Here is a 57,452-nt window from a genome sequence, read left to right as displayed (position 1 = left end):
AATCGTTCTCGCTGCGTAGGTGCAGGCGGTGCGGAGCGGGCCCGCTACGGTGCCGCTCGTAGCCCGGTACACGCCAGGTCCCGTCGGGCCCGGTGCTGCCGTGCCTCGATGCCACGGACGGCCGTGGTCGTGCTCAGCAATCGCATTCGGCAAAGTTAACAGAGCGGAGCGGACTCCTCAACACGAAGCACATTCTCGCAGGACAGTGTGGGACGCGAATGCAGATCGGCGTGTCGCCCGACCCTCATCGTGACGTGCGTCACTGCCTCGACGGTGTCGCGGTTTGACCTTGTCAAGCGGGATAAGTAGTCTTGGACGGTCTGTGCGCACACCGATCCGTCGGGCGAGTTCGACCTCAAGTCGAGCTTCATGTGTCGCCGAGAGTTTCCGTCCACCAATCCGGTGGCGCGTCGAGCGCCACCGCACCGAACAAGGAGTGTCACCGTGGCTAAGGGCAAGCGGACGTTCCAGCCGAACAACCGTCGCCGCGCGCGGGTTCACGGCTTCCGTCTTCGTATGCGCACCCGTGCCGGGCGCGCCATCGTCTCTTCGCGTCGCAGCAAGGGTCGCGCGAAGCTGACGGCCTGATTCATCGATCCACGGCGCCACCGCGGTCCCTGAGCCACTCAGGACGCGGTGGCGTTCGTGCAAAGGCGACACGAAGGCAGACCCCGCAGTGCTACCCGCCCGCTACCGGATGAGCTCGTCGCGTGACTTCGCGACGGCGATCAAAGGTGGCCGGCGCGTGGGTCGCCGATCGATCGTCGTGCATGTGATGAATCCCGCCCAACCGGCGATGGCTTTCGAGACTGCTAGCCCGGCAACCGCTTCCGAGCGGGTGCCGGGCCTCGTCGTGTCCGGGAACCGTTCCATGCCGGTGGTTCCGGCTCCCCGGGTCGGTCTCATCGTCTCCAAGGCGGTGGGCAATGCCGTGGCCCGCCACGCTGTGGCGCGCCGGTTGCGTGCCGCCGCCGCGACGCTGGTCGACGAACTCGACGACGGTGCCCTCGTGGTGATCCGGGCACTGCGCACCGCGACGGACGAGAGCTCGGATGAGCTTGCGGCCCAGCTGCGTTCGGGCTTGATCAAGTTGGGTGCCCTGTGAGCGCGCCGTCCACGATGCGGCAGCTGCCCCGTCGCACGCTGATCGGATTGGTGCAGTGGTATCGCACCTGGATCTCTCCGATGCGGCCACCCACCTGCCGATTCATGCCCACCTGTAGCGAATACGCCGTGGAAGCCCTGAGCCGACACGGAGCGCTGCGGGGTGTGTACCTCAGTACCATTCGCCTACTCAAATGCGGCCCCTGGCACCGAGGCGGCTGGGACCCCGTCCCGCAGTAGCGCCTCTGCCCCGCGCGGATATGCCCGCCGCGCCCCGAAACCTCGTGCAATAGAACGACAAGGAGCACCACGGACGTGTTCAATCCCTTATCACTGGACTACGTGTATTACCCGGTCTCGGGCATCATGTGGGTCTGGCACAAGCTCTTCTCCCTGATTCCCGGCCTCGGCCCGGATAGCGGTGTCACCTGGGCCCTCTCGGTGATCTTCCTGGTGCTTACCCTGCGCGCCATCCTGTACAAGCCGTTCGTCCGGCAGATCAGGACCACCCGGCAGATGCAGGAGTTCCAGCCGCAGATGCAGGCGCTGCGGAAGAAGTACGGCAAGGACCGGCAGAAGCTGGCCCTGGAGATGCAGAAGCTGCAGAAGGAACACGGCTTCAACCCTCTGCTGGGCTGTCTGCCTGCGCTGCTTCAGGTTCCGGTGTTCATCGGCCTGTTCCACGTGCTCCGCTCGTTCAACCGGATGGCCGGCGGCGCCACCCAGATGTTCGGCTCGCCGGATATGACGGCGTACGAGACGCGGCACACCGCGAACTACTTCTTCTCCGCCACCGACGTGCAGAGCTTCCTGGACGCACGTCTGTTCGGCGTACCGCTCTCGTCCTACGTGCAGGAGCCGGTGGCACAGTTCCAGGCGTTCATGCCGGTCAACATCAACAACGATTACATCGCGCCGAACTTCGAGAAGTGGCAGATCCTGGCGCTGTCGGTGCCGCTGATGATCGTTGCGGCGCTGGCCACTCACTTCAACGCCCGTGCCTCCATCGCGCGCCAGCCCGTCGCCTCGCTGGACAACCCGCAGACGGCCATCATGAACCGCCTCATGCTGTGGGTCTTCCCCATCGGTGTGCTCGTCGGTGGCTTCTTCCTACCGGTCGCGATCCTGATCTACTGGGTCACCCAGAACATCTGGACGTATTGCCAGCAGCACATCGTCTTCGGAAAGTTGGACAAGGAAGACGAGGAGAAGAAGCGGCTCGCGCAGGAGAAGCGCGCGGAGAACGCGCCCAAGCCCGGTGCCAAGCCGAAGAAGGGTGCCGCGCAAGCCGCGAAGCTTGCCGAGGCCGCGACGGACGCCGATGGCGACGATGCCGACGCTGAGCAGGCACCGTCGAAGCCCTCCACCGGTGCGAAGCCGGCCGCCGGTGCGAAGCCGGCTGCGGGTGCGAAGCCCAAGCAGCAGCACCCCTCCGGTAATGCACGCCAGCGGCAGCGCAATCAGCAACAGCGCAAGAAGCGGCGCTGAGCCGCCCCGAACCCCTACCGATTGAATTCACAAGGAGTACGTATGTCTGACGACGTGACTGTCGAGGACGAGAAGACCACAGCGGCACCGGCATCCGCCGACACCGCCGTCGACGAGGACGACGAGTTGGTCGAAGAGGGCGAGATCGCTGCTGATTACCTCGAGCAGCTGCTCGACATCCTGGACTTCGACGGTGATATCGACCTTGATGTCGAGGGTGGCCGCGCCATCGTCGCGATCGACGGCGGCGACGATCTGACGAAGCTCGTCGGTCAGCGCGGTGAGGTGCTCGACGCGCTCCAGGAGCTGACTCGCCTCGCGGTGCAGCAATCCACGGGTGACCGTAGTCGACTCATGCTCGACGTCGCCGGCTGGCGGGCCGGTCGGCGTGCGCGTCTGTCCGCGCTGGGCGCCGAGGTGGCGGCCCGCGTGGTGGCCAGCGGTGAGAAGGAGTCGCTCAAGCCGATGACGCCGTTCGAGCGGAAGATCGTGCACGACGCCGTGGCCAAGGTCGACGGTGTGCGTTCCGAGAGCGAGGGCGCGGAGCCGAACCGTCGCGTCGTGGTTCTGCCCAGCACCTAGACTGGAGCGAGCGCAGCGATGGATGGGTCCCGGGCCGAGCGCCTGGGGCCCATCGTCGTTTGTGATGCGGCGACACGTCGCACAATGACATGGATGTGATTCGGAGGTTTCACGTGGAACGGCGGGACGCGGACGCGGCGGCGACGACACCGGACGAGGTGATCGAGGAATTGCCTGCGGCTCCCGCCGGTGCGGCGTCGGTCTTCGGCGACCGCCTTCCCTTGGCCGAGGAGTACGCCCATGTGCTGGCAACCGACGGGGTGGTCCGGGGCCTGATCGGGCCGCGTGAGGTGCCGCGCCTGTGGGAGCGACACGTGCTCAATTGTGCCGTGCTCGGCGAGCTCGTCGAGGCCGGTGAGACTCTGGTTGACGTCGGCAGCGGCGCAGGACTGCCGGGTATCCCGGTTGCGATCGCGCGGCCCGATGTCGAGGTGATCCTCGTCGAGCCGCTGCTGCGGCGAGCCGTGTTCCTCGAGGAGTTCTGCGGCCCGCGGTTGCCCAATGTCCGGGTGGTTCGCGGACGGGCTGAGGAGCGTTCGGTAGTGCAGGCGGCGGGCGGCGCAGACGCGGTGACCTCGCGTGCCGTATCGGGTTTCCCGAAGCTGGCGCCGTGGTCCGCTCCCCTCCTCCGCGAGGGCGGCCGACTGCTTGCCCTGAAGGGGTCGCGCGCCGGAGACGAAATCGAGGAGCATGCTTCGGTGCTCGCCCGGGCCGGACTGTGCGATCCGGAGGTGGTTCAGTGCGGCGAGGGTATCGTCGATCCGCCGACCACGGTGGTGCGCGCGTATCGGCGCACCGGGACGTCCGGGAAGTCTGCGCGACGCCGGGCCTGATCGAAACCGGTCTTTTCGGACACGATGTGGTTGAACCTGACCACCCACGGGCGATTACGACACGTGACGGTGCGGCCTTCGGTGTCGTCGCCGTTGGTGACCTCGCCAGCCGAGTTTGAGTACGGAAGTACCAGAATTCTGCCTTCGGGGACCAGGCATCCGTCGTCGGGGTGGGTACCTAGCGTGCTGGACCGGACGGGAAGCCGATCGCAGCGGGCGCGCGCGGTGACCGAGCGGTGACGCCGAGTGCGGCGATGCGACAGTCGCCTGGTGCTGGACTGCGGGTGGATCGCGGAGCCGGAGACGTGCACGCGCCGGCACCCGGCGCGCACCGTGGGGATGGGTGGACCATCTCGATAGTCCGTGGCTGAGGGTGCCCGTGTGCGCGTTGCGGAGAGCCATCGCCGGCATCGCTCCGCGAACGACTCCGTCCCCGGGCATATCGGGACGGCCCGGTCGTGCTGGGGCATGGGGCCGCGTTTCACGTGAAACGCAGTCCAACCGTCCGCGCAATCGAGACCCCGGAACCGGAGCCCGCGCCGTTTTCCCTGACGCCGTGGTCCCAATGACCGCGGCTGCGCTCACCTCTGGCACGACCGCGGTTCAGGAACGCAGAACGATCGTTGCGCTGGACTAGAGCACGGCGGACTCAGTCCGTGTGGAGCAGAGGAAGTAGCCGGGCACCTCTGCGCCGGGGAGAACTCGGGTGTCGGTCGTTCATAGCGCATTGCGGTGGTGTCGATATGAGGACAGCAGTGGGAGTCATCTGAGCACGCGCCGACGCCGTGCCGATCGATGTGGTGCCGCGGAGCGCCCCGGGGTGGATGACAGGGCAGCCCGCCTCGCGGACGGAGTCGGCGCGGGGAAGCCCGCCGCACCGCGCGAGGAAGAGACGGCACGCGGCCGAGCGGACCACTCCCACGGCCCCGTCCCACGGGATTCTCCCTCCACCGCAGGCACGAGTTTCACGTGAAACTCGAGAGTCTGTGCCCAGCGTGAGCCGTGGAGCAGGGGCCGAACTGCGGGTACCCCGGGGTGATGGATGCGAAGCTGACGGTACTGGGACGAGTCACTAGGATGGGGGTATCAAGCTGAGGAGAGCGCGTGACTGATCACGAATCCGGGTACGACGTTTCACGTGGAACCACGGAGGACGACACCCCCATCGCTGAGGCGGCCCGCCGTGCCAGCCAGGTACTCACCCCGGGAGGAGCCGGCACGCTGCCTAAACCGGCGGCGCAGCGGGTGCTGACCATCGCCAATCAGAAGGGCGGTGTCGGTAAGACCACCACTGCGGTCAATCTCGCTGCAGCGCTCGCGCTGCAAGGGCTTCGGGTACTCGTGGTGGATCTCGATCCGCAGGGCAATGCCAGCACCGCGCTGGGTGTCGACCATCGCTCGGGCGTCCCGTCGACGTACGAACTCCTCCTCGGCGAGACCACACTCGCGGAGGCCATGGCACAGAGCCCGCACTCCCCCAATCTCTTCTGCGTGCCGGCGACTATCGATCTCGCGGGAGCGGAGATCGAACTCGTCAGTATGGTTGCCCGCGAGACTAGGCTGAAGAACGCGCTCAAGGATTCGCTCGACGCTGATATCGACTACATCTTCATCGACTGCCCGCCGTCGCTGGGGCTGCTGACGGTGAACGCTCTGGTCGCCGCGCGCGAGGTACTGATCCCGATCCAGTGCGAGTACTACGCGCTGGAGGGTGTGGGCCAGCTGCTCCGCAACATCGAACTGGTGCAGTCGCACCTGAACAAGGATCTGCACGTCTCCACCGTGCTCCTCACGATGTACGACGCGCGCACCAAGCTCGCCGACCAGGTGGCCGCCGAGGTGCGTAATCACTTCGGCGACGCGGTCCTGGGCGCCACGATCCCCCGCAGCGTGAAGGTCTCCGAGGCCCCGGGGTACGGCACCACCGTTCTCGACTACGACCCCGGTTCCCGCGGAGCGATGAGCTATCTCGATGCGGGCCGTGAGCTCGCATACCGCGGCGCAGAGCAGGCGGTCTGATCATGGCGACGCAGAAGAAGGGCGGTCTCGGCCGCGGTCTCGCAGCCCTCATCCCCACCGGACCCGATGAGGGGCCACGGCTGGGCAACGCCGCCGCCGATGTAGTGATCGGCGCCAAGCCGGGGAAACAGGCGCCGTCCGCGAAGGGCACCGCCGCCGAGAGGGCGACCGGCGCCGGAGCCGCGTCGCCGGGCGATGCACCGTCCGACGATGCGGTGGGTGCCGTCTACCGCGAGCTGGCACCGTCGGCCATCCAGCCCAACCCGCAGCAGCCGCGCTCCGTCTTCGACGAGGAGGCGCTCGCCGAACTGGTGCACTCGATCCGCGAGTTCGGGCTCATGCAGCCGATCGTGGTGCGCCCGCTCCCCCGCCCGCAGGGCGAGGTGCGGTATCAGCTCGTCATGGGAGAGCGGCGCTGGCGGGCCAGCCAGGAGGCCGGCCTGGAGACCATCCCCACCATCGTCCGCGAGACGGCCGATGGCGATATGCTCCGCGACGCCCTGTTGGAGAACATCCACCGGGTGCAGTTGAACCCACTCGAGGAGGCGGCCGCGTATCAGCAGCTGCTCGAGGAGTTCGGCGTGACACACGACGAGCTCGCGGCCCGCCTGGGCCGGTCGAGGCCCGTGGTCACCAACACCATCCGCTTGCTCCGGTTGCCGGTGGCCGTGCAGCGACGGGTCGCTGCCGGCGTTCTCTCCGCCGGCCATGCGCGCGCGCTCCTCGCGCTGGAGGGCGGGACCGAGGCGCAGGAGGCACTGGCCGCCCGCATCATCGCCGAGGGGATGTCGGTGCGCGCGACCGAGGAGGCCGTGACCTTGGCCAACCGGGACGGCACCGTCGTCCCTCCCGCACCCAAGCGGAGGCAGGAGGCCGACCCGGGCCTGCGGGACGTCGCCGACCGCATCGCCGATCGGCTCGATACCAAGGTCACCGTGTCGATGGGCAAGCGCAAGGGCAAGATCGTGGTCGAGGTGGGCTCCGCCGATGACCTCGAGCGCATCGTCGGCCTGCTGTCCGGACGGTAGCCACGCCATGGCCCTGACGATCGTTCCCCTCACTCTGGGCGGATTCGATGACTTGCCCAAGCACGTGCGCCGGTGTGTGTACTGGGAGGTGGCACCCGAGGCCGAGACCCTCATGGACACCGAATTCGACAAAGAGGCCTGGCTCTCGATGCTCATGCTCGAATGGGGATCGTGCGGGCAGGTGGCGATCGCTCATGCACCGGACGGCACCTCGCGGTTCGTCGGAGTGGCCTTCTACGCCCCACCCCGCAGCGTGCCCCGCGCCGGCACCTTCCCCACAGCGCCGGTGAGCCCGGACGCCGTGCTGCTCACCTGGGTGGGCGCGGAGCCCGGTGTCGAAGAACGGGTCCGCGAAGAACTGGTGACCGCGGTGTGCACCGATCTCGTGCGTCGCGGTGTGCGTGCAGTGGAGGCATTCGGGTTGCTGACACCCGTGGGACAGAGCACGGAAAGCGTTGCGGCACAGATTGATTGCGGAGCCTGCGGGTGTAAGACAGCGCCGCTGACCGATGCCGATTTCCTGGAGCGGATGGGCTTTGAAACGGTGGCACCGCATCACCGCTATCCCCGGATGCGGCTCGAACTCTCCGAGGGTCTGGGCTGGAAGGCCGGTGTGGAACACGCACTGGAGCAGTTACTCGCGGCGGGCACGGCCGAGGCCGCGCTGCGTGAGGCGCTGGAGGGCACCGAAGACCCCGCCGCGCCCGTGTGTCGCGCCGAGGACTGACAGAGCCGCGACGGGCCGATCAGGCCCGGCTGCGGACTACTTGTCCGCGGTCTCCTCGAGCGCGAGCAGCTCGGCAAAGGTGTACGTGCCGGTGGGCCGGTCGTTCTCGCCCAGCAGGTACATGCGCTTGACGGCGACCAGGATCGCCTCGGCGATGGTGTCGCGCATATCGGGCGAGGCCAGTACGGCGGCGTCCTCGGGGTTGGTCACGTAGCCCACGTCGATCTGCACGGTGGGCATCCGGGTCAGACGCACGATGTCCCAGGTGCGGCCGTGGTAGTGGCAGTCCGCCAGCGGGGTGCGGGCCACGATCTCGCGCTGGATGAAACCGGCCAGGTTACGGCCGATGTTGGAGCTCGCGCCATGGGTGTTACCGAAGTGGAACGACGCGACACCGCGGGCCCGCGGATTGCGGTAGTGCGCGGTGCGCAACGCGATCATCAGATCGGCTTCGAAGGTGTTCGCCGTGTACGCGCGAGTGCTGTCGGTGGCGTCCATACCGCGTGGGCGCGACAGGTAGGTCTCCATGCCCGCGGCCGCCATCCGGCCTTCCAGACGGGACCCGAGGTCCCAGAGGATCTCCTCCTCGGTGACCATCCGGCCGTCGGGGCCCTGGATGGCGATGCCCCGGTCGGGGCCGCCGAGGCCCGGGTCGATGACGATCCGTTTGCCCGAGAGCCGCGGCCCGGAGCGGCGCACGTGCTCTTCCTCGCGGATCGCATGCGGCGAACCGCCGGTCACGCGGGAGCCGAGGAAGGTGAGCGAGCGCAGCGTCGCGGGACCGCAGATACCGTCTGCGACCAGTCCGAACTCGCGCTGGTAGGCGGACAGGCCCAGGTGCGTCTGCGGACCGAACAGACCGTCGATCATGCCGGCGTAGAAACCGAGGTTCTGCAGTCGGGCCTGCAGCGCGGCCACATCGTCGCCCGACGGGGGCGCCGAGGCGATGTAGCTGAGCGTGCGGGCGCCGAGCTGGTACGTCGATTCCCGCAGCGCGCGGTACGTGGCGGGACCGACCACCCCGTCGACCAGCAGGCCGCGCTGCTGCTGGAAGGCGCGGGTGGCGTGGTCGAGCCGGCGGTCGAATACCGCCTCCGGCAGTGTCCATCCGTTGCTGACCAGCTCACGGGGGGCGACGTAGTCCGGGAGGAATCCCTGATCGGCGAGGATGCCGCGGATCTCGGCTACGGCTCCGCCGTGATCGCCGAGGCTGATGCGGGGCATGTCCTGTCCTTCAGTCGCTACGTGGTCGGCCCGGAGCGGGCCGAATCGAGTACACGATACGGCCCGCCCGGCTCACGGACCAACCGAAGCGCCGCAACTACAGGACGGCTTCGAGCTCCTTGAGGATCGCCGACTTGCTCTTCGCACCGACCAGCTTGGCGACCGGCTCGCCGTCCTTGAACAGGATCAGGGTGGGGATGGAGAGCACCTGGTAGTCCCGCGGCGCGGCGGGATTGGCGTCCACGTCGACCTTCGCCACCACCAGGCTGTCGGCGTGGTCGGCGGCGATCTGCTCGAGCACCGGGGCGACCATCTTGCACGGGCCGCACCAGGTGGCCCAGAAGTCCACGAGGACCGGCTTGGAGGACTCCAGCACCGTGGCCTTGAAGTCGGCGTCGGTGACGGTCACAGTGGCGGTGGTGGTGTCGGCCATGATGGTTCCTTCGGCTCGAAAGGGTTTGGGGGAAGGGTGCTTTACTGCGCGACCGCGGCTTCGCGGTGATGCGCCAGCCAGCGCTCGGCGTCGATCGCGGCGGAGCAGCCACTGCCGGCGGCGGTGATCGCCTGCCGGTACGTGTGGTCCACCAGATCGCCCGCGGCGAAGACGCCGGGCACACCCGTGGCCGTGCTGCGTCCCTCGACCTGGACGTAACCCTCCTCGTCGACGGTCACCTGATCGGCCACCAGTGCGGAGCGGGGGTCGTGGCCGATCGCCACGAACAGGCCGGTCACCTCGAGCGTGGCGGAGGCGCCGGTCACGGTGTTCTCGATGGCCAGCGACTCGACCGACTTCTCACCCTGCACCGCGGTGACCTTGGTATCGGTGAGGAAGCGGATCTTCTCGTTGTCGCGGGCGCGGTCGAGCATGATCTTCGACGCGCGGAAGTTCTCGCTGCGGTGGATCAGCGTCACGGACTTGGCGAACTTGGTGAGGAAGAGGGCCTCCTCCATCGCCGAGTCGCCGCCACCGACGACGGCGATGTCCTGGTCGCGGAAGAAGAAGCCGTCGCAGGTGGCGCAGGCGCTCACGCCGCGGCCGAGCAGGGCCTCCTCGCCGGGAATGCCCAGGTACCGGGCGGCGGCGCCCATCGCCAGGATCACGGCGCGAGCCCGGTAGCTGCCCTCGGAGGTGACGACCTCTTTGATCTCGCCGTCGAGCCGCGCGGATTCCACGTCTTCCATGCGCAGGTCGGCGCCGAAGCGGATGGCCTGCTCACGCATCTCGTCCATCAGCTCGGTGCCCATGATCCCGGACTTGAAACCGGGGTAGTTCTCCACCTCGGTGGTGGTCATCAACGCGCCGCCGAAGTTGGTGCCCTCGAACAGGATGGTCTTCAGCTCGGCGCGCCCGGCGTACACGCCGGCGGTGTATCCCGCGGGACCCGATCCGATGATGATCACGTCCGCGATATCGGTGCCAGCTGCAGTCATTACCTACCCGCCTCGAGAGAAAAACGTATCCGGCCCGGCCGGGCCGACATCAGGTGCCAACGGTCCCGGGGGTACGGATGTTCCCGCGATCGTTCCGGTCCAGGTTACGGCGTGCGGGGCGGTTGCGGCGCGGCGCGGCCCGCGGCGGCGAGGGTACGGGTCACGAGTACCGCTGACGACGCGCCGTCGGCACAGGTCGGCGAGACCGCGAGCAGGGTCAGATCGCCCAGCGTGGGACCGGGTAGTAGCAGCACGGTGGCGGTGTTCCCGCGGACCTGGACGGACCCCGCGCCGAGGACGGTGCGCTTGGCCGCGGGTACCCGCGCGGCATCCAGGCACCGGTGCAAGGCGGCGTCGTCGGCCAGAACCCCGCGATCTCCGCCGGGTGTCGCCGCGGCCAGCAGGACACCGTCGTCGGGTTCGACGGTGCCGGGCTGGCCGAGCGTGCTCAATGCGACGACCACGGCGAGTACCGACGCGGCGACGGCACCGACGCCCACGGCGGCGTAGCGAAGCCGCTTACTCGGCAGCGAGGGAGCGGGAGCCGCCCGCAGCTCGGCGATGATCCTGCGGTCGGCGAGCGGTGAGACATCGACCGGGCCACCGGGGGCGGTCCAGGTCGCGTAGGTGGTGTCGCGGTACTGGGCCAGCGCCTCATCGAGGCGAGCGGACCGTTCGCGAGCCGAGCCGGTGCGCGGCCGCCGGCCCGCGAGGTCGTCGAGGGAGCCGTCCGCGGCGGTGGCGCCGCCGAGGATCCGAGCAGTGCGGTCGCTCGTCCGGTCGTCATCGGCACCCGCGTCCGGGCGATCCGGGCCTGTCGACATCCGCGTCACCTCCTCTCAAGAATTGGACGCACCAGCTACCCGATCGGTTCCCACTGGTTTCACAGAACATTGTGCAGGACGGAACCACACACGAATTCCACTGCGCCCCGGAAGAATACGGATCACAGAAGAAGGCGTTCCAGGCGGGCCCGCGCCCGGGCACGCCTGCTCTTGACGGTGCCGACCGCCACGCCCAGCACTTCGGCCGCCTGCGAGACCGACAGCCCGTGCATATCCACGGCGATCACCGCCGCCCGCTGGTCCTCGGGGAGCAGCCGCAGCGCCGCGTCCACCGACAGCCGCCGATCCAGATCTTCCGCGCCGCGGCCCTCATCGGAGGCGAAGTTGCTCAGATCGTCCGGGATCGGCAGGGCGAGCCGGATCTGGTTGCGACGAGCGCGGTCGAGGCAGGCGTTCACCACGATCCGGTGCATCCAACTGGCTACCTTGCAGTCGCCGCGGAAGGTGGGCGAGAGCTGGTAGGCCCGGAGCATCGCGTCCTGCAAGCAGTCCTCGGCGTCGGCATGAGTGCGGATGGTGCGCAGAGCGGTCGCCAGGAGCTGGCGCCGATGCCGTTCGTAGAGCACAGCGAAGGCACCGTTGTCCCCGCGCGCGGCACGATCGAGCAGCAGTTCGTCCGGCTCGTCGATCACCCGGGCTTGCTGCAGGCGATCACGGACGGTCCTCGGCGAACCCCCGGACACCGCATCCGACTCCCCCGAGTCGCGGTACCGCGAGGCGACATTCCCCCGGTCTGTCATGAACGGATGTTAGGACGGCGTCGAGAAGATGCGGAGACTTTCTTTGCAATTCGATTAATTGCATTTCCACATCATGATACTGCGACCGCAAACGCCGATCGGTGCCCTCGCTCAACACCCTGGTGCGTCCCCATGCCGGGCGTTACGATGCTCAGCAGGCCAGGTGGCGCACCCGTCGCTGTGGATTCTCCTTCATCCCGCGTCGAGCTTCAGGAGGCCTCTCATGGTTGACCTCTCTCCTCATTCACTCCCCCCTGCCATGGTCGCCGGTGACGATCCCGCGGTGGTCGATGCCGCGGTTACCCGCGCCGATCGGTGGTTGCGCACCAGCCGCGGCCCGCGACCCACCGAGGTAGGCCGCCGCGAGGCCGCCGCCACGTCCAGTCTCGCTGCGCTGCTCCATGATCCGAACGGCGTCGAGTTCACCATGGGATTCGTCGATCAGGTCGCGCGGCCCGAGGACGACCGCGTGGCCGCCAAGGCACTGCGCCGGCTCGTCTCCCCCACCGACGGCTCCACCGCCGCGTTCATGGGCGGCGTCGACTCCGCGCTACTGCGGGTGGGCACCGTCGCCGCCGGTATCGCACCGTCGATCGCCATGCCGGTGGCCCGTGCCCGGCTGCGGCAGCTGGTGGGGCACCTGGTGTTCGACGCCGACGGCGACAAGCTGCGCCGCCGCCTGGACCGTGCCCGCGAGGTGGGCGTGCAACTGAACCTCAATCTGCTGGGCGAGGCCGTCCTCGGCCAGGGCGAGGCCGACAGCCGGCTGCGCCGCACGCACGAGCTGCTCGCGGACCCCGCGGTCGACTACGTCTCCATCAAGGTGTCCTCCGTGGTGGCCCAGCTGATCCCCTGGGACCTGGAGGGCAACCGCGACCGCATCGTCGAGCGGCTGCGTCCGCTGTACCGCACCGCCCGGGACGGAGGGAAGTTCGTCAACCTCGATATGGAGGAGTACAAAGACCTGCACCTCACCCTGGAGGTGTTCACCGCGCTGCTCGATGAGCCCGAATTCCGTGGCCTGACAGCGGGAATCGTGCTCCAGGCCTACCTCCCCGACGCCCCCGGAGCCCTCGATCGACTGCTGGAGTTCGCTCGCCGGCGCGTGGCCGAGGGAGGCGCCCCGGTCAAGGTACGTCTGGTGAAGGGCGCCAACCTGGCGATGGAGCGGGTCGACGCCGAACTGCACGACTGGCCACTGGCCACCTACGGCACCAAGGCCGATGTGGACGCCGACTACCTGCGCCTGCTCGATACCGCGCTGCGCCCCGAGAACGCCGACGCCCTGCGGATCGGCGTGGCCTCACAGAACCTCTTCTCCGTGGCCTATGCCGTCGAGCTCGCCGAACGCCGCGGCGTGCAGCGTCAACTCGACGTGGAGATGCTGCAGGGTATGGCCCCGATGGAGGCCGCCGCCGTGCGCGCCGACGTCGGCTCGCTGATCCTCTACACCCCGGTGGTGCACTCCGGCGACTTCGACGTGGCCGTGAGCTACCTGGTGCGCAGGCTGGAGGAGAACTCATCGAGCGACAACTTCCTGTACTCGATGTTCAGCCCCGATCCCGCGGCGATCCCGCTGGAGGAGCAGCGATTCCGCACCGCGATCGCCCGCCGCTCCGAGGTGCAGGACACCCCGAACCGAGTGCAGGACCGCGCACACGACCCGATCGAACCCCGGCGTGACCGCTTCGTCGGCGAACCCGATACCGACCCGTCGACCCCGGGCAACCGGGCGTGGGCCCGCGCCGCGCTTGCCGCCCCGGTCACCGTGACCCCGCCCCCGCAGGTCACCGATACGGCTGCCGTGGACACCGCGGTCGATACCGCACTGCGGGCCCGCGAGGCCTGGGCGGCGCTCTCCCCCGCGGACCGCGCCGAGCACCTCCAGCGCGCCGCCGACGAACTCGCCCGCCGCCGCGGCGAGCTCCTGGGCGTGATGACGCACGAGGCCGGAAAGACCGTGGCCGAAGCGGATCCGGAGATCTCCGAGGCCATCGACTTCGCCCGCTACTACGCCCACAGCGCGCTGGATCTGGCCGATCACGCCGACGGCGAGGCAGTGTTCACCCCGCACCGGCTCGTGGTGGTCACCCCGCCGTGGAACTTCCCGGTGGCGATCCCGCTCGGCGGTGTGCTCGCCGCGCTCGCCGCAGGATCCGCGGTGATCATCAAGCCCGCACCGCAGGTGCTGCGCTGCGGAACCGCTGCGATCGCGGCCCTGCACGCTGCAGGCATCCCGCGCGAGCTGGTGCAACTGGTCAACGCCGACGAGGCCGCTGCGGGCCGCCGTCTGGTGACGCACCCCGAGGTCGATGCCGTCGTCCTCACCGGCGCCAGCGAGACCGCGGCCCTGTTCCGCGGCTGGCGTCCCGAGCTCGACCTGCTGGCCGAGACCTCCGGTAAGAACGCCATGATCGTCACGCCCGCAGCCGATCCCGACCTCGCGGTCAACGATCTGGTGCGCTCGGCGTTCGGCCATGCCGGGCAGAAGTGCTCCGCGGCCTCGCTCGTGATCGCCGTCGGCAGCGTCGGCACGTCGAAGCGGTTCCTGGGCCAACTGGAGGACGCCGTGCGCACTCTCACTGTGGGACCCGGCACCGACCTGGGCACCAGCGTGGGTCCCCTCATCGAACCGGCCGCCGGAAAGCTACTGCGTGGGCTCACCGAGCCCGGACCGGGCGAGCATTGGCTGGTGCAGCCGCGCCGCCTCGACGAGGCGGGCCGGCTGTGGAGCCCCGGCGTGCTCGACGGGGTGGCCGAGGGTAGCTGGTTCCACACCACCGAATTATTCGGCCCGGTGCTCGGCATCATGCGAGCCGCCACTCTCGATGATGCACTGCGCCTGCAGAATTCGACCGGCTACGGCTTGACCGCGGGCTTGCACAGCCTCGACCCCGAGGAGATCGCGCACTGGCGGGAGAAAGTGGAGGCCGGAAACCTCTACATCAACCGGCACATGACCGGCGCGATCGTGCAGCGACAGTCCTTCGGCGGCTGGAAGCGCTCCTCCATCGGCCCCGGCGCCAAGGCCGGCGGACCCAACTACGTGGCCCAATTCGGCCGCTGGTCCGATACCGAGTATCCCGACGTGCCCGCGAGCGCACGCACGCTGTTCAGTGAGCGGATCATCGCTGCCGCGCAGCATCTCTCCGCCGCCGACGTGCGCTGGTTGCACGCCGCCGCCGCCTCCGACCAGCGGGCCTGGGACGCCGAATTCGGGCTCGAGCACGATCCCACCGGTCTGGCGTGCGAGGGCAACGACTTCCGCTACCGGCCGCTGCCCAAGCTGGAGGTGCGGGTCGGGCCCGGAGCTGCCCCGCGTGATCTGGTGCGCCTGCAACTCGCGGCCGCGCAGACCGGTACCCGACTCGATGTGACCGTTGATCCCGACGCGGTCGAGCGGGCCCCCGGCCAACCCGTGCACACCGCCGATGAGTACGCCGCCTCCCTCGCCGAGCGCGGCGAGGCGATCCGGATCCGCGTACTCGGACAGCCGGAGCCCTCGGTCCTGGCGGCGGCCGCCGCACACGGTCACAGCGTGTTGCGGGCCCCGGTGCTCTGGTCGGGCCGCCGGGAACTGCTCACCATGCTGCGCGAGCAGGCCGTGAGTACCACCCGGCACCGCTACGGGCACGTCTCCGCCGAAAACGGCGCCTAGCGTCCGTTAGGTCCACACCCCGGAACTACCCCGCCGGTGGCTGCTCACCAGGTGATCGTCGACGATCCCGACCGCCTGCATCAGTGCGTACATGGTGGTGGGGCCCACGAACCGGAAACCACGGCGCCGTAGTTCTTTCGAGAGCGCCACGCTTTCCGGGGACGTGGCCGCGACCTCGGCCATGGTGCGCGGCGCGGGAGTACGTTCGGGCCGGAACGACCAGATCAGATCGACCAGGCCGCCGTCGGCGCGCAGGGCCACGGTGGCCGCTGCGTTGCCGATGGTGGCCTCGATCTTCTGCCGGTTCCGGATGATGCCCGGATCGGCCATGAGTCGTTCCACATCACCCGGACCGTAGCCGGCCACCACGTCCGGGTCGAAGCCGTCGAACACCTCCCGGAACCGTGGCCGCTTACGCAGCACAGTGGCCCACGACAAGCCGGCTTGGAAGCCCTCCAGGCTGATCCGCTCGAACAGGCCGTGCTCGTCCCGCACGGGCATGCCCCACTCCGTGTCGTAGTACTCCCGCTGCAGCTCGTCGACCATCGCCCACGCCGGCCGGGCCAGTCCGTCGGGACCCACCACCACCCCGTCGTCCTCCGCTGAGTCCATCTCGTTCCGTCCCTGTCGTCCATGGTCCGCTCCCCCGCACCGTAGCGTCCCGCACTGACGGATTCCGGCGGCTTCCGGACAGTGGGTTCGGGTCCAAGCGGTTGCCAAGGGGTGCTTCAGCGAGGGGATGCACCCTCGGCACATGAACGCATGTGCCGAGCTGCTGCGCGTGATCTACGCGCGCTGGTGCGTGCTCGCAGCGGCGGAACCGGTATTGGGCGCGGCGGGCGCACCGTTGCCGTTCCGGGTCACGGTCGACGGTTCGCGGGCTCCGGGATCACCGTCTGCGCGGGGGTGGGTGGCTCGATACGACTCCTCCTCCAGCGCCGGTGCGACGCTTGCGTGCTTCGCCGATGACCAGGCGGTGCTGTCCTGCGGTGATGCCGGCTGGCGGGTACCCGGGGCTCCGTCGGCCGACGAACTGCTCGGCCGCGGCCCGACGTGGGCGCACCATGCGACGATGCTCGATCACCGGGTGCGCGCCGGTCACTTCGGATGGGCGGCGTTCTGGGCGCACGGCCGGTGGAGCTGCGTTACCGGGCCGGAGCCGGGAATGCCTCTGCCGCCGATCCGGTCGACCGGCACCACCGCAGCCGCCTTGGCCGCCCGCTTCGACGACCCCGCCGTCGAGGATGCGATGTTCCATCTGGTGCGCATGAGTGAGTACGAATGGCTCGACACCGCATCCTGGGAGGCGGCATTCGGAGCCCTGGTGCCCGAACGTACGATTCGCGAGAGTTGGGAGCGACTGGTGGGATTCGGCCTGACCCAGTGGTCGGGCAGCGGACCGCGTACTGACGGGGTGCCCGGCCGCACGCCGGCCGAGGCGGTGCGGGTGGCCGCGGAACGGACGCGGAGCGAGGGGATTCCGCAGGATGTGCGGGTGGACTCCGCGATGCGCACCCGGAACGGTTGGCAGATAAGGTTTCTCGATTACCGCGATGCGGCACGGTCGCGGCCGTTGGTGGTGCAGGTGCCCGACGAGGAGGCTGCTACGTGCCCTGGAAGGACACCTGGTTGATCGTGGTGTACCAGTCGTTGCCCTCGACCTTGGTGAGGCCGGTGATCCACACGACCACGTACTTCGTGCGCGGTGCCACCGCACTGACGTGGAAGTTGTTGGCGCCCGGACGCAGCGTGCCCGACCAGACCACCGAGGTCTCGTCGATCGACTTCACCGTCTCCTTCGACGAGGTGCGTACCTCGATCGTGGATCCCGCACTCGGCGAGGTGATCGCGCCACCGGTCAACGAGACCGGCTTGTCCAGCGTGATCAACAGTCCCACGCCCTTTTTCAGGTTTCCGAACACGGGTCCGGCCTTGTAGGTGTCGGTCTTCCACGCGGGCTCCTGGCCGGTGAGGACGTTGCCGATGTTCACCGCCGAGTCCTTGTTCGACGAGAAGTCCACCAGTGAGACGGCGGTCGCCTTCACCGGCGAACCGATCCCGGGCGCCGCCGGCGCCGCGATGGTGGACGAACTCTGTCCCGCCGGGTACAACGAACCCACACCGGACTGCGTGTCCTTCTCACTGGTCAGACTGCTGATCAGCAGCGTGAGGCCGATGATCAACAGGAGCACCACGGCGCAGGCCGCGATGATGAGCAGGGGAACGTTCTTCGGCCGCTTGCCGGTCTGCACCCGCTTCGGCGGTGTGGGCCGCGATTGCAGCGATTGCTGTGCGGCGGGGGCGGCGGTCGCGGCGGCGGGCCGGGCCGCGGCGGGCGCATCGTCGCGCACTGCGGCCAGCAGGTCGGTCTTCACATCGACCACCGAGGCCTGATCCAACAACTGCTGCACGGTGGCCGCGGTGCGGATGCCCTGCCCGCCCTCGAGGGTGCGGGTGGCGACGGCGGAGATCTCGAACGGGATGTCGCTCTTGGCATCCCGGGGTTCGACGGGGTTACCGGCGGCATCCGCGTCGGCCTGCTGCAGGCCGGATACGGTGCCCGAGCCGGTGGTCACGATGCGGCCCGTGGTCTCGTCCAGCGGCCACTTCTCCAGCAGCAGCGCGTAGAGCACCGCACCGAGGCCGCGGACATCCGACTCCTTGGTGGCATCGGCCAGGGTGCCGGGGAAGGCCAGGAAGGCGTTGCCGTCCTGCGAGATCCGGACCCGGTCGGGATGGTCGATCGACAGCGCCGCACCTGCCCGGTGGGCGCCCTCGGCGGCGCTGGCGAGTGAGCGCACCGCCTTCGCGGCGGCGATCGCCGACGGGTGGGTTCCGGCCACGTCGGCCAGGGAGTAACTGGGGATCCACTCCGCGACCACGATGCCGCCGGAGCTACCGCGTACCACGTCGAGCACGCGGGCCAGGCCGTTGGAATGCACGCGGCCCAGGCGCAGCGTGCGGGAGAGAATCGACTGCGGGCCCTCGCCGCGCATACTGATCTGTGCGCCGCGCTCGGGCACCGGCTCGCGCTGTTCGGAGTCGACGAAGGTGAGTGCCACATCGCGGTCGAGGTTGATATCGCGGGCCTGCCAGAACTGGAGACCGCGGATGCCGCCGTAATGCTCCGTGAGCCGGTAGCGGCCGCCGGCCACAACGGCACCGGGGATCAGCTGGGGGCCGCGCGGCGCATCGTCGTATCCGTCGATCGGCGCGGGCGCTCCGGGCTGCCCGGCGGCGGGCTGCGGGGTGGACGGCAGCGGCATCGGACCGGTGCCCGGGGCTGCGGGTCCGGTGGGGCGTGCGGAGTCGTCCTCGGTCACTGCGAATGCTCCTCTTCTGCGGTACCTGAGACCAGTGGTCGGATTGTCGGCACGTGCCTCCGACCGCCGGGGAACATGGCTTTGGCCAGCATACGGGAGGCCGATATCGTCGGCGATCCTCGGCATCTGGGCGGTGATCTCCTCCTGCCGGAGGCTGGCGAAGCGCTCGAGTTCCTCGAGCCGGAACTCGGCGGTGACCGCCTCGGCGGGTTCGCGCGCGGGTGCGGGCGCCGACGGTGCCGCCGGCCGCAGGGCGGGCACGAACCGGCCCGCGATGCGGCGCAGAGGTGCCAGGATCGCCAGCACGTCCGGCACACGCCACAGAGCCAGCAGCGCGTAGATCAGCGTCATGGAGAGCACGCCCGCGAGGGCGAGGTAGATCAGCGCGCCGAGCGGTCCGCTCTTGTCCAGCTTCTGCAGCACACTCACGTGCATGATCGCGTACACGGTGACCACGACCAGGGCGGATACCGCGGTGGTCTGGAGCAGGGTGCGGGCCACATTGGTCAGCTGCATCCGGCCGAGATTCCGGCGGAGCAGGATCCAGCCCACGAGTGCTCCGGCCGCGTACGCGAGACCGGTCGCGGTTCCGAGCAACTCCACCACCCGGTTGCCGTCATCGACGAACTGCGGCACCAGATAGGACAGACCGGTCTTGACCCCGGTGATCGCGAGCACGATGAACGTGGGTGTCCAGGGCCGCTCCTGGGCGTAGAACACCCGAAGATGGATCAACACCATCGCGTAGGGAATCAGGACGAATGCCTCGAACGAGATGGCCGTACCGAGGTGGTTGGCCTCGGCGACGGACATCTGGCCGTAGTTGAACAGTGCGCGCCCGATGGACGGGCCGAACGCGGTGGCGAAAGCCACGACCGGGACGAGCGCGACCATGGTGATCCGGGTGGCCAGCGAGAGGTCGTCGACGACGGCGGTGCGGTTCCCCTCCGCCGCATGCCGGGACAGGCGCGGCATCACGGCCGTCAGCAGCGCGACGCCGAGGACACCGTAGGGCAGCTGCAACACCAGCCAGACGTTGGCGTAAACACCGGGCCCCGTCTCCGAGGCCGCCGCGGCGACCGGGGTCACCAGGTACGAGCCGAGCAGCGAGATGAAGACGTAGGCGATGATCGCCACGCCCATACCGCCGAAGTGCTTGAGCCGGTCGTCGACACCCCAACGCAGCCGGAGTTTGATGCCGGAGCGCTTCAGTGCAGGCAGCTGGATACAGGCCTGCACGATCACGCCGAGAGTGCTTCCGAGCCCGAGGACGAGGAGCTTGGGATCGCTCATCTCGACCGGGTTCAGGGTGAGCTCGCCCGGCATCAGGTAGAACAGCACCAGCGTGCCGATCTGGATGACGTTGGTCGCGACCGGCGCCCAGGCACCGGGCCGGAACACCGCGCGGGTGTTGAGCACGGCCGTGAACAGCGCAGACAGCCCGTAGAAAACCAGCTGCGGGAGCAGCAGATAGACGAGTGCCTGCGTGAGCGGAGCGTTGACCTGGCTGTCGGCTTTGCCCACCAGCCAGCCGACCAGCAGCGGCGAGATCAGCATCGCGATGATCAGCGCCCCGCCGAGGATCACCAGCGACATGGTGAACAGCCGCTCGAAGAAGGCCTGACCGCGGTCCTTGTCCTCCATCTCGGCGCGGATCAGCACCGGGATCACCAGCGCCGCCAGCACTTGGCCCAGCACCAGCTCGGAGACCTGCTGGGGCATCTGGTTGGCGACGGTGAACGACGACCAGACGGCCCCGCCGAGGATCGCGGCCAGCAGTACCGTCCGCAGGAAGCCGGTCAGGCGTGAGGTGAGAGTGGCGATGGCGACGGAGCCGGTCGAACGCAGCAGACTCGACGTGCCACCGTCGTCGCTGCCACCGGCGTCGGTGGCGACGGTGCCTTTGCGCGGCGGAATGTGCCGAGGCTCGGCGCGACTCATGGGTCCTTCGGGTCCGGGGTGCCGGACGGCTGCTCCGGCGGGGTGGGGTTCCGGTGTGCAGCGTAACTGTTCGCCAGACGCCGCTCGTGCTCGTCGGCGGGCGGCCGGTCGGCGTCCGCGCGGTCGGGACGGCCCCGGAACCGGCGCCACAGCCGGCGACCCGACAGCAGCACCAGCAGCACGCCCGCCGCGCAGGTGATCCAGAACAGGGGCCGGCCGTACGCGTTCGAGTGCACGGAGATCTGGATCGGCTCGCCCAGCGGCATATCGCTGGTGGTCCGGAGCGAGAGTTGCACCGCCACCTGCCGGGAGTCGTTCGCGGTGGTGGGAAGCTCGATCTGCCGCGTCCCGCGGGCCGGTAGCTCCTGCACTTCGGAGGCATCGATCGCGAACCCGTCCGGAGCGCCCACCTTGATCACCGTTCGGATCGGCAACGGCAGATCGTTGCGGGCGGCCAGCAACAGCGGCGACTTATCGGAGGCCAGCGTGTAGGTGCCGCCCGGCGACAAGATGTTCACCGATGACAGCTGCGCCGACAGCGAGGCCCGTGCGGCGGTCATCCGGATGGTGGCGTCACCGTCGACCGCCGCGCGCGCGGGCGACCAGCGCAGCGCCCGCACCGCGTCCTCGCGCAGCGGCGAGGTGTACACCCGTGGCGTGAGCGGGGTCTTCGGCAGCGGCATCAGGGCCGCGCCGAGCCGGTCCACCTGACGGACGTGGTCGGCGGCGTCGGTCACGATCCGGTCGGGCACCCGGGAAGCGACGGTGCCGGTCGGCTGCCGCAGCGTCCAGGGATCGGCGGCCGATGCCGGGTCGCGCCCCGCGGACTGGGCCGAGGCCACCACGTCCCGGAACGTGCGCGGGCCGGCGATACCGGCTGTGAACAGTGACGACGCCGCATCCAGGATGGCCTTGGCGTCGTCCGGGCCGGCGGCCCACACCTGGGGCGGCACGATCAACGAGGCGCGGCCGGTGACCGTGGCGACCGGGTCGGTTGCCGTGGTGGCGGCCCAGCCGTTCGGCGGCGCGTAGCGCTGGGTGGGGTCGAGCGCTGCGGCGGTGACGGCGCCCACCGCGGCCTGCCGGCGGGACACCTCGGACTCCTGGTCGAGGTCGAAGGTCACCGACTGCGGTGTCGATCCGGCCGCGCCGGGGCTCACACCGCGTTCCGCGTTGCCGTTGGTCCCGCCGAGCGCGGCCAGCGCCGTGGTCACGTACGGGTCGAACAGCGCGGCCCCGATCCCCTGTCCCACCGGGACGATGCCGTTCGCGCTCGCGCGGCCCCGCGCGGGGGCGCCGACGGCCGTCGCGGCCACCACGGCGGCCGAGTTATCGGACGCCACGGACTGTCGCGCACCGTCGCCCAGAAGCAGCCCGGAGGTGGGCAGCGTGACGCCCCGCACCGACTTCACCCCGAGCACCGAATCGATCACGTCGGCGGAGTTGCCCAGCGCCGCCCGTTGCAGCGAGGGCTCACCGGAACGGCCCAGGGCCTCCAGGTCGACCTGGCCGAACGGCAGTGCCACCACGCACGAGTCCTCGGCCACCTGGCGCAGCCGGGCGAGCCACGCCGATGCCTCGTCGGATCCGGTCCCGGCCGTGGTCGGGCCTCGCGGATCCGCCGGATTGCGGCTCACCCGGTACGGCCCCGTCATCGCCTGCACGGTGACCAGCAGGTCGGGGTCGATCGCCAGGCAGGAGCCCGCGCGCATCGCGGTGTGCCGGGGATCGGGGCCACGTGTGGCCTGTTCGTACGCGGCCAGCAGGCCGTCGAGCCGTCCGCCTGCCGCAAGCGAACCGGCGAGTGCATCGTCGACCAGTCGGACCGGCGCGTCGCCACCGCCCGGGACACCGCCGGCGAGCTTGGGATTGTCGGCGAGCGGCCAGAGCACCGTCATCTGCGCCGGCGAGTTGGTGACCGGCTTGTCGAGCTCGCCGTCCGCCGGCGAGCCGCCGGCACCGTCGGTGTCCGGGAGCGCGAGCACGGGCAGCATGGTGCGCGAATCGTCGAGCCGGGCGACGCCGCCGTACGCGGGTTTACCATTCACGTTGACCAGGAGCGGGTACACCCCCGGCCGGTCGATCGCGAGGGTGGGGCCGGTGGTGGTGCGGTCCCTGCGGACCGGGATGGTGAGCGTGAACTCGGACTTCTGCCCGGGCTTGAGCACCGAGGCCACCGGCTGGAACCGGCCCATCGTGTCGTAGACGTTGTTATCGGCGACCAGGTCACTGCGCAACTGCGACGAGGCGGCGATCGCCGGGGCGCGCTGCACCCGCACCTCCAGGTCACTGACATCGCGGTCACCGAAGTTGGTGATGGTGCCGCGCACCGTCACATCGTTCGGAGAGTCGGCGGTCACCTGCGGGGTGATCTCGGCGATCGCGATCCGGACGAATTGCGCGTCGGGCATGCCTGCCCGGCTCGGGGCGGCGAGGCCGCTCATCGCGACCAGCAGCGTCAGCACGCACAGGAGGCGGGCCGACCGGATCACGTCTGTCCGCTCCCGCCTCCGCTGCCGCGCCGGCCCCGGGACCGTCGACCGCCGCGGCGCCGGCGGGGCTTCGGGGGATCGTTGCGGACGGCGTTGCGCTCGGCGGCCGCGCGCTCGTACGCGGAGGGCTCGCTGCGCGGCGCGGCGGCGACGCGGGCCGCCAGCTCGTCCGGGTCGGCGGTGAGATCGCTGATCACGGTGCGCGCGGCGGCGACCAGCTTGCGCTCGTCGGAGTAGGTCAGGCGCGAACTCAGCTCGGCGAGCGGAACCCAGGCCACCTCGGACACCTCGTAGTCCTCGGCCGAGAGATCGCCGCTCTCCCAGGACAGGAGGAAGTGATGCACGGTCTTGTGCACGCGACGGCCCTCGACCGCGAACCAGTAGTCGATCTTGCCGATCGGCGCGAGTACGGAGCCGGTGAGTCCGGTCTCCTCGGCGATCTCCCGGATGGCGGTCACCTCGGCGGTCTCGCCCACCTCGATGTGCCCCTTGGGCAGCGACCACAGCGTGCGCCCGCGGCGGTCGACGCGGCCGATCAGTGCGGCCCGCAGGTCGTCGCCCGTTCCGTCCAGCCCGGCCACGACCAGACCGCCCGCAGAGGTCTCGCGGACCGTGCGAACGCGCTGGTCGGGACGGGTGCGATTGCGTTGCCCGGCGGTCCGCTTCTGTTTCGGGGAGCTATCGGTGCGCCCGGAACGCGGTTTCTGCTCGGGGTCCGACGGTGCCGCAGGTGCCTGCGTGTCGGGGGCCTGATCGGTGACCGCGGACAGTTGCGCGCGGGAGCGCCCGCGGCCGCCGCGGCGACGCCGGCGCCGCGGCCGGGGGGCCCCGCCGCCTGCAGAGTCGCCGGCGGCACCCGGGCGCTGCGGGCGTCCCGGGGTGTCGGCGGATTCTGCGGAGGTCACCCCCCGATGCTACTGGCCGGTTGACGTCGCGAACGCCACGCCGCTGTTTTGGCCGGACGGTGTTCGCCTCGGCGGGCGCTTTCGGCGGGGTGCTCGCAGCGCCGTAGACTGGGGGGTCGTGACCGATTCGACTTCCGACGCGCGCGCCGAGCGCCGGACCAGGCTGCTCGCGGCCGCGCACATCTCCCTGCGTGAACTCTCCGATGTGTTGGTGCCGCTGGGAACCCGGTTCGCCGACGCGGGTCATGAGCTGTACCTGGTGGGCGGGTCGGTGCGGGACGCGCTGCTCGGCCGTCTCACCAGCGATCTGGATTTCACCACCGACGCCCGCCCGGAGCAGGTGCAGGCGTTGCTACGCGGCTGGGCGGACGCGATGTGGGACACCGGTATCGAATTCGGCACCGTGAGCGCCGCCTTCCACGATCAGCAGATCGAGATCACCACCTACCGGGCCGAGGCCTACGACCGCGTCACCCGGAACCCCGTCGTGAAGTTCGGTGAGAACCTGCGCGACGATCTGGTGCGCCGCGACTTCACCATCAATGCGATGGCGGTGCGGATCGGCCGCGACGGCGCCGAGGACTTCCAGGATCCGCTGAACGGCCTCGACGCGCTGCTCGCCGGCGTGATCGACACGCCCGCGACGCCCGAGGAGTCCTTCTCCGACGATCCACTGCGCATGCTCCGCGCCGCCCGCTTCGTCTCCCAGCTCGGCTTCGCCGTCGCTGCGCGGGTGCAGCGCGCGATGACCGACATGGCGCCCGAGATCGACCGGATCACCGCCGAGCGGGTGCGGGCCGAGCTGGACAAGCTCATCCTGGGCGAGCATCCCGTCGACGGGATCGTGCTGCTGGTCGACACCGGGCTCGCCGAGCGGGTGATTCCCGAGATCCCCGGCATGAAGCTCGCGATCGACGAGCACCATCAGCACAAGGACGTCTTCTGGCACTCGATGACGGTGCTGCAGCAGGCCATCGACCTCGAGGAGTCCGACCCCGACCTGATCCTGCGGTGGGCGGCGCTGCTGCACGACATCGGCAAACCGGCCACCCGCCGGCACGAGCCGAACGGCGGCGTCTCCTTCCATCACCACGAGGTGGTGGGCGCGAAGATGGTGCGCAAGCGGATGCGGGCCCTGGCGTACCCGAAGTCGGTGATCGAGGACGTCGCGCAGCTGGTCTTCCTGCATCTCCGATTCCACGGCTACGGCGACGGACAGTGGACCGATTCGGCGGTGCGCCGGTACGCCACTGACGCGGGGCCGCTCCTGCCCCGGTTGCACAAACTGGTGCGGGCGGACTGCACCACCCGGAACAAGCGCCGCGCCGCGCGCCTGCAGGCAACCTATGACGGCTTGGAGGAGCGGATCGCGAAGATCGCCGCGCAGGAGGACCTGGCGCGGGTGCGGCCCGACCTGGACGGCAACGCGATCATGGAGTTGCTGGGCCTTCCGCCCGGGCCGCAGGTGGGCGCCGCGTGGAAGTATCTCAAGGAGTTGCGCCTGGACCGGGGGCCGATGGACCGCGACGAGGCCGAGGCCGAACTCGCGAAATGGTGGGCCGCGCAGCAGGGCTCGTAATTAGCGCTTCTCGACGTACGGGGCGCGCTCGCCCGGGATCGGGAAGATCCGTTTGCGCAGGTCGTAGGTGAGGTTGCCGAGCGCGGGCCAGCCGCGGGGCTCGGGGTTGTCGAGGTTCGCCCGCAGTACGGTGCCGTCGGCGGTTCGCACGGTGGCATTCACGGCCGAACCGTCGAAGATCTTCGACGTGGTGTCCACGGCGGGTCGGTTGCGCAGCACGCCCTCGGCGATGGCACGAAGATCGGCGACGTCGGTGCGGCTTCCGCGGAGCTGTACCAGACCGCTGGGCGAGTCCCCGTTGGTGATGATCCGGCCGTCGGCGTAGACCTTCACGCGCTGCGGCGGCGTGGGCACCAGGAACACCGTGTTCGTCACGTCCACGATCACGGTGTCATCCGGCTGCGGGGCTGCCGCTGCGGTGCCGCCGCCCGCGATGATGGCGCTGAGCAGCGCGAGTACCGTCGCGGCTGCGCCGCCGATCCGAATCGTCCGCTTCATGCCCGCCACAGTACGCCGGTCATGCGGGAAGCGACATGCCGTCTTCGGTGTGGCGTACATCGACTGCGCCGTCGGCGGTGCCGTCTCCGTCGGTATCGAACAGCAGCACGTCCGGGGTGCCGTCCCCGTCCTCGTCGACCACCGCCTGCCGCGGCGCCTGTCCGGGTTCGGCGGGCACCGGCGTGACCGGCTGCACCGGCCCGTCCGGGTCGTGCGCCGGGGTCTGCGGCGGTGCGGGTGCCGGAGCGGCCGGGGTGGCCGCCTCCGGGGCCGCGCAGCGCGACGGTGCGCTCGCTTCCCGCTGCGCCCACAGCCCGCTGCCGTCGTCTCGGAACCGGCTCTCCGCCGTCCCGTCGTCGTCGAGGTCGAGGGCGGCGATATCGGCGCGACCGTCCGCGTCGAGGTCCAGCAGGGTGTCGTCCGCGCGGGCATCACCGTCGAAGTCGAGCAGCACGGCACCGTCGAGAGCGGGCGAGCGCCAGGTGCTCACCTGGCCGTCGCCGAGGCCGAACCAGTATTCGATCGCGCCGTCGTCTCCCACATCAATTGGACGCGCCGGCCGGGACCTCGGTTCCCGTCCGCCGGTACAGGGCCAGCACCACCACCACGGCCACCGCGTAGAGCACGGCCCCGAAGAGGGCGAGCGGTCGGCTGGCACCGTCGTACGGGACCACAGCGGCGGCGAAGGCGACGGCGGCCACGAAGGTCACATTGAACAGTGCGTCCTGAAAGGCGAAGACCTGGCCGCGGCGCTCGTCGGGCACGTCCATCTGCATGGCTGCGTCGGCGGAGAGCTTCACCACCTGCCCCGCCAGGCCGAGTACCGCAGCCGCGCACACCAGCACGGCGAAGTTGAGCGTGAGCACCGTCAGTTGGGTGAGGCAGGCGATCGCCAGGGCTCCCACCACCGTGATGCGCCGGCCCGCCTTGGCGACCGCGAACGGGATGATCACCGCGGCGGCGAACATACCGAGGGCGGTGGCACCGGCCACGGCGCCGAAGCCGGCCAGGCCCAGGGTGCCGTCGGTGAAGTGGTGCCGGGTCAGCAGGAGCAGCATCATCGTGTTGAACCCGAAGACGGTGCGGTGCGCGCCCATTCCGGTCAGGGCCGCAGTGACCGACGGTGCGCGCCAGGCCGCGACCGCGCCGTGCGCGAGGCCGGTGACGAGGTCGTGGAACGCGGAGGTCCGCTCGGCGGGCAGCGCGGGGTCGTGGTCGGGCCCCAGTACGCCGGCCGGGAAGCGGGAGGCGAGCGCCGCGCCGGCCACGGCGATCAGGGCTGCGCAGCCGAGTACGGCGGCACTGCCCTCATCGTCGGGGCCGAAGATCGCGCGCAGTCCTACGGCGGTCGAGGCGCCCAGTGCGGTGGCGCCCGCGCCGAGGGTGGTGGTCACCGAGTTCATCGCGACCAGCTGGTCGCGGTCGACGACGTGCGGTAGCGATGCGGACAGGCCGGAGGCCACGAAGCGTCCGGCGCCGCCGACGATGAGCGCGACGATGAAGATCGGCGTCTCCCCGGCGCCCGATGCGAGGATCGCCGCGCACACCACGATGAGCGCGGCGCGGATCAGATTCGCGACGATGAAAACCCGGCGCCGGTCCCACCGGTCGAGCAACGCGCCGGCGAACGGCCCGACGGCGGAGTACGGCAGGAGCAGTACGGCGAGCCCGGCCGCGATCGCCGCGGGCGACGCTCCGCGCTGCGGGTTGAAGACGATCGCGCTGCCCAGGGCCGCCTGGAACAGGCCTTCGGCGTACTGGCTCAGCAACCGGACGCCGAGCAGCCGCAGCAGATCGGGGAGGTCGCGGAAGGTGCGCCACGCCGCCTGCTGGGGCTGCGGGTCCGACCCCGGACCGCTCACTGTCACCGCTTAACGATAGCGACGGACTGCCCTGTCGCGGCGTGTGACCCCGAAGTCCGTGGTGCGTGCCATGATGGGGACGTGGGTCCCGATCGCTCCAACGAATCCGCTCCGCGGGACGCGTCCTCGGGTGAGAACGCGGGCTCGGGTTTCGAGGTGTCCGCGGGCACCCTGCTGGTGTCCTCCCCCGAGCTCTACGAGCCCACGTTCCGGCGCACCGTCGTGTACCTGATCGAGCACAATGAGTCGGGCAGCCTGGGCGTGGTACTCAATCGCCCGAGTGAGTCGGCGGTGCACGGTGTGCTGCCGCAGTGGCATGAGCTGGCGGCGAAGCCGAAGGCCGTGTTCGTGGGTGGTCCGGTGAATCAGTCCGCGGCGCTGTGCCTGGGCGTGGTGAAGGCCGGGCAGGACGTGAACGGTATCCGCGGGCTACAGCCGGTGGCCGGCCGCGTGGTCCTGGTCGACCTGGATTCCGATGTCGAGATGATGGACGAATTGCTCGACGGGGTGCGGGTGTTCGCCGGGTACAGCGGCTGGGGCATGGGCCAGCTCGACGACGAGCTGGAGCGCGACGACTGGATCCCGTGCGGATCGTTGCACACGGATGTGCTGGCGCCGCCGCGGGTCGACCTGTGGGGCAAGGTGTTACGCCGCCAAGGTTTCCCCACCTCACTGCTCGCCACGCACCCGGTCGATGTCTCGGTGAACTGATCCGGCGCGAAGGGGCCTGCCGGCGTCACGGGGAGAGCGGGTTCTGAGAATCGATGATCCGCCAAAGCGCGGTTCGGCAGGTTTCGAGCACGTCCGGGCCGAGCAGGGCCCGCCACTCGTCCTCCATCTCGTCGGCCAAGGAGACCAAGGCATCGACGAGGTCGCGGCCCTCGTCGGTGAAGTCGAGGATGCGAGCACGTCGGTCCCGTGGGTCGACGGTGCGGGTGAGGTAGTTCCATGCGACGAGCTCGTCGATGACGGGCCCGACGGTCTGTTTCGTGGCGGCGAGGCGTGCCGCGATGTGGACGGCGCGCAGCGGTCCGTCCATGAGCATGGAAAAGATGCGCAGATGAGCGAGCCGGAGGCGATTGTCGCGCGAGCGGGCGAGAGCGAGATGCCGTTCCGCCACCATCGTGCCCACACGGCGCGCGAGACCCCCGACGGTTGTGAACGGCGCCCTGGACACGTTAGTCAGTGTAACCGTACTATCGCACTCGAAAGACTACCCCCGTAGTCGGTCCATCAGGTGGCACCTACCAGGAGATGGTGATGACTTCGGTGAGAGATCCAGCGCGTATGAACGGGCGGATCAGGGTGATGTTGGTGAGCCTGCTGGTGGTTGCGGCGGGTGCGCAGCTGGTGCGCTTCGTGGCGCTCTGTCCGCAGGGGTTCAGCGGTATCCGCGCCAGCCATCTGGGCGCTGCGCTCGCCTATGTCGTGCTGGCGGTGACGATCGCCGCCGGCGAGCGCTGGGGATACCTCGCCGCCGCGGGGTATCCGCCGATCGGTGAGTTGCTCGGCGATCACTGGGGGATGTCTCTGCGGGATTCCCCGTTCCTCATCGCGGGGATCGTGGTCGATCTCCTCATCGTGCTGACCGCGCTCTTCCTGTGGCGGACGACGACCGCGGCGCGGCGACGGTGAGCGGAGCCGGACGCGGTCAGGCGTCGGCGGGATCCGGGGTCAGCTTGCGGCCGTACCGTGCCGCGAGCCAGGCGCACATCATCAGCTGGATCTGATGGAAGATCATCAGCGGTAGCACGATCAGGCCCACGGGCTGTCCGGCGAACAGGACGGCGGCCATCGGGAGACCGGTGGCCATCGACTTCTTGGTGCCGCAGAACTGGATCGCGATCATGTCGCCGCGATCGAAGCCCAGCTTCTCCGCGGTGAAGCGGGTGAGCCACAGCAGAAGCAGCACCAGTAATACCGACAGCACGATGAGCTGCAGGACGCCGACCCACGACACCTGGCTCCAGATGTGCTCGCGCATACCGGCGGAGAACGCCGCGTACACCACCAGCACGATCGAGCCGCGGTCCACGTACTTCAGGGCCGCCGCGTGATCCTTGACGAAATCCGCCACCCAGCGTCGCGAGAGCTGACCGAGGATGAACGGCAGCAGAAGTTGCAGGCACAGGTCGATGATCGAACTGCTGCGGAACTGCACCTCACCGGTGGTGGCCATGAGCCCCAGCACCAACAACGGTGTGATGAAGATGCCCAGCAGGTTCGACAGCGAGGCGCTCACGATGGCGCCGGGTACGTTCCCGCCCGCGATCGAGGTGAAGGCGATCGACGACTGCACCGTCGAAGGCAGCAGCGTCAGGAACAGCACGCCCGCGTACAGGCTGGGGGTGAGCAGGGCGGGTGGCAGGAACTTCAGCAGCACCCCGAGGATCGGGAAGACCACGAAGGTGAAGCCGAGGATCACGGCGTGCAGCCGCCAGTGCTTGAGCCCGGCGAGCGCCTCCTGCGGGTGGATCCGCGCACCGTAGAGGAAGAACAGCACGGCGATGGCAACGGTGACCGCACCGTCGACCACCGGTACGGCCTCGCCCTGCGCGGGGAAGACGGCGGCCACCGCGACGGCGGCGAAGATCGCGAGGATGAAGCCGTCGATCGACAGCTTGTTCAGCAGCGCACGCATTTAGGCGGGGTGCGGCTCGTGGTCGCACATGCCCTTGAGGGCGCAGGCACCGCAGCCGCCGGTCACGCCGCAGTCCTTGGCGGGATCCGCGTCGTTCGACGGTGCCTCGTCGGCGCTGCAGCAGGTGGCGTCCGGCATCTGCAGCCTGGCCTGGATCGACGCGGCGCGCGAGCCCTGCAGCGCGCCGAACCCGGCCAGGAACAGGCCCGCGAGCACGGCGACGCCCACGGCGACGTAGGACCAGGGTGCGCTCATCGCGAGCCCGACCAGCGCACCGCCGCCGAAGATGACGCCGGCGGCCAGGACGCTCGGTCCGGCCACGCGATTCGCGGTGCGCCAGAGCAAGGGGTCGGAGAGCGTCTGCTCCGTGCGGACCCCGACGAATCCGTTCTCGGGGAGGCGGCCCGCGAGTCCGGCCGCGCCGACCGCGAGTGCGGCGAGAGCGGCCACTGCCAGGATCACAACCAAGACGAGCACCCGTCCAGTGTAGATTCGCCGCGAATTTCGTCCCATCAGGGGCAACATTTAGGCTGGTGGGGTGACCCAGAACGTGGAACAGACTGCCTCCGCCGTGCCCGCTCATCGCTACACGGCGGAGCTCGCGGGCGCGATCGAGCAGCGGTGGCGCGACACCTGGCGCGACGGTGGCGTCTTCAACGCGCCGAACCCCGTCGGTCCGCTCCAGGCGGCCGACGGTGCGCTGCCCGCGGACAAGCTGTTCCTCCTCGATATGTTCCCGTACCCGTCGGGTGCAGGCCTGCACGTCGGGCACCCGTTGGGTTTCATCGCCACGGACGTCTTCGGCCGGTACCACCGGATGAACGGCGCCAACGTGCTGCACACGATGGGCTTCGACGCGTTCGGCCTGCCCGCCGAGCAGTACGCCGTCCAGACCGGGACGCATCCGCGAGTCACCACCGAGAAGAACGTGGCGCGCTACCTGGAACAGATCGCCACGCTGGGCCTGGCGCACGACGAGCGGCGGCGCGTCTCCACCACGGACCCGGAGTTCTACCACTGGACGCAGTGGATCTTCCTGCAGATCTACAACGCCTGGTACGACTCCGCTCAGGACCGTGCGCGGCCGATCGCCGAACTGGAGGCCGAATTCGCCTCGGGTGCACGCACTCTGGACGATGGCCGCGAGTGGTCGAGCCTGACGCCGGCCGAGCGCGGTGCGGTTCTCGACGATCATCGACTGGTGTACGAGAGCAATTCGCTGGTCAACTGGTGCCCGGGCCTGGGCACGGTGCTGGCCAACGAGGAGGTCACCGCCGAGGGACGGAGTGAGCGGGGCAATTTCCCGGTGTACCGCAAGCAGCTGCGGCAGTGGATGATGCGGATCACCGCCTACTCGGATCGCCTCATCGACGATCTGGATGTGCTGGATTGGCCGGAGAAGGTCAAGTCCATGCAGCGCAACTGGATCGGCCGTAGCCGTGGTGCGCGGGTGCGCTTCTCCCCCGCTGCCGGTGCCGAGCCGATCGAGGTGTTCACCACCCGCCAGGACACCCTGTTCGGTGCCACCTACCTGGTGCTCTCCCCCGAGCACCCGCTGGTCGACTCCCTGGTCGCCGACGGCTGGCCCGCGGGCACCGACGACCGCTGGACCGGCGGCGCCGCGACCCCGGCCGAGGCCGTCGCGGCGTACCGGGCGTCGATCGCCGCCAAGTCGGATCTGGAGCGTCAGGAGAACAAGGAGAAGACGGGCGTCTTCCTCGGCACCACCGCGACGAATCCGGTGAACGGCGCGCAGGTTCCGGTGTTCATCGGCGACTACGTGCTCATGGGGTACGGCACCGGCGCGATCATGGCCGTGCCCGCGCACGACATCCGCGACCACGAGTTCGCGACCACGTTCGGCCTGCCGATCATCGAAGTGGTCGGCAGCGAAGCCGGGGTGCAGGACGAGGCTTACACCGGTGATGGTCCCGCGGTGAACTCCGCGTCCGCCGAGTTGGACATCAACGGGCTGACGGTGGCCGATGCCAAGGCCGCCGTGACCGCCTACCTCGAGCGCACCGGGACCGGTGCGGGCACCGTGCAGTACAAGCTGCGGGACTGGCTGTTCGCACGGCAGCGATACTGGGGCGAGCCCTTCCCCATCGTGTTCGACGCCGACGGTGCGCCGCACGCCCTGCCGGAATCGGAACTGGCCGTGCTTCTCCCGGAGGTGAAGGACTACGCCCCGGTGGCCTTCGATCCGGAGGACTCGGATTCGCAGCCCTCTCCCCCGCTGGCCAAGGCCACTGACTGGTTGCATGTGGAGCTGGACCTCGGTGATGGTCTCCAGGACTACACCCGCGATGCGAATGTGATGCCGCAGTGGGCCGGCAGCTCGTGGTACCAGCTGCGGTACATCGATCCGACCAACTCGGAAGCGTTCTGCGCCAAGGAGAACGAGGCGTACTGGATGGGCCCGCGGCCGGAGGTGAACGGTGCGAATGACCCCGGTGGTGTCGATCTGTACGTCGGCGGAGTGGAGCACGCGGTGCTGCACCTGCTGTACGCGCGCTTCTGGCACAAGGTGCTCTTCGATCTGGGGTACGTCTCCTCGAAGGAGCCGTACCGGAAGCTGTTCAATCAGGGCATGATCCAGGCCTTCGCCTACACCGACTCGCGGGGCGTGTACGTGCCTGCCGAGGATGTCGTCGAGCGCGACGGCAAGTATTTCCTGGGCGAGCAGGAGGTCAACCGCGAGTACGGCAAGATGGGCAAGTCGCTGAAGAACTCCGTGGCCCCGGACGATATCGCCCGCGACTACGGTGCCGACACCTTGCGCGTGTACGAGATGTCGATGGGCCCGCTGGATCAGGACCGGGCCTGGGCCACCAAGGATGTGGTGGGTTCGCAGCGCTTCCTCCAGCGCGCGTGGCGCACGGTGGTCGACGAGGAGACCGGCGCCGTCCGCGTTACCGGCGAGACGCCGTCGGACGAGACGATGCGGGTGTTGCACAAGACCATCGCGGGGGTCCGGGAGGACTACGCCGAGATGCGCGACAATACCGCGATCGCCAAGTTGATCGAGCTGACCAATCACCTCACGAAGGCCTACCCCGGCGGTGCTCCCCGGGCCGCGGCCGAGGCGCTGACCTTGATGCTGGCACCGGTGGCTCCGCATATCGCCGAGGAGTTGTGGAACCGTTTGGGCCACACCGAGTCGCTGGCGCACGGACCCTTCCCGCAGTACGACGCGCAGTGGCTGGTGGAGGACACCATCGAGATCCCGGTCCAGGTCAAGGGCAAGGTCCGTGCCCGCATCACCGTGGGTGCCGATGCCTCGGATGAGGCCCTCGAAGCCGCTGCTCTCGCCGAGCCCAAGGTCGCCGAGCTGCTCGAGGGGGCCCCGCGGAAGGTGATCGTGGTGTCCGGCAAGCTGGTCAACGTCGTCCCGTAGCGCTGCGGAGGCCGGGTGCGGACGCCTAATCTGTACCGGGGAAGCCCCCGCTCTCGATGAGCTGGTCGGACCCGGGCGGGATCGGCTGGCGCGCAACCTCGGAGTTTTCTGATGCGATTGATCGACGATGCCGAGCGACGCGCTCGGATGGCCCGGAGGCAGGCGCTCGCCGCCCCGTATCGCGTTGACTCCGTGCTCGACGCCGTGCGCGCCGTCGCGGTCCTGCACGCCACCGAGCCAGCAACTCCCTACCTCTCCGTGTTGGCGCGGATGAACGGCTTCACCCGTGAGTTGTACGAGCGAGAACTCTACGAGGAGCGCTCGCTGGTGAAGCAATTGGCGATGCGGCGCACCATGTTCGTGTTTGCGCGGCCGCTGTATCCGGCGGCGCTGAGCGGACCGTCGGAGCGGGTGGCTCGCACCGAGCACGCCAAGGTGGTCAAGGATGCCGAGGCCGGGGGAATCGCGGACGACTGTGCCGCATGGCTCATCGATGCTCGCACCGCGGTCCTGAACGCCCTCGCAGGCGGTAGGGAACTCGGCGCCAAGGAGCTGCGGGAGACGGTGCCCGAACTCGTCGGGCAGGTGACGCTGTTCGAAGGTAAGAAGTACGGCGGCGACCAGCATCTCGCGCCTCGTGTGCTCACCTGGATGGGTGCGGCCGGAGACCTCGTCCGCGCCCGCAACGCCAGCCACTGGCGGGTGAATCGGAACCTGTGGGCCCGCGCCGACGAGTGGCTCGGCGCTACCCCCGAGCGCCTGGAACCCGCTGCCGCGTACGCCGCGCTGGTATCGGAGTACCTGCGCGTCTTCGGCCCGGCAACCGAGGCCGACGTGGTGTGGTGGTTCGGTGCCACCAAGACCGCCATTCGGGCCGCGCTGTCCGCCGTCGGCGCCGTCGAGGTGGCTCTCGAACGCGACCGCACCGGCTGGGTTCTCCCCGACGATGTGGAACCCGCCGAGCCGGTGGGGGATTGGGCCGCACTACTGCCTGCGCTGGATCCGACCCCGATGGGATGGAAGGAACGCGCCTTCTACCTCGAACCGGGCTTCGCGGCCTCGATTTACGACACCGCCGGGAACTGCGGTGCGACTGCGTGGTGGAACGGACGGATCGTGGGCGCCTATCTCCAAGACGATGCCGGTGCCGTCCGGTTCGTCTTCGGCGACGACCCGGGGCCGGCGGCACGCTCCGCTCTCCGGAGGGAGGCCGACCGGCTGGAGGAGTGGATGGACGGTGAGCGGGTGTCCTCGATGTACAAGGCGCCACTGATCGCTTCGACAGCGCGCTCCGAGGCCGACTAGTCGTGAGCGCGACGAACGGGTTGTGAGAAGGAATTATGAACATTCCTCGGATCTCTTGCAGTGCCATAGACGCGTGGCTACTTTCATTGAGTCACTAGGGCCGGGCTGGTAAAAGCCAGCTCGCACATCGTGTTTCGCTGCACACGGGTCGAGTTGCGGCGATGTCGAGCTGCCCCCGTGAAGTGAGCAGTTGTAACCCGATACCGATACATCCCATGTCGATGCGCCGTCCGTTCCGGTCGGGCGCGGCGTGGCGACCCCTGACGTTCGAGGAGATTCCCCGTGACACTCCGATATTCGCGCACCCTCCGGGTTTGTATCACCGGCCTGGCGGTGGCCCTCGGGGCCGCGTCGCTGACGGCGTGCAATGCCAACAGCTCGCAGAAGAGCGGTGACGCGGGCGGTGGCAACACCATCGCACTGCTGCTCCCGGAGTCGAAGACCACGCGCTACGAGGCTTTCGACAAGCCGCTCTTCGAGAAGAAGGTTGCCGAGCTGTGCAGCAGCTGCAAGGTCAGCTATTACAACGCCGACCAGGACGAGGCCAAGCAGTCGCAGCAGGTCGAGACCGCGATCACCGCGGGCGCGAAGGCGATTGTGCTGGGCCCCGTCAACGGCGACGGCGCGGGCGGCATGGTCGCTTCGGCGAAGAACGCCAAGATCCCGGTGATCGCCTACGACCGATTCATCGCCGGTGCCGACTACTACCTGTCCTTCGACAACGAGCAGGTGGGCCGGATTCAAGGCAAGTCACTCGTCGATGCCCTCGGCGGCCGGGGCAACATCCTCATGCTCAACGGTGCACCGTCGGATCCCAATGCCGCGCAATTCAAAGCGGGTGCACGCAGTGTGATCGGGCAGAGCGGGATCAGGGTGATCGGCGAGTACGACAACCCGGACTGGAGCCCGGACAAGGCGCAGCAGTTCGTCACCGATCAGCTCAGCAGGAACAAGCCATCGGATATCCAGGGCGTGTACGCCGCGAACGACGGGCAGGCGGGCGGTGTGGTCGCGGCACTCACCGGTGCCGGCGTGAGCGCCGACGCGCTGCCGCCGATCACGGGTCAGGACGCCGAATTGGCCGCGGTGCAGCGGATCGTCGCCGGCCGCCAGTCCATGACGGTGTACAAGCCCATCGCCATCGAGGCGAACACCGCGGCGGAGGTGGCTGTCGCATTGGCGACCGGTAAGGACGTGCCGACCACGACTGCCTCGGGGATCCAGCGGTCCACGTTCAAGGACGTATCCTCGTACATTTTCACCCCGATCGCGGTGACCAAGGCCAATGTCGCGAGCACCGTCGTGGCGGACAAGTTCTACACCGCCGACCAGATCTGCACGCCTGAGTACAAGGACGCGTGCGCGAAGGCGGGCATCAACTGATGACCGAGTCCGGGCAACCGGACGTGACGAGGACGGCGGCCTCCGACGGTGCCGTCCTCGCCCTGTCCGGCATTACCAAGCGCTTCGGCGCCGTGCAGGTACTGACCGACGTCTCGATCGAGGTGCACGCCGGGGAGGTGGTGGCGCTGGTCGGCGACAACGGCGCCGGCAAATCGACCTTGGTCAAGGTGATCTCGGGTGTCTACCAGCCCGACGAGGGCACCATCGCCATCGATGAGAAGCCGGTCACGATTCCCGGCCCGTCGGCGGCGCAGTCGCTCGGAATCGCCACCGTCTTCCAGGATCTCGCGCTGTGCGACAACCTCGACGTGGTGGCGAACCTGTTCCTCGGCAACGAACGGAACCGAGGCGGTGTGATCGACGAGGTGAGCATGGAGACTGACGCGTGGCGGCTGCTGCGCAGTCTCTCCGCGAAGATCCCGTCGGTGCGGATACCCGTGGCATCGCTGTCCGGTGGCCAGCGCCAGACCGTGGCCATCGCGCGCAGCCTCGTCGGCGATCCGAAGGTGGTGCTGCTCGACGAGCCCACCGCCGCCCTCGGTGTGGCACAAACCGCCGAGGTGCTCAATCTGGTCGAACGCCTGCGGGACAACGGCCTCGGCGTGGTGATGATCAGCCACAACATGGCCGACGTCCAGGCTGTGGCCGACCGCATCTACGTGCTGCGGCTCGGGCGCAACGCCGCGGAGTTCACCGTCGAGGAGGCGACGACGGAGCAACTCGTCGCCGCGATCACAGGGGCGTCCGACAACGTGGTCGCCGCCCGCGCTCAGCGCGGCACCCAGCGACCGGAGGCGAATGATGGCTGACACGACGACGACCGGAGTCGCGGCGGACCTGATGGACGAGCGACTGATCGCCGCATCCGGCGTGCGCGGATATCTCACGGCGCAACTGGCGCGTATCCGGTCCGGCGACCTCGGTAGCCTGCCGGTGATCATCGGCCTGATCGTGATCGCGACCGTCTTCTACATCGCGGAGCCGAGCTTCCTCTCCTCCCGCAACATCGTCTCGATCACCCAGTTCGCCGCGCCCGTCGGCATCATCTCGCTCGGAATCGTGCTGGTGCTCTTGCTCGGTGAGATCGATCTCTCGGTGGGCTCGGTGAGCGGTGTGTCCGCCGCGATCATGGCGGTGCTGCTGGTCAACGACGGCTTCCCCGAAGTCGTCGCAGTGCTCGCGGCTCTCGGCAGCGGCCTGCTGATCGGGCTGCTCTACGGCACCTTGTTCACCCGGGTCGGCATACCGTCGTTCGTGTTCTCGCTCGCCGGACTGCTGGGTTTTCAGGGTCTGCTGCTGTGGGTACTGGGTTCGACCGGCACCATCAACCTTCCGCAGAGCTCGCTCGTGATGCGCTTCGCCCGCAATGAGTTCGTCACCGGCGCAGCCTCGTATGTGCTCGTCGCGATCACCGTGGCAGTGTTTCTCGCGAGCCGGCTGTGGGTGGTACGTACCCGCCGCGCTGCCGATCTGAGCACGACTCCGCTCCCGCTGATCGCGGCGCAGACGGTGGCGCTCGGTGCCGTGCTCGGTTACCTCACCTACTACGTGAACATCGACCGTGGCTTTTCGTACCTGTGGATCTTCTTCGTGCTGCTGGTGATAGTGATGGACTTCGCGCTGCGGCGCACCACGTGGGGCAGGCACGTTTACGCCGTGGGCGGCAACGTGGAGGCCGCCCGCCGATCCGGGATCCGAGTGAACGCCGTCTACATGTCGGTGTTCGCGCTCACCTCCACCTTCGCCGCACTGGGCGGTCTCATGGCGGCGGGACTACTGACCAGCGTCTCTCAGTCCACGGGAACCACCGATACCAACCTCACCGCCATCGCCGCGGCGGTGATCGGTGGAACCTCGCTGTTCGGCGGGCGCGGTTCCGCGTACTCCGCGCTACTGGGAATTCTGGTGCTGCAATCGATCTCGAACGGTCTGAATCTGCTGGGCGTGGGGTCATCGGTGCGGTTCATGGTGACCGGTGGCGTGCTCCTACTGGCGGTCGCGATCGACTCGATGAGCCGCAGAGCGCGCGCGTCCGCGGGCCGAGCCTGACCGCATCCGCAGGAGCGCACAACCGCACCCGATGCCGCGGCGGGCCTCACCCGTCGGTGCGGTTGCGCTCCGGAGCGAGTTCGCGGGTCGCGGCTGCCGCCGCGGTGATCGCGGGCCAGTCGGCGGTCGCGGTCGCGCCCCGTGTCACGAGCCAGGAACCGCCCACACAGCCCACGTTCGGGAGGGCGAGATACTGCGGTGCGGTGCTGGCGGTGATCCCACCGGTCGGGCAGAAGCGGGCAGTGGGCACGGGCCCGGCGATCGATGTGAGCAGCGCCGTTCCCCCGATGGCGGCCGCGGGGAACAGCTTCAGTTCGGTGTAGCCCGCTTCCAGAGCCGCCAGTACCTCCGATACGGTCGCGACACCGGGCAGGTGGGGGAGCCCCGTGTCGGCCATGGCCGCCAGGAGGGAGGGAGTGCTTCCGGGCGAGACGAGGAATTGCGCGCCTGCCGCGCGGGCCTGAGCGGCCTGCTCGGGCCGCACGATCGTTCCCGCGCCGATGCGGATCTCCGGGACCTCGCCGGCGATGCGCTCGATCGCCGCCAGTGCCACTGGCGTCCGGAGTGTCAGTTCGATGAGGGGCACACCGCCGGCGACGAGCGCGCGAGCGATCGGTACCGCGTGATCGATGTCGTCGATGGCGACTACGGGGATCACGGGTGCGTGATCGAGCAGAGACGGTGTCATTGCGAAATCTCCTGTGTTTCGTGCGTAGCGGGGAAGATGCTGGCGCCCTCGTCGGCGGGCCCGACCGCGGCCCGGAAGGTCGCGAACAGTTCGCGTCCGGTCCCGGCCATCTCCTGTGCGGTGCGAGGGCGGCCGGAAGGCTCGCGGCTCGCGAGCTCCTCGTCGGACACGTGCACCATCAGGTGTCCCGACTGCGTGTCGACGGTGATGAGATCGCCGTTGCGCACCTTGGTCAGCGGACCACCGGAGGCGGCTTCCGGGGTCACGTGGATCGCGGCGGGAACCTTGCCGGAAGCGCCCGACATCCTGCCGTCGGTCACGAGCGCGACGCGGTGGCCGCGGTCCTGGAGTACGCCCAGGGTCGGAGTGAGCTTGTGCAGTTCGGGCATTCCGTTGGCACGAGGACCCTGGTAGCGGACCACGGCCACCAGATCGCCCGATACATCACCGGCGGCGAATGCGGACAGGAAGTCGGCCTGGTCGTCGAACACCATTGCCGGCGCGGTGATCACGCGGTGTTCGGGTTTGACGGCGGATGTCTTGACGACGGCGGAACCGAGGTTTCCGTCCAGCGTCTTGAGGCCACCGTCGGCGGCGAAAGGGGCCTGTGCGCTGCGGAGAACGGAGGTGTCCAGGCTCTCGTGCGGACCGTCGCGCCAGTCGATGAGACCCTCCGGGGCGAGACTGGGTTCTCGTGTATACCTGCGCAATCCGGGTCCTACGACGGTGCGAACGGCGTCGTGCAATAGCCCGGCTTCCAACATGGTGGAGATGGTGAAACTCAGTCCACCGGCGGCGTGGAAGTGGTTGACGTCGGCGCTGCCGTTGGGATAGATGCGTGCCAACAAGGGCACCACCGAGGACAGGTCCGAGATGTCACTCCACGTGAGGATGATTCCGGCCGCCCGCGCGATGGCCACCAGGTGCATGGTGTGGTTGCTCGATCCGCCGGTGGCGAGGAGCGCGGCGGTCCCGTTGACGATGGCCTTCTCGTTGACGATCTCCCCGATGGGCGTGTAATCGTCGCCCAGGGCCGTCAGATTCGTCACTCGCCGACCCGCCTCGGCGGTGAGGGCGGTGCGCAACGGATTGTCGGGATTGACGAAGCTCGACCCCGGCAGATGCAGACCCATCACCTCCATGAGCAGCTGATTGGAGTTCGCGGTACCGAAGAAGGTGCAGGTGCCGTTGCCGTGATACGAGGCGGCTTCGGCGTCGAGTAGTTCGCTCCGGCTCACCTTGTTCTCGGCAAACAGCTGCCGGACCCGGGCCTTCTCGGAGTTGGGCAGCCCGGAGGTCATCGGGCCGGCGGGCACGAAGACCGTCGGCAGATGCCCGAACGCCAAGGCGCCGATCAGCATTCCGGGGACGATCTTGTCGCAGACACCCAGCATGAGCGCGGCGTCGAACATGTCGTGGGAGAGAGCGATGGCGGTGGACATCGCGATCACGTCGCGGCTGAACAGCGAGAGCTCCATACCCGCTCGCCCCTGGGTGATGCCGTCGCACATCGCAGGCACACCGCCGGCGAACTGAGCGATCCCTCCGGCGTGTATCACCGCTTGCTTCAACTGGGCGGGGAAGGATTCGAAGGGTTTGTGGGCCGAGAGCATGTCGTTGTACGAGGACACGATGGCGACGTTGGGCTTGACCGTGCCGCGCAGGCTCTTCGTGTCCGCCGGACCGGCCGAGGCGAAACCGTGCGCGAGGTTCGCGCATTCCAGGCGGGCGCGTGCCGGGCCCGCCGCGCCCGCGGCACGGATCTTGTCGAGGTACGCCTCGCGTGAAGGCCGGCTGCGCTCGACGATTCGCTCGGTGACCTCTTCCAGCACCGGATGCAGTGCGGTCATCGCAGCGCCCCCTCGTTCCACGTGCGGCCGTCACGCTCGATGAGAGTGACCGCGTCGACGGGGCCGTCGGTGCCGGCGGGGTAGCGGCGCGGCACCCGCTCCGTGCGAGCCCAATTCGCGAGGATCGGCTCGACCCACGTCCACGCGGCCTCGACCTCGTCGCGCCGCATGAACAGCGTGGGGTTGCCGCGCACCACGTCCATGAGCAGGCGTTCGTAGGCGTCGGGGGAGGGGTGTGGGAACACCTCGGTGTAGTTCAAGTCGAGGGAGACGGGTCTGAGCCGGATGCCACCCGGGCCGGGTTCCTTCGCCGTCATGTGCAGGCGCATCCCTTCGGTCGGCTGAAGCCGGATGACCAGCCGGTTGGGTTCGCTGGTGCCTTCACTGCCCGGGAACATCGGGTGCGGTACGGGATTGAATGCGATCACCACTTCGGAGTGACGCCGTTCCATGCGCTTTCCGGTCCGCAAGTAGAAGGGAACGCCCGCCCACCGCCAGTTGCGCACCTCGGCTTTCACCGCGACGAAGGTCTCCGTGCGGCTGTCGGCATTGTCCGCCTCGTCGCGGTATCCCGGTACCGCGACGCCGTTCACGAGCCCGGGACCGTACTGGCCTGCGACGGTGTCGCGCTCGGCGTCCTCCGGCGTCATCGGCTTGAGTGCCTGGAGAACCTTCAACTTCTCGTCACGGACGGACTCTCGATCCACGTACGTGGGGGGCTCCATCGCCACCAGGCAGAGGACCTGGAGCAGGTGATTCTGCACCATGTCGCGCAGTGCCCCGGAGGTGTCGTAGTACTCACCCCGCGATCCCACCCCGATCTCCTCCGACACCGTGATCTGAACGTGGTCGATGCTCGTGGAGTTCCACAGCGGCTCCAGGACCGTGTTGGCGAACCTCGTGACCAGCAGGTTCTGCACGCTCTCCTTGCCGAGGTAGTGATCGATCCGGAAGATCTGGGATTCGTCGAAGACCGCTCCGACCGCATCGTTGATGGCGCGTGCGGATTCCAGGTCGTGGCCGATCGGCTTCTCCAGTACCACCCGGGAGTGCTGGTCGACGAGCCCGTTGGCGGCCAGGTTCTCGGAGATGGGGCCGAACAGCCGAGGTGCACAGGCCAGGTAGTACACCCGGATCCGGTCGGCCTCGCGCGGCAACAGCGCGGTCAAGGGCTCCCAGGTAGATCCGTCGGCGGCATCGATACCGGCGAATTCGAGGCGGCGCAGGAAGCGGTCCACCACTGCCTCGTCCAGGGCGTCCGAGGTGACGAATCGTTCGAGTTCTCCGTGCACCTTGTCGCGGTAGCCCGCGGCATCGAGGCCGGCACGCGATACCGCGATGATCCTCGTGTCGTCGGGGAGCTGGCCGTCTCGGTCGCGTAGGTAGAGGGCGGGGAGCAGTTTGCGGACGGTGAGGTCGCCGGTGCCGCCGAAGACGACGAAGTCGCAGGGGGCGATGGGGCTGGTGGACGGCATGGGTCTCCTGACGTCGGCATTACAGACGTGAAAGTGACGCAATTACGCTCTTTCGCGGACTAATACTCGCATCTTCTTCTCCTCCGTGTGCGGAATTCGTGGTTTGCGTGGAAAGCCCCCGATGGTTCAATGGTCGGTATGCGCACGTCACGGTCCTCACGAGCCGCAGTGACCGCGGGCGATGTCTTCACCCTGATCCGCAGCGGAGATGGAACCACCACCCGCACCCGGATCGGGCATGCGACCGATCTATCCCGCACCGCCGTCGCGGCGCGCGTCGCCGCGCTGCAGGACGCGGGCCTCGTGCTCGAGCGCGCGGAAGCGGCGTCGAGTCCCGGACGGCCGGCGGCGGGCCTCACCGTGAACCCGGGGGCGGGTGTCGTGCTGGCGGCCGCGATCGGCCGCAGCCGTACCCAGCTGGGAGTGTGCAACCTGGCGGGCGACCTCCTGGCCATGTGCTCCGTGGATCAGGAGATCGGCGTGGGGCCGGATGAGCTGATGCCGACGGTCGTCCAGACGTTGGACGCACTCCTGGAGGAGTGCGGCCACCGGCGTGACGAGGTTCGCGGTGTCGGCATGAGCATCCCCGGGACCGCCGATCCGGAGCGGGTGTGCACCCTGGATTCGCCGGCGATCAGCGGCTGGGACGGTGTGCCGCTGACGCCGTTCTTGCGGACGGTGACCAATGCGCCGGTGTTGCTCGACAATGACGCCAATGTGATCGTGCTCGCGGAGCGCCGCGGCCAGCGCGATCGATTCGAGGACATGCTGTTGATCAAGGCATCCACCGGATTGGGTGCGGGAATCGTGGCCGGGGGTGCACTTCAGCGAGGGAAACGAGGCGCGGCAGGGGAGTTCGGCCATACGAAGGTCGAGGCCGCTGCGGGAATCTCCTGCCGGTGCGGCGATACCGGCTGCCTGGAAGCCGTCGCATCCGGGTGGGCCTTGGTGCGGGAGCTCCGCGATCACGGACGTCACGTGGCGCACCTGCGCGATGTGGTCGAGCTGGCGTTGTCCGGTGATGCGGAGGCGCGCAGGCTGATCCGCGACAGTGGGCGGCACGTCGGCGAGGTCCTGGCCGGTGCCGTGAATCTGCTCAACCCCGAGGCACTGGTCGTCGCCGGGGATATGGCGGGTGCATACGACCTGTTCGTCGCGGGCCTGCGGGAGTCGGTCTACGGCAACGCCACCGCGCTCGCGACCCGCGAACTGCGCATCCTGCCGTCGACCCACGGTGAGAAGTCGAGCGTTGTCGGTAGCGCCACACTGATCCTCGACCACGTCCTGAGTGCCGAAGCGATCGACGCCGCGTTGTGACGGCCGGACAGTGATGCTGCGCGCCGGGGTTCCGGCCGGATCAGCGTGGGCGGAGCACGATCTCCGTCGGATGCGCGTCGGCGGGGGTGTGTACCGCGTGCACGACCGCGCGGGCCACCGTCTCCGGCCGCAGTAGGTTGTCGGCGGAGTAGTCGCGACCTTCGAGTGCGAAGATCCCCTCCTGCATCCGGGTATCGATGCGGCCGGGGAACACGCTCGTCACGCGCAGTGCCGGTTCCTCGGCGCGGAGCGCTTCGGCGAATGAGGTGAGCCCGAACTTGCTTGCGGCGTAGGCGCCCCAACCGGGATTCGCCCGCTTGCCTGCGCCCGAGTTGATCAGCACCACATGACCGTTCGCCTCTCGTAGCGCGGGGAGGAGCGCCTTGGTCAGCTCGACCACTGCGAGCAGGTTCACCTCGAACATGGTGCGCCAGTCGGTGGCGGTGGTGTCCTCGATGCGCGCGATCGATGCGATACCGGCGTTGTGGACCAGCACGTCGAGGCGGGGAATCGACTGTGCCAGAGCCGCAACGGTGGAGTGATCGGTGAGGTCGGCGGCGAAGGTGAGAGCGCCGAGTTCCGCGGCGAGTGCATCGAGTCCGGGGGAGGGGCGTCCGCCGAGCAGCAGGTCGTGCGTGTCCGCGAGCTGCCGGGCGATCTGGGCACCGAGCCCGCGTGAGGCGCCGGTGATCAGGGCGAGGGGTCGTTGTTCGCTCATGCACTCCACGCTAGCCGCCGGCCCGGACGCGAGTGCGGCACCGTCGGAACCCGACGGTGCCGCACTCGGTGTGAACGAGTCAGAACTCCTGGTCGCCCACGAGCGCGGCCTCGGCGGGTACCTCGTGGGTATCGGCCTGGCTGTCGCGCACCTGGGTGAGGATCGCGGCAGCGACCACGCAGGCCGCAGCACCGACGAAGAACGGCGCGGCGGGTGTGCCGAACCACTGGGCCACATGCGCCACTCCGGTGGCGGCGATGGCGCCGCCGGCCCAGCGCAGGAAGTTGTAGCCCGCGGAGGCGACGGGCCGGGGCGCATCGGCGATGGACATCGCGGTACCGGTGAACAGAGTGTTCAGCACGCCCGAGGGGATACCGGAAAGCACCACGACGGCGACGACCACGCCCACGTTCTCGTGGCCCACCGCGGCGATCGCGAGCAGCACCCCGTAGGTAATGACGGCGACGATGGCACCCGTACGCTCACCCAGTGAGGCGGCCACCTTCGGGGCGAGCCAGACGCCGCTCACCGCGACCAATAGGCCCCAGCCCACGAACACCGCTCCCACGAAGTACGGACTCTTGTGCAGCACGAACGGCGACCAGGCGAGCACGGTGAAGAAGGCCGCGGTGTAGAACGCGGAGCCCAGGCCCGTGAGGAACAGACCACGCTGGCGGAGTGCGCGCAGCGGCGCCATGGGGGAGACGGTGCCCTCCCGTTCGCGCTTGGCCCTGGCCTCCGCCGCATCGGGCTTGAGCATGGTGGCGCACAGGATCGCGCCGATCAGCATGAGGGTCGCGGTACCGGCGAAGGGGCCGCGCCAGGAGATCCCGCCGAGAACGGCGCCGAGCAGCGGGCCGACGGCCAGGCCGACGCCGAGGGCCGCCTCGTAGAGCAGGATCGCGCCCTGCTGGCCACCGGTTGCGGCGGAGACGATCACGGCGAGCGCGGTCGCGATGAACAGAGCGTTGCCCAGGCCCCACACAGCGCGCCAGGCCACCAATTCACCGATCGACCCGGCGAGTGCGCAGGCGCCGGAGGCGATCACGATCAGCAGCAAGCCGGCGATCACGGTGCGCTTGGCTCCGAACATCGAAGTGAACCAGCCGATGAACAGCATGGCGACCACCTGGACTCCGAGGTACGAGGAGAACAGGAGGGTGGTCTGGCTGGGCGTGGCGTCGAGACCCTTGGCGATCGACTCCAGGATCGGGTCCACCAGGCCGATGCCCATGAATGCGATCACCGCGGCGAAGGCGGTGACCCACACCGCCTTCGGCTGATGGGAAAGCGTCTCACGCAGGCTCGGGTGGGCGTGGTTCGCCTCGGCGGGTGCGGTGGTCGTCACGTGCAGCTCCTCTCGTATTACTACGAAAGTCTAAGCAATATGGCGCACCCAGATCAAGCGCGTGTGACGGATTGCTCAGCCGTCCTCGCGGTACCGGTCGATGAGCAGATTCAGCGCGGGGATCGCGGCGTCCAGGTGGGCGTGGTCCTCGGCGGAGAGTTCGTGCAGGTGCCGGGCCAGCACAGCGTTGCGGGCGGCGATGAGTTCGGAGGTCAACTGTTGGCCGTGCTCGGAGAGCTGCACCACCACGGCGCGGCCGTCGTCCGGATCAGGACTGCGCTGGACCAGTCCGAGGCGCTCGAGGCCGTCCACCGCGCTCGTGGCCGACGGAAGCCGGATCCGCAGGAACCGGGCCAGCTCGCCCATGCGCACCGGGCCCAACCGCAGCAGGCTCTGCAGGGCCGACTGTTGCGCCGGAGTCAGATCGGGACCCGGAGTCGTCCGTTTCATCAGGAAATGCAGCTGGAGGAGCGGCGAGCGCAGGCGCGCGGCGAGGTCGTCGATGCGCGCATCCGGCGCGGCTGCCGGCGCGGCGCCGGGATCGTTGGACGCGGGGGTCATGGCCTCGATACTAGGCAAGAATCGGACGGTGCCGGTCCCCCGAGTGGCGGGACCGGCACCGTCGGGTGGCCGGATCGATTGCCGCAGAAGCGGCGCAGTCGCTACGTGCCGATGTTGCCGCTCGTCTTCCAAACGGCGACCACCGCAGGTCGCGGCTCGTTCGTGCCGCCGTCGGGCCAGTGCGAGGTGGGGCTGCCGGCGCCTCCGTCGTCCGTCTCACCCGGATGCTGAACTGCGACAAGAACGCGGTTGTCTCGGATGACGGGACCGCATGTCTCGGCGCCGTAGGGCACAGTGAGGAACTGCTTCGTCAGGCCCCGGTCCTTGCCCTCCAGCACCACGCCGAACAGGCCGTCGTTGCTCTTGAAGGTGTCCTGGGTGCCGTCGGTCGAGATCCACAGGTTGCCGAACGAGTCGAAGGCCACGTTGTCGGGGCAGCTGATGCGCGACACCTTGCTCTTGTCGTAACCGCCGTAGTAGGTGTCGGCCGCGGCGGGATCGCCGCACACCAGCAGCAGGTCCCAGGAGAACTCGGTGCCGGTGTGATCGTCGGTGATCTCCAGGATCTGGCCGTTCTTGTTCTTCACCCGGGGGTTGGCCGCGTCGATACCGGCCTTGCCCTCGGTACCGCGGTCGCTGTTGTTGGTCAGCGCGCAGTACACCTTCCCGGTCTTCGGGTGCGGCTGGATGTCCTCCGGGCGGTCCATCTTGGTGGCGCCGGCCTTATCGGCGGCCACCCGGGTGTACACCGCGACGTTCTCCGGCGGCATGCCGTCGATGTGCGAGGTCGCCTTGCCGGATGCGTCCACCGTGAGCAAGGCGATCCACTTTCCGGTTCCCTTGTACCCGCCCGCCGGAACCTTGCCGTCCTCGACCTTCGGGCCCTCGAACTTGGCCACGTACAGAGTGCCCTCGTCGAGGATCCGCATGTTCGACTCCATTGCGGCGGGCCCCTTGCCCTGCTGGATCTTCCGCGACGAGACGAACTTGTAGATGTACTCGAATTTCGAGTCGTCACCCGAATACGCCACCACAGTGCCGTTCGAGGTCACATGGATGTTGGAGCCCTCGTGCTTGAACCGGCCCATGGCCGAGTGCTTCACCGGCGTGGAGCGCGGATCGTGGGGATTGAGCTCGACGATGTAGCCGAATCGGTTGGCCTCGTTGATCTCCTTGGCCAGGTTGAACCGGTCCTCGTATTTACCCCAGTTGTGGTAGTCCGAGTCCTTGCCCAGTCCGTACCGCTTCCAACCCTCCTTGAGGCCGTCGATCGGCGGGGTGTCGGCGCCGGAGAAGTAGTTGGTGTAGTTCTCCTCGCCGGACAGCATGGTGCCCCAGGGGGTGATGCCGCCGGAGCAGTTCGCGATGGTGCCCAGTACCCGGGTGCCCGTGGGATCGGCGGCGGTCTTGACGAACCACGAACCGGCGGCGGGGCCGCGCAGCTCGAACTCCGTCGATGCGGTGACGCGCCGATTGTATTCGCCCAGAACAGGAGTCAGCTTGCCGGAGCCCGGCTCGCCCTTCACCTCCACGACAGTGAGGCCGTGCGCGGCCATCTCGACCCGCACCTGATTCTCGGTGGGGTTCTTCTCGTCGTAGCCCTTGAACATGTGCTTTCCGGTGGTGTACTCCTGGTTGCACACCATCAGATACGTGTCCGGCTTACCGTCCACCTCGATCAGATCGGTGAAATCGTTGTTGTAGCCGAACTGTTGGGCCTGCGCCTCCGGAGTCTGGTTGTCGAAGTCGAACTTCGGCGCGCCCGGCAGCACCGGATCACCCCAGGCGATCACCACGGCCTGCTCGTAACCTTCCGGAATCACGACGCGGTCTTCGCTGTTCGCGGCCACCGAGGTGAAATTCAGTCCGGGAGCCTTGATATCGGCACCTGCTGCCGAACCCGCTGAGGACGAACCGGCGGAGCCGGTGCTCGCGTCGCCACAGGCGGCGAGCACCGTGGTGGCGCCCACGCCCACGGCCGCGATGCCCGCACCCTTGAGAATGGTGCGGCGGGTCAGATCGCCGAAGTACTCGTTGTCGGACGTGTTGTCGTGGGGGCGGAAACACTGCTCGCCGCACTTGTACTTGCAGGTGGTGTGCGAGCGCGCGGACTGGCCGTCGTGATCGACGAGCAGACGCAGGTTGGGCAGGCGCATGAGACTCCCTCGGGGCTGAAGCGGGGATCGGCTGAGTAAATCAGCGACAATGTCTCAGGGCGACGTGAGCGGTAGGGAAAGCTTCGGTAACGGATAACCAAAGTGCCGTTAGGCATCCACAGGAACCGGCGTGGCGCCCTCACGCCGGTTGCGGACCACGCTGGAGATCAGCGCCGCGATGATCAGCACGAGTCCGATCAGGCCGGTCACCACCTCGGGTACCGGGGTGCCGATCGAGTACAACAGGATCACGGCGAGCGCACCGATCGCCCAGTGCGCCCCGTGTTCGAGGTACACGTACTGCGACAGCGTGCCCTGGCGCACCAGGTACACGGTGATGGACCGGACGAACATCGCGCCGATCAAGCCGAGGCCCAGGGCGATGATGATCGGATCAGCGGTGATCGCGAACGCGCCGATCACCCCATCGAAGGAGAACGACGCGTCGAGCACCTCGAGGTAGAGGAACAGGAAGAAGCCCGCCTTACCGGCCGCCTTCGCCAGCTCCGATGGTCCGCTGTTCGGCTTGCTCTCGGCGTCGAGGTCGGCGATCTCCGCTTCCTCGTCGATGTGGAAGAGCTCGCCGAGGCCGTTCACCACCAGGTACGTCATCATTCCCAGCAGACCGGCGACGAGCACCGTGGTCTCCTCGCCGGGGTGAGCGATGTACATCGCGGTGTAGAGCAGCGCGCCGGAGGCGATCACCACGGACAGCTGGTCGAGCCGGCCGATCTTCTCCAGGGGCTTCTCGATCCAGCTGAGCCAGGTGACGTCCTTCTCCGCGAGTACGAAGTCGAGGAAGAGCATCAGCAGGAAGATGCCGCCGAAGGCCGCGATCTGGGGGTGCGCCGCGGTCACGAGAGATTCGTACGTGGGGGAGCCGTCGGTGGGCGGGTTGAGCGCGAGTCGCATGGCGTGCACCGGGTCGAGACCCGCGGTGATCCACACGATGGCCAGCGGAAACAACAGCCGCATGCCCACCACGGCGATCAGGATGCCCACGGTGAGGAACATCTTCTGCCAGAAGTCGCTCATCCGGCGCAGCACCGTCGCGTTGATCACCGCGTTGTCGAACGACAGGCTGATCTCCAGGACGCCCAGGATCGCGGTGAGCAGTAGGGCCTGGGGGCCGCCGTAGAGGAAGGCGACGATCAGGGCGGCGATCGTCACGACGATCGAGAGTCCGAAGGTCCGCAGTGCCACCGGGCGCCTTTCCGTGGGTTCGTGCCCGGTGGGTCACCGGGCTGGTTCGCACATCGAACCTACGCCCGTCGCGCCCGGCCTGCGCACAAGGCTTGTGTTGAGCAGCCTGAGGGCGTGACGCCGCAAGATCCGAGCGGCATCCCTGCGGGTGCTCTGCTCATCGATCCGGGCCGGGATGCAGCCACCGACTCAGCCGCCGCGACCGTGGTTGGGGAGCTGATCGATGTCGGTGTCCTCACCGCTATCACCACGGGTTCTGCCGACGATGACCCCGACCCCGATCCCAGCACCTCGGACGCGGACAGAGACGGTACAGATGCCCCGCCGCCGGCACTGTCTGTGGGGATGCTGTTGCCGCCATGGTCGGGGCGGTGTGGTGGATGTGCAGGTGGTCAATGCTGGATCAGCGGGGCGTAGGCGGACCTGGAAACCCGGGCGGGGTTAAAACACGGTGCGCGGCGCTGACATGCCGCGAGGCAGCCGCAGGAGTTGTTGTATGACCATCGGCGGATCGAATTGGCCGCCGACGCCCTACACGCGCTCAACCAACCCGATCCCACCCCCGCCGGCGGGGCTGGGGGAGGGTTCCGGTTCGGAGCCGCAACAGCCGGGGATATCCCGGCGACAGTGCGGTCGTTTGGGCGGCGTCGCAGACCTGGGCGCTGTATCGGTTGCGGGTCGATCAAATCATCATGGCCTCTTTGATCACCCTGGCGGTGATGGTCCTCGGTCTCGGTTTCACCCTCGCCGCACTCACATGAACAACCGCATAAGCAGTCGAATGGGTGTCATCTGCGGCGTGCCAATTTTGGGTCCAACGTCGCCAAACTTGACGACCATCAGGTGGTGCACGTCTCGCATGCTGATGCGCTGGCGTACTGCCGGTGGGCCGACCGTGCGCTGCCCAGTGAAGCGCAGTGGGAAGCGGCAGCTCGCGGCACACTCACCGGGCAACCGTATCCGTGGGGCGGCCGACCACCCACCGATGCAGACGAGCCGCGGAAGCTGAACATCTTCCGCGGGACCTTCCCCGGTATTCCGCCGGAGTACTCAATCGGGACGGTCCCAGTGCGCTCCTTCGCGCCCAACGACTTCGGTCTCTACAACGACTTCGGTCTCTACAACACCGTCGGCAACGTATGGGAGTGGTGCGCAGACAGCTTCACCACCAATGCCTACCGCGACCGCATCGAATCCGGGCAACTCGTCACTGACCCCCTCATCGATGACCCTACTGCCCCCGACCGTGTCCTACGCGGCGGAAGCTACCTCTGCAACGCCAGCTATTGTGCCCGCTACCGCACCACCGCCCGCGGCCACGCCACGCCACTCACCACCAGCACCCACATCGGCTTCCGCACCATCGCCAACCATTAGCGCCAGGGCAGCAGAAACACGTCAGCGAGTCATGTTCAACTACGTGACCGACGATACAATTGACCACTACCGCAGCAGCTTTCGGACGGAAGAAGCAACGTGCGCACAGACGTTATGGAACAACTCACCAGCCGAACACTGGCTCCGATCTACGACCTCGATAAGGTCCCCCCGAGCGTGCCGCGGACCTGGATCGACGCCGCCCGCCTCGGCGGCCCCGAAGGCGTTCGAGCCTTCCTCGACAACCCCGACAATGCAGCCCTGCGCGAAACACTGCCGCTAATGACCAGCTACATCCACGAACACGCAGTCGACCTATTCATCGCAGAATTCACCCGCCCCGACCTCGAAAACGCCAAACCAGAACCGGTCCTCACCTACGCCTTCACAACCCACGACGAAAAGGAGCCCTACCTGACCGCCAGGCTCGGCCCTCTGCCGCAGAACGAGGGGTTTCCCGCTGGGTATCCCGAAGATCTCAAGCAACTAGCAACAGTCCACGCCGGATTCTTCGACCACTGGACATTCGGCGGACCGGCACCTGTAGACGTATTTAAACCCCTCGGTATCGGCCATCGGGACACCATTGAGCGCCGAATTTCGAACTCGAACACAGATCCATTTCCATTCGTTTTCGAGGACGAAAATTTCAAGGAACTGCCGGATTTAGATCGACCTGAAATTAAGAATCTCTGCCCGGTGTGGAGCTTGGGAGACCGCAAAAGGGTAAGATTTTTGTGTGTCGACAATGCTACGCAAGTTGTTTGGTTCGTGACTGTCTCAGAAGGAATCGGACGAATTTCCGGGACGGCGTCAGAATTCATTGACGATGCGGTGTCAAGCGGATTTTCGGCGCATGTGTAATCGGTGAGACACTGACGCCGATTGCTGGCTTGATCGCCGCAGCCAGACGGACCCACCTTGAACCGTGTTTAGAACCAATCGGGTGATGCGCCTGCGCTAATCGCAACTGAGAGGTGCCGTTTCGATGAAGAAAATTGTCAAAAGGTTCGGCTGGCCAAGCGCTTTCGCCTGGTGAGATGGCGAGAAGCGAAGGCGTCGAGGGCGTCTTCGGTACCGAGGTAGGGGTCCTCGGGGCGGGGCCAGTGCACGATCACGTCGGTGAAGCCCAGCTCCGTCGCGCGGCCGACCGCATCGTCGGCGGCATCCGGTGAGCTCAGGCTGTACGTCCCGCTGAAGTCGATCGCCAGGTGCCGTTCGACACCTCGCGGATCACGCCCGGCGCCGGTGAGCGCATCGTCGAGCCGACTGCTGAGCTCCGCGACCCGGGTCCACCACGCGTCGCCCTCGGCACCGTCGGGCCCGGTTGTCACCCAGCCCTGCCCGAGCTCCGCCACCAGGCGCAGCCCCTTCGGCCCGTTGGTCGCGAGGACGAAAGGCATCCGCGGGCGCTGCGCCGGATCGCCGACCATCCGGGCGTCGACCGCCCGGAAGAACTCACCGTCGAAACTGATGCCGCCGGGCTCGCACTCGTACCGCAGCAACGCGTCCAGTCCACGGGTGAACTCGACGAACCGGTCGTGCCGGCGACGTGGGGTGAGTTCGTCCTGGCCCAGGACGTACGAGTCGAAACCCGTTCCACCGGAGCCGATACCGAGCACCAGGCGCCCGCCGGAGATCTCGTCGACAGTTCCCAGATCCTTGGCGAAGGGCACCGGGTGCCGGAAGTTCGGCGAGGTGACGAAGGTGCCCAGCCGGATGCTGTCGGTGACGAGTGCGGCGGCGGTGAGCGTGGGAATCGTCGCGCCCCAGGGTTGATCCGCCAGCGAACGCCACGACAGATGGTCGTAGGTCCACGCATGATCGAAGCCCAATTCCTCGGCCTTGCGCCACCGCCGGCGAGCCTCAGGCCAGGGGAATTGAGGCAGGATGACCACTCCGAAACGCATGCATCCACCCTACGACTCGATACCTCGCCGCACGAGCTACCCCGTTTGCGGCATACGATCGCGGCCTTGGTCCTAGGGTTTTCTCGTCGGTCGACCCGACCACTCACCGCTGATAAGGGGTACACATGTCCAGTCCGGCTTCCGCCGCGCCGCGATCCGGCGTACACGAGCTGACAGTCCGCGGCATCGCTCTCGGTGCCGTCATCACGCTCGTCTTCACCGCCGCCAACGCCTACCTGGGGCTGAAGGTGGGCCTGACCTTCGCCACATCGATTCCGGCGGCGGTCATCTCGATGGCATTGCTGCGCTACTTCGCGAACCACTCGATCATCGAGAACAACATCGTGCAGACGATCGCGTCGGCCGCGGGAACGCTTTCGGCCATCGTGTTCATCCTGCCGGGCCTGGTGATGATCGGCTGGTGGCAGGGCTTCCCGTACTGGACCACCACCCTGGTCTGCCTCGTCGGCGGCGTGCTCGGCGTCATGTACTCGATCCCGCTGCGGCGAGCCCTGGTGACCGGGTCCGACCTCCCGTTCCCCGAAGGCGTGGCCGCCGCCGAGGTGCTCAAGGTGGGCGATACCGCCGAGGGAGCCCAGGAGAACAAGACCGGCCTGCGCCTGATCCTGCTCGGCTCGCTCGCCTCCGCGGGCTACGCCCTGCTCGGCAAGATGAAGGTGGTCGCCGAGTCCATCTCGATCCCGGTGAAGATCGGTAGTGGTGGCACCATCGTGGTCCCCGGCCTGTCCTTCGCGCTGATCGGCGTGGGCCACCTCGTGGGCGTCACCGTGGGCATCGCGATGATCGTGGGCCTGGTCATCTCCTACTTCGTGCTCCTGCCCATCTGGACCTCCGGCGAGCTCGGCGGCGGCGAGGCCTTCTCGGACGTCGTCAACGGCATCTTCAAGAACGACATCCGGCTGATCGGCGCCGGCGCCATCGCGGTGGCCGCCGTGTGGACCCTGGTGAAGATCCTCGGGCCGGTGCTGCGCGGCGTCGCCGAGTCGATCGCCTCGGCGCGCAAACGGCGCGACGGCGAACTCGTCGACATCACCGAGCGCGATATCCCGTTCCCCTACGTGGCCGGGATCGTCCTGGTCTCCATGGTCCCGATCGGCGTGCTGCTGTGGCTGTTCACCACCGACACCCCACTCGACGGCAAAGCCGGCGGCATCATCACACTCAGCGTGCTGTTCGTGCTCGTCCTGGGCTTGCTGGTCGCCTCGGTGTGCGGCTACATGGCCGGTCTGATCGGCGCCTCCAACAGCCCCATCTCGGGCGTCGGCATCCTTGTGGTGCTCGCCGCGGCGCTGCTCATCCGCGCGGTCTACGGCCCGTCGAGCGGTGACGAGACCATCGCGCTCGTCGCGTACACGCTGTTCACTGGCGCCATCGTGTTCGGCATCGCCACCATCTCCAACGACAACCTGCAGGACCTCAAGACCGGCCAGTTGGTGGGCGCCACCCCGTGGAAGCAGCAGGTGGCCCTCGTGATCGGTGTGGCCTTCGGTTCGGCGATCATCCCGCCGGTGCTCGGAGTGCTGCAGAAGGGCTTCGGCTTCGCGGGCGCCCCGGGCGCGGGTGACAATGCGCTCGCCGCCCCGCAGGCCTCGCTGCTCGCGAAGCTCTCCGAGGGTGTTTTCGGCGGCGACCTCGACTGGGGACTCATCGGCCTCGGCGCCCTGATCGGCGTTGTGGTCATCGTGATCGACGAGACGCTCGCCCGCTCCGGCAAGTTCCGGCTGCCCCCGCTCGCGGTGGGCATGGGGATGTACCTGCCGATGAGCGTGACCTTGATGATCCCGATCGGCGCCGCGATCGGGTACTACTACAACCGCTGGGCCGACCGCTCCGACAACGCCGAGGGCCGCAAGCGGCTCGGCACGCTCATGGCGACCGGTCTCATCGTGGGTGAGTCGCTGTTCGGCGTGCTCTACGCTGGCATCGTCGTGCTGGCGGACCGCGTTCCCGATCTGCCGATCATCGGTGGCAAGGAAGAGCCGCTGGCGCTGCCCTTCATCGGCGAGGGCTACCTGCACTGGGGCGAGGCGCTCGGCGCGATCCTGTTCGCCGCCATCGTCTACGCGCTGTACACCCGGACGAAGAAGGTCGCCGCCGCCGAGGCCTGATCGCTCTCCCGCCCTGACGCAGACTCCCGCTCCCGGAGATCCGGGAGCGGGAGTCTGTTTCGGAGCGAGAGGGATCCGACGGTGCGCGACCGTGGGTATCCCGGGCGGCTAGAAGTCGAAGCCCCCGAAGTCGCCGCCTCCGAAGTCACCGCCACCGAAGTCACCGAAACCGCCACCGGCGTCGCCACCGAAGTCACCGCCGCCGCCGTCGAACCCACCGTCCATGCCGGCACCGTCGGCCATGACGGCCGGGCCGACCCCGGCCATACCGGCGAACATCGAGCTGAACAGCAGGTAGCTGCCCACACCCCAGGCGCCGGCCACGAGCGCGGGTTTCCACCACGGTTCGCTGTACCAGCCCTCGGGTACGGGCCGCCCGGCGACGACGCCGCCGGGGTAGTAGTTCGGGGTGCGATCGGACGGGCCGGGGGAGGCGGCGAGCTCACGCCCCTCGACCTCGACGGTGCGGTCCTCGGTGACCGCGCCGGCGGCGCGCTGGCCCTCGAGTTCGGGGATCGGGGGCCCCGGATCGAGATCCATCGCCACCCGGGCGGCACGGGTGTAATACAGCCCTTCCAGCGCGGTCTGCTTGGCCAGCCGGGCCTGCGCGGAGGTGGTGGCCTGAGCGATCTGCGAGCCGGCGGCGTTGTACCGCTCACCGGCGTCGGCGAGCGCCTGCTGGGCGGCCTCATTGGAGCCGACCAGGTTGTTCACCTGCCCGGACAGCCGTTCGATGGTGGCGCGGGCGTCGGCCTGCGCATCGGCGAGTTCCTCCGCCTTGCGGGTGCGGCCGCGCGCCACGCTCACACCGGCGAACGCGACGGCGGCGATCACGACGAGAACGAGCACGATTTCCATGCCATCGACGCTACCGATGACGAATGCCGCGCGGCTTACAGCAATCTGAAGAATCGGACCTTTCGCCCCGAGCGAAAATCCGGCGGAAAAACGAGCGGCCCGCCACCGCGGTGCGGTGGCGGGCCGGATCACCGGGACGGACTAGTCCGCGCCGATGATGAACTCCTCGAGCTGTTTGCGCGCGACATCGTCGGCGATCTGCTCCGGCGGGGACTTCATCAGGTACGCCGAGGCGGGGATCACGGGGCCGCCGATGCCGCGGTCCTTGGCGATCTTCGCGGCGCGCACGGCGTCGATGATGATGCCGGCCGAGTTGGGCGAGTCCCAGACCTCGAGCTTGTACTCCAGGTTCAGCGGTACGTCGCCGAAGGCGCGGCCCTCGAGGCGCACGTACGCCCACTTGCGGTCATCGAGCCACTCGACGTAGTCCGACGGGCCGATGTGCACGTTGCGGTCCTGGACCTTGCCCGAGAGCGGTCCGGTCAGGTTCGAGGTGACCGCCTGCGTCTTGGAGACCTTCTTCGACTCCAGGCGCTCACGCTCGAGCATGTTCTTGAAGTCCATGTTGCCGCCCACGTTGAGCTGGTAGGTGCGATCGAGCACCACGCCGCGGTCCTCGAACAGCTTCGCCATCATGCGGTGGGTGATGGTGGCGCCCACCTGGCTCTTGATGTCGTCGCCCACGATCGGGACACCGGCATCGCGGAACTTCGCAGCCCAGACCGGGTCGGAGGCGATGAACACGGGCAGCGCGTTGACGAAGGCCACGCCCGCGTCGATGGCGCAC

49 protein-coding genes (1 of these 49 running past the window's edge) are annotated in these 57,452 nt (G+C 68.4%); 23 read left to right on the top strand and 26 right to left on the bottom strand.

Translation table 11 applies throughout. From position 1 onward, the window contains the following. Positions 1 to 444 precede the first annotated feature (444 nt). The 9 genes from rpmH (at position 445) to TPAU_RS21165 (ending at position 7,781) form a co-directional block, all read left to right on the top strand. The gene (gene rpmH / locus TPAU_RS22600) at positions 445 to 588 is read left to right on the top strand and encodes a 50S ribosomal protein L34 (RefSeq protein ID WP_013128800.1); all 144 of its coding nucleotides are present in this window, start codon (positions 445 to 447) and stop codon (positions 586 to 588) included. A gap of 88 nt (positions 589 to 676) precedes the next feature. After that, the gene (gene rnpA, locus TPAU_RS21195; RefSeq protein WP_013128799.1) at positions 677 to 1,105 is read left to right on the top strand and encodes a ribonuclease P protein component; all 429 of its coding nucleotides are present in this window, start codon (positions 677 to 679) and stop codon (positions 1,103 to 1,105) included. A gap of 14 nt (positions 1,106 to 1,119) precedes the next feature. After that, entirely contained in the window at positions 1,120 to 1,344 is a 225-nt protein-coding gene (gene yidD / locus TPAU_RS22595; RefSeq protein ID WP_013128798.1) for a membrane protein insertion efficiency factor YidD, read from the top strand. Between the two features lie 75 nt (positions 1,345 to 1,419). Further along, positions 1,420 to 2,592 carry a membrane protein insertase YidC gene (gene yidC, locus TPAU_RS21190; protein ID WP_013128797.1) on the top strand — a complete coding sequence of 391 codons (1,173 nt, stop codon included), beginning with the start codon at positions 1,420 to 1,422 and terminating at the stop codon, positions 2,590 to 2,592. Positions 2,593 to 2,634: 42 nt separating this feature from the next. Continuing rightward, positions 2,635 to 3,174 carry a Jag family protein gene (locus tag TPAU_RS21185; RefSeq protein WP_013128796.1) on the top strand — a complete coding sequence of 180 codons (540 nt, stop codon included), beginning with the start codon at positions 2,635 to 2,637 and terminating at the stop codon, positions 3,172 to 3,174. Between the two features lie 89 nt (positions 3,175 to 3,263). Then, positions 3,264 to 4,007, top strand: coding sequence for a 16S rRNA (guanine(527)-N(7))-methyltransferase RsmG (gene rsmG, locus TPAU_RS21180; RefSeq protein WP_083773904.1), 744 nt, complete (start codon positions 3,264 to 3,266; stop codon positions 4,005 to 4,007). A 1,104-nt stretch (positions 4,008 to 5,111) separates the two neighbouring features. Next, positions 5,112 to 6,026, top strand: coding sequence for a ParA family protein (locus TPAU_RS21175; protein WP_013128794.1), 915 nt, complete (start codon positions 5,112 to 5,114; stop codon positions 6,024 to 6,026). A 2-nt stretch (positions 6,027 to 6,028) separates the two neighbouring features. Next, complete coding sequence (locus TPAU_RS21170) at positions 6,029 to 7,054, top strand: ParB/RepB/Spo0J family partition protein (protein WP_013128793.1); 1,026 nt, start codon at positions 6,029 to 6,031, stop codon at positions 7,052 to 7,054. A 7-nt stretch (positions 7,055 to 7,061) separates the two neighbouring features. Then, positions 7,062 to 7,781, top strand: a complete 720-nt coding sequence (locus TPAU_RS21165) for a hypothetical protein (RefSeq protein WP_013128792.1) — start codon at positions 7,062 to 7,064, stop codon at positions 7,779 to 7,781. Between the two features lie 36 nt (positions 7,782 to 7,817). Here the strand turns inward: TPAU_RS21165 and TPAU_RS21160 are convergent, their stop codons facing one another. From TPAU_RS21160 to sigM, 5 genes are all read right to left on the bottom strand, one after another. Continuing rightward, positions 7,818 to 9,005, bottom strand: a complete 1,188-nt coding sequence (locus TPAU_RS21160; protein ID WP_013128791.1) for an N-acetylmuramoyl-L-alanine amidase — start codon at positions 9,003 to 9,005, stop codon at positions 7,818 to 7,820. A gap of 97 nt (positions 9,006 to 9,102) precedes the next feature. Beyond that, positions 9,103 to 9,438 carry a thioredoxin gene (gene trxA / locus TPAU_RS21155; RefSeq protein ID WP_013128790.1) on the bottom strand — a complete coding sequence of 112 codons (336 nt, stop codon included), beginning with the start codon at positions 9,436 to 9,438 and terminating at the stop codon, positions 9,103 to 9,105. Between the two features lie 41 nt (positions 9,439 to 9,479). After that, positions 9,480 to 10,436: a thioredoxin-disulfide reductase gene (gene trxB / locus TPAU_RS21150; protein WP_013128789.1), complete on the bottom strand. Its 957-nt coding sequence runs from the start codon at positions 10,434 to 10,436 to the stop codon at positions 9,480 to 9,482. Between the two features lie 104 nt (positions 10,437 to 10,540). Further along, positions 10,541 to 11,260 carry a hypothetical protein gene (locus TPAU_RS21145; protein ID WP_013128788.1) on the bottom strand — a complete coding sequence of 240 codons (720 nt, stop codon included), beginning with the start codon at positions 11,258 to 11,260 and terminating at the stop codon, positions 10,541 to 10,543. 122 nt (positions 11,261 to 11,382) lie between these two features. Then, on the bottom strand, positions 11,383 to 12,021 hold the full coding sequence (gene sigM / locus TPAU_RS21140; RefSeq protein WP_013128787.1) for an RNA polymerase sigma factor SigM: 639 nt from the start codon (positions 12,019 to 12,021) through the stop codon (positions 11,383 to 11,385). A 259-nt stretch (positions 12,022 to 12,280) separates the two neighbouring features. Between sigM and TPAU_RS21135 the strand changes: the two genes are divergently transcribed. Further along, positions 12,281 to 15,679, top strand: coding sequence for a bifunctional proline dehydrogenase/L-glutamate gamma-semialdehyde dehydrogenase (locus TPAU_RS21135; protein WP_041944532.1), 3,399 nt, complete (start codon positions 12,281 to 12,283; stop codon positions 15,677 to 15,679). A 6-nt stretch (positions 15,680 to 15,685) separates the two neighbouring features. Here TPAU_RS21135 and TPAU_RS21130 read toward each other — a convergent pair whose 3' ends face one another. Continuing rightward, positions 15,686 to 16,291 carry a DNA-3-methyladenine glycosylase I gene (locus TPAU_RS21130; RefSeq protein WP_013128785.1) on the bottom strand — a complete coding sequence of 202 codons (606 nt, stop codon included), beginning with the start codon at positions 16,289 to 16,291 and terminating at the stop codon, positions 15,686 to 15,688. A 142-nt stretch (positions 16,292 to 16,433) separates the two neighbouring features. Between TPAU_RS21130 and TPAU_RS21125 the strand changes: the two genes are divergently transcribed. Continuing rightward, complete coding sequence (locus tag TPAU_RS21125; RefSeq protein WP_013128784.1) at positions 16,434 to 17,312, top strand: hypothetical protein; 879 nt, start codon at positions 16,434 to 16,436, stop codon at positions 17,310 to 17,312. Here TPAU_RS21125 and TPAU_RS21120 read toward each other — a convergent pair. From TPAU_RS21120 to TPAU_RS21110, 3 genes are read right to left on the bottom strand one after another with little or no spacing between them, the layout of a single operon-like run. Continuing rightward, a complete protein-coding gene (locus TPAU_RS21120; RefSeq protein ID WP_013128783.1) occupies positions 17,284 to 20,943 on the bottom strand; it encodes a murein biosynthesis integral membrane protein MurJ in 3,660 nt (1,219 codons plus the stop codon). The two genes, TPAU_RS21125 and TPAU_RS21120, sit on opposite strands and share 29 nt — an antisense overlap. Next, the gene (locus TPAU_RS21115) at positions 20,940 to 23,435 is read right to left on the bottom strand and encodes a hypothetical protein (protein ID WP_013128782.1); all 2,496 of its coding nucleotides are present in this window, start codon (positions 23,433 to 23,435) and stop codon (positions 20,940 to 20,942) included. The genes TPAU_RS21120 and TPAU_RS21115 overlap by 4 nt, the downstream gene beginning before the upstream one ends. Beyond that, positions 23,432 to 24,340, bottom strand: a complete 909-nt coding sequence (locus tag TPAU_RS21110; RefSeq protein WP_013128781.1) for an NUDIX hydrolase — start codon at positions 24,338 to 24,340, stop codon at positions 23,432 to 23,434. Before TPAU_RS21110 ends, TPAU_RS21115 begins: the two co-directional genes overlap by 4 nt. Positions 24,341 to 24,458: 118 nt before the next feature. Here TPAU_RS21110 and TPAU_RS21105 point away from each other — a divergent pair, with 118 nt between their 5' ends. Beyond that, positions 24,459 to 25,919: a CCA tRNA nucleotidyltransferase gene (locus TPAU_RS21105; protein WP_013128780.1), complete on the top strand. Its 1,461-nt coding sequence runs from the start codon at positions 24,459 to 24,461 to the stop codon at positions 25,917 to 25,919. Here the strand turns inward: TPAU_RS21105 and TPAU_RS21100 are convergent, their stop codons facing one another. Genes TPAU_RS21100 through TPAU_RS21090 form a run of 3 tightly spaced genes read right to left on the bottom strand, consistent with a single transcriptional unit; the run spans position 25,920 to position 28,285 of the window. Continuing rightward, positions 25,920 to 26,417, bottom strand: coding sequence for a hypothetical protein (locus TPAU_RS21100; RefSeq protein WP_013128779.1), 498 nt, complete (start codon positions 26,415 to 26,417; stop codon positions 25,920 to 25,922). Between the two features lie 19 nt (positions 26,418 to 26,436). Next, positions 26,437 to 26,958 carry a hypothetical protein gene (locus TPAU_RS21095; protein WP_013128778.1) on the bottom strand — a complete coding sequence of 174 codons (522 nt, stop codon included), beginning with the start codon at positions 26,956 to 26,958 and terminating at the stop codon, positions 26,437 to 26,439. 1 nt (position 26,959) lies between these two features. After that, a complete protein-coding gene (locus TPAU_RS21090; protein ID WP_013128777.1) occupies positions 26,960 to 28,285 on the bottom strand; it encodes an MFS transporter in 1,326 nt (441 codons plus the stop codon). Positions 28,286 to 28,360: 75 nt separating this feature from the next. Here TPAU_RS21090 and TPAU_RS21085 point away from each other — a divergent pair, with 75 nt between their 5' ends. After that, positions 28,361 to 28,990 carry a YqgE/AlgH family protein gene (locus TPAU_RS21085; RefSeq protein WP_013128776.1) on the top strand — a complete coding sequence of 210 codons (630 nt, stop codon included), beginning with the start codon at positions 28,361 to 28,363 and terminating at the stop codon, positions 28,988 to 28,990. Between the two features lie 25 nt (positions 28,991 to 29,015). Here the strand turns inward: TPAU_RS21085 and TPAU_RS22110 are convergent, their stop codons facing one another. Then, entirely contained in the window at positions 29,016 to 29,456 is a 441-nt protein-coding gene (locus TPAU_RS22110) for a MarR family winged helix-turn-helix transcriptional regulator (protein ID WP_147291126.1), read from the bottom strand. A 137-nt stretch (positions 29,457 to 29,593) separates the two neighbouring features. On the opposite strand from TPAU_RS22110, the gene TPAU_RS21075 reads away from it, so the two are divergent. Further along, complete coding sequence (locus tag TPAU_RS21075) at positions 29,594 to 29,914, top strand: hypothetical protein (RefSeq protein ID WP_147291125.1); 321 nt, start codon at positions 29,594 to 29,596, stop codon at positions 29,912 to 29,914. A 16-nt stretch (positions 29,915 to 29,930) separates the two neighbouring features. Here TPAU_RS21075 and TPAU_RS21070 read toward each other — a convergent pair whose 3' ends face one another. Both TPAU_RS21070 and TPAU_RS21065 read right to left on the bottom strand, forming a co-directional pair. Then, complete coding sequence (locus tag TPAU_RS21070) at positions 29,931 to 30,920, bottom strand: bile acid:sodium symporter family protein (protein ID WP_013128773.1); 990 nt, start codon at positions 30,918 to 30,920, stop codon at positions 29,931 to 29,933. Then, positions 30,921 to 31,397 (bottom strand): SdpI family protein, encoded by a 477-nt coding sequence (locus TPAU_RS21065; protein ID WP_041944528.1) that lies wholly within the window; start codon positions 31,395 to 31,397, stop codon positions 30,921 to 30,923. It abuts the gene before it with no gap. 61 nt (positions 31,398 to 31,458) lie between these two features. Between TPAU_RS21065 and leuS the strand changes: the two genes are divergently transcribed. The 5 genes from leuS to TPAU_RS21040 all read left to right on the top strand — a co-directional run bounded on the left by leuS (position 31,459) and on the right by TPAU_RS21040 (position 39,075). Next, positions 31,459 to 34,317 carry a leucine--tRNA ligase gene (gene leuS, locus TPAU_RS21060; RefSeq protein ID WP_013128771.1) on the top strand — a complete coding sequence of 953 codons (2,859 nt, stop codon included), beginning with the start codon at positions 31,459 to 31,461 and terminating at the stop codon, positions 34,315 to 34,317. A 111-nt stretch (positions 34,318 to 34,428) separates the two neighbouring features. Beyond that, entirely contained in the window at positions 34,429 to 35,622 is a 1,194-nt protein-coding gene (locus TPAU_RS21055; RefSeq protein WP_013128770.1) for a winged helix DNA-binding domain-containing protein, read from the top strand. Between the two features lie 282 nt (positions 35,623 to 35,904). Next, positions 35,905 to 37,005 (top strand): sugar ABC transporter substrate-binding protein, encoded by a 1,101-nt coding sequence (locus TPAU_RS21050; RefSeq protein ID WP_013128769.1) that lies wholly within the window; start codon positions 35,905 to 35,907, stop codon positions 37,003 to 37,005. Beyond that, on the top strand, positions 37,005 to 37,835 hold the full coding sequence (locus tag TPAU_RS21045) for an ATP-binding cassette domain-containing protein (RefSeq protein WP_013128768.1): 831 nt from the start codon (positions 37,005 to 37,007) through the stop codon (positions 37,833 to 37,835). The genes TPAU_RS21050 and TPAU_RS21045 overlap by 1 nt, the downstream gene beginning before the upstream one ends. Further along, positions 37,828 to 39,075 (top strand): sugar ABC transporter permease, encoded by a 1,248-nt coding sequence (locus TPAU_RS21040; RefSeq protein ID WP_013128767.1) that lies wholly within the window; start codon positions 37,828 to 37,830, stop codon positions 39,073 to 39,075. The genes TPAU_RS21045 and TPAU_RS21040 overlap by 8 nt, the downstream gene beginning before the upstream one ends. A gap of 46 nt (positions 39,076 to 39,121) precedes the next feature. Here the strand turns inward: TPAU_RS21040 and eda are convergent, their stop codons facing one another. Genes eda through zwf form a run of 3 tightly spaced genes read right to left on the bottom strand, consistent with a single transcriptional unit; the run spans position 39,122 to position 43,088 of the window. Further along, a complete protein-coding gene (gene eda, locus TPAU_RS21035; protein WP_013128766.1) occupies positions 39,122 to 39,763 on the bottom strand; it encodes a bifunctional 4-hydroxy-2-oxoglutarate aldolase/2-dehydro-3-deoxy-phosphogluconate aldolase in 642 nt (213 codons plus the stop codon). Continuing rightward, positions 39,760 to 41,613: a phosphogluconate dehydratase gene (gene edd / locus TPAU_RS21030; protein WP_013128765.1), complete on the bottom strand. Its 1,854-nt coding sequence runs from the start codon at positions 41,611 to 41,613 to the stop codon at positions 39,760 to 39,762. The genes eda and edd overlap by 4 nt, the downstream gene beginning before the upstream one ends. After that, complete coding sequence (gene zwf, locus TPAU_RS21025) at positions 41,610 to 43,088, bottom strand: glucose-6-phosphate dehydrogenase (RefSeq protein WP_013128764.1); 1,479 nt, start codon at positions 43,086 to 43,088, stop codon at positions 41,610 to 41,612. Before zwf ends, edd begins: the two co-directional genes overlap by 4 nt. Positions 43,089 to 43,226: 138 nt before the next feature. Between zwf and TPAU_RS21020 the strand changes: the two genes are divergently transcribed. Next, on the top strand, positions 43,227 to 44,405 hold the full coding sequence (locus TPAU_RS21020; protein WP_041945368.1) for an ROK family protein: 1,179 nt from the start codon (positions 43,227 to 43,229) through the stop codon (positions 44,403 to 44,405). 40 nt (positions 44,406 to 44,445) lie between these two features. On the opposite strand, the gene TPAU_RS21015 is transcribed toward TPAU_RS21020, so the two are convergent. The 5 genes from TPAU_RS21015 to TPAU_RS20995 all read right to left on the bottom strand — a co-directional run bounded on the left by TPAU_RS21015 (position 44,446) and on the right by TPAU_RS20995 (position 50,391). Beyond that, positions 44,446 to 45,123 (bottom strand): SDR family oxidoreductase, encoded by a 678-nt coding sequence (locus tag TPAU_RS21015; RefSeq protein ID WP_013128762.1) that lies wholly within the window; start codon positions 45,121 to 45,123, stop codon positions 44,446 to 44,448. A 79-nt stretch (positions 45,124 to 45,202) separates the two neighbouring features. Next, a complete protein-coding gene (locus TPAU_RS21010) occupies positions 45,203 to 46,471 on the bottom strand; it encodes an MFS transporter (RefSeq protein ID WP_013128761.1) in 1,269 nt (422 codons plus the stop codon). Between the two features lie 75 nt (positions 46,472 to 46,546). Further along, positions 46,547 to 47,032, bottom strand: a complete 486-nt coding sequence (locus TPAU_RS21005; RefSeq protein ID WP_013128760.1) for a MarR family winged helix-turn-helix transcriptional regulator — start codon at positions 47,030 to 47,032, stop codon at positions 46,547 to 46,549. Between the two features lie 101 nt (positions 47,033 to 47,133). Continuing rightward, positions 47,134 to 49,188 carry a PhoX family protein gene (locus TPAU_RS21000; RefSeq protein WP_013128759.1) on the bottom strand — a complete coding sequence of 685 codons (2,055 nt, stop codon included), beginning with the start codon at positions 49,186 to 49,188 and terminating at the stop codon, positions 47,134 to 47,136. 108 nt (positions 49,189 to 49,296) lie between these two features. Continuing rightward, entirely contained in the window at positions 49,297 to 50,391 is a 1,095-nt protein-coding gene (locus TPAU_RS20995; protein ID WP_013128758.1) for a DUF475 domain-containing protein, read from the bottom strand. A 792-nt stretch (positions 50,392 to 51,183) separates the two neighbouring features. On the opposite strand from TPAU_RS20995, the gene TPAU_RS20990 reads away from it, so the two are divergent. Both TPAU_RS20990 and TPAU_RS23015 read left to right on the top strand, forming a co-directional pair. Continuing rightward, complete coding sequence (locus tag TPAU_RS20990; protein WP_083773903.1) at positions 51,184 to 51,768, top strand: formylglycine-generating enzyme family protein; 585 nt, start codon at positions 51,184 to 51,186, stop codon at positions 51,766 to 51,768. A gap of 114 nt (positions 51,769 to 51,882) precedes the next feature. Further along, a complete protein-coding gene (locus tag TPAU_RS23015; RefSeq protein WP_013128757.1) occupies positions 51,883 to 52,632 on the top strand; it encodes a hypothetical protein in 750 nt (249 codons plus the stop codon). A gap of 137 nt (positions 52,633 to 52,769) precedes the next feature. Here the strand turns inward: TPAU_RS23015 and TPAU_RS20985 are convergent, their stop codons facing one another. Then, positions 52,770 to 53,678 carry an LLM class flavin-dependent oxidoreductase gene (locus TPAU_RS20985; protein WP_013128756.1) on the bottom strand — a complete coding sequence of 303 codons (909 nt, stop codon included), beginning with the start codon at positions 53,676 to 53,678 and terminating at the stop codon, positions 52,770 to 52,772. 125 nt (positions 53,679 to 53,803) lie between these two features. Between TPAU_RS20985 and TPAU_RS20980 the strand changes: the two genes are divergently transcribed. Beyond that, positions 53,804 to 55,807, top strand: a complete 2,004-nt coding sequence (locus tag TPAU_RS20980; RefSeq protein WP_013128755.1) for an OPT family oligopeptide transporter — start codon at positions 53,804 to 53,806, stop codon at positions 55,805 to 55,807. Positions 55,808 to 55,915: 108 nt separating this feature from the next. Here TPAU_RS20980 and TPAU_RS20975 read toward each other — a convergent pair whose 3' ends face one another. Further along, positions 55,916 to 56,665 carry a hypothetical protein gene (locus tag TPAU_RS20975; RefSeq protein ID WP_013128754.1) on the bottom strand — a complete coding sequence of 250 codons (750 nt, stop codon included), beginning with the start codon at positions 56,663 to 56,665 and terminating at the stop codon, positions 55,916 to 55,918. Positions 56,666 to 56,806: 141 nt separating this feature from the next. After that, on the bottom strand, positions 56,807 to 57,452 hold the 3' portion of the coding sequence (locus TPAU_RS20970) for an inositol-3-phosphate synthase (RefSeq protein WP_013128753.1). It continues 467 nt past the right edge of the window; the window shows 646 of its 1,113 coding nt (coding positions 468–1,113); the start codon falls outside the window, past its right edge — the gene reads right to left on this strand; its stop codon occupies positions 56,807 to 56,809.

It is taken from the genome of Tsukamurella paurometabola DSM 20162, from assembly GCF_000092225.1.
Classification (GTDB): Bacteria; Actinomycetota; Actinomycetes; order Mycobacteriales; family Mycobacteriaceae; genus Tsukamurella; species Tsukamurella paurometabola.
This window is presented reverse-complemented; position numbering and strand designations above follow the sequence as displayed.

Coding starts and splice junctions, on each gene's coding strand:
- yidD (WP_013128798.1), top strand. CDS start 1,120: ATGCGGCAGCTGCCCCGTCGCACGCTGATCGGATTGGTGCAGTGGTAT.
- TPAU_RS21185 (WP_013128796.1), top strand. CDS start 2,635: ATGTCTGACGACGTGACTGTCGAGGACGAGAAGACCACAGCGGCACCG.
- rsmG (WP_083773904.1), top strand. CDS start 3,264: ATGGATGTGATTCGGAGGTTTCACGTGGAACGGCGGGACGCGGACGCG.
- TPAU_RS21170 (WP_013128793.1), top strand. CDS start 6,029: ATGGCGACGCAGAAGAAGGGCGGTCTCGGCCGCGGTCTCGCAGCCCTC.
- TPAU_RS21165 (WP_013128792.1), top strand. CDS start 7,062: ATGGCCCTGACGATCGTTCCCCTCACTCTGGGCGGATTCGATGACTTG.
- TPAU_RS21160 (WP_013128791.1), bottom strand. CDS start 9,005: ATGCCCCGCATCAGCCTCGGCGATCACGGCGGAGCCGTAGCCGAGATC.
- trxA (WP_013128790.1), bottom strand. CDS start 9,438: ATGGCCGACACCACCACCGCCACTGTGACCGTCACCGACGCCGACTTC.
- trxB (WP_013128789.1), bottom strand. CDS start 10,436: ATGACTGCAGCTGGCACCGATATCGCGGACGTGATCATCATCGGATCG.
- TPAU_RS21145 (WP_013128788.1), bottom strand. CDS start 11,260: ATGTCGACAGGCCCGGATCGCCCGGACGCGGGTGCCGATGACGACCGG.
- sigM (WP_013128787.1), bottom strand. CDS start 12,021: ATGACAGACCGGGGGAATGTCGCCTCGCGGTACCGCGACTCGGGGGAG.
- TPAU_RS21135 (WP_041944532.1), top strand. CDS start 12,281: ATGGTCGCCGGTGACGATCCCGCGGTGGTCGATGCCGCGGTTACCCGC.
- TPAU_RS21130 (WP_013128785.1), bottom strand. CDS start 16,291: ATGGACTCAGCGGAGGACGACGGGGTGGTGGTGGGTCCCGACGGACTG.
- TPAU_RS21125 (WP_013128784.1), top strand. CDS start 16,434: ATGAACGCATGTGCCGAGCTGCTGCGCGTGATCTACGCGCGCTGGTGC.
- TPAU_RS21120 (WP_013128783.1), bottom strand. CDS start 20,943: ATGAGTCGCGCCGAGCCTCGGCACATTCCGCCGCGCAAAGGCACCGTC.
- TPAU_RS21100 (WP_013128779.1), bottom strand. CDS start 26,417: ATGAAGCGGACGATTCGGATCGGCGGCGCAGCCGCGACGGTACTCGCG.
- TPAU_RS21070 (WP_013128773.1), bottom strand. CDS start 30,920: ATGCGTGCGCTGCTGAACAAGCTGTCGATCGACGGCTTCATCCTCGCG.
- TPAU_RS21055 (WP_013128770.1), top strand. CDS start 34,429: ATGCGATTGATCGACGATGCCGAGCGACGCGCTCGGATGGCCCGGAGG.
- TPAU_RS21045 (WP_013128768.1), top strand. CDS start 37,005: ATGACCGAGTCCGGGCAACCGGACGTGACGAGGACGGCGGCCTCCGAC.
- TPAU_RS21040 (WP_013128767.1), top strand. CDS start 37,828: ATGGCTGACACGACGACGACCGGAGTCGCGGCGGACCTGATGGACGAG.
- eda (WP_013128766.1), bottom strand. CDS start 39,763: ATGACACCGTCTCTGCTCGATCACGCACCCGTGATCCCCGTAGTCGCC.
- edd (WP_013128765.1), bottom strand. CDS start 41,613: ATGACCGCACTGCATCCGGTGCTGGAAGAGGTCACCGAGCGAATCGTC.
- zwf (WP_013128764.1), bottom strand. CDS start 43,088: ATGCCGTCCACCAGCCCCATCGCCCCCTGCGACTTCGTCGTCTTCGGC.
- TPAU_RS21020 (WP_041945368.1), top strand. CDS start 43,227: ATGCGCACGTCACGGTCCTCACGAGCCGCAGTGACCGCGGGCGATGTC.
- TPAU_RS21015 (WP_013128762.1), bottom strand. CDS start 45,123: ATGAGCGAACAACGACCCCTCGCCCTGATCACCGGCGCCTCACGCGGG.
- TPAU_RS21005 (WP_013128760.1), bottom strand. CDS start 47,032: ATGACCCCCGCGTCCAACGATCCCGGCGCCGCGCCGGCAGCCGCGCCG.
- TPAU_RS21000 (WP_013128759.1), bottom strand. CDS start 49,188: ATGCGCCTGCCCAACCTGCGTCTGCTCGTCGATCACGACGGCCAGTCC.
- TPAU_RS23015 (WP_013128757.1), top strand. CDS start 51,883: ATGGAACAACTCACCAGCCGAACACTGGCTCCGATCTACGACCTCGAT.
- TPAU_RS20985 (WP_013128756.1), bottom strand. CDS start 53,678: ATGCGTTTCGGAGTGGTCATCCTGCCTCAATTCCCCTGGCCTGAGGCT.
- TPAU_RS20980 (WP_013128755.1), top strand. CDS start 53,804: ATGTCCAGTCCGGCTTCCGCCGCGCCGCGATCCGGCGTACACGAGCTG.
- TPAU_RS20975 (WP_013128754.1), bottom strand. CDS start 56,665: ATGGAAATCGTGCTCGTTCTCGTCGTGATCGCCGCCGTCGCGTTCGCC.